This window comes from Bacillus proteolyticus (assembly GCF_001884065.1).
Classification (GTDB): Bacteria; Bacillota; Bacilli; order Bacillales; family Bacillaceae_G; genus Bacillus_A; species Bacillus_A proteolyticus.
In genome coordinates this window covers 115,343-173,013 of record NZ_MACH01000093.1, presented here as the reverse complement: position 1 = coordinate 173,013, position 57,671 = coordinate 115,343, and the positions used below count along the sequence as shown (strand labels likewise).

57 protein-coding genes and 1 pseudogene (2 of these 58 running past the window's edge) are annotated in these 57,671 nt (G+C 34.8%); 50 read left to right on the top strand and 8 right to left on the bottom strand.

Features of this window, described 5'->3' with window-relative positions; genetic code table 11:
- The 9 genes from BAQ49_RS17655 to BAQ49_RS17615 form a co-directional block, all read left to right on the top strand.
- On the top strand, positions 1-17 hold the 3' end of the coding sequence (locus tag BAQ49_RS17655) for an aminoglycoside phosphotransferase family protein (RefSeq protein WP_071746437.1). Its footprint begins 922 nt before the window's first position; the window shows 17 of its 939 coding nt (coding positions 923-939); its start codon lies beyond the left edge, outside the window; the stop codon is at positions 15-17.
- 13 nt (positions 18-30) lie between these two features.
- A complete protein-coding gene (locus BAQ49_RS17650; protein ID WP_071746436.1) occupies positions 31-774 on the top strand; it encodes a metallophosphoesterase family protein in 744 nt (247 codons plus the stop codon).
- Between the two features lie 150 nt (positions 775-924).
- Positions 925-1,593 carry a nucleoside/nucleotide kinase family protein gene (locus BAQ49_RS17645; RefSeq protein WP_071746435.1) on the top strand — a complete coding sequence of 223 codons (669 nt, stop codon included), beginning with the start codon at positions 925-927 and terminating at the stop codon, positions 1,591-1,593.
- 43 nt (positions 1,594-1,636) lie between these two features.
- Positions 1,637-2,179, top strand: coding sequence for a GrpB family protein (locus BAQ49_RS17640; protein ID WP_071746434.1), 543 nt, complete (start codon positions 1,637-1,639; stop codon positions 2,177-2,179).
- 277 nt (positions 2,180-2,456) lie between these two features.
- Entirely contained in the window at positions 2,457-3,281 is an 825-nt protein-coding gene (locus tag BAQ49_RS17635) for a DUF2785 domain-containing protein (protein WP_071746433.1), read from the top strand.
- A 132-nt stretch (positions 3,282-3,413) separates the two neighbouring features.
- Positions 3,414-4,400, top strand: coding sequence for an alpha/beta fold hydrolase (locus tag BAQ49_RS17630; protein ID WP_071746432.1), 987 nt, complete (start codon positions 3,414-3,416; stop codon positions 4,398-4,400).
- A 34-nt stretch (positions 4,401-4,434) separates the two neighbouring features.
- Positions 4,435-5,106: a response regulator transcription factor gene (locus tag BAQ49_RS17625; protein WP_071746431.1), complete on the top strand. Its 672-nt coding sequence runs from the start codon at positions 4,435-4,437 to the stop codon at positions 5,104-5,106.
- Entirely contained in the window at positions 5,103-6,098 is a 996-nt protein-coding gene (locus BAQ49_RS17620; protein ID WP_071746430.1) for a sensor histidine kinase, read from the top strand. The genes BAQ49_RS17625 and BAQ49_RS17620 overlap by 4 nt, the downstream gene beginning before the upstream one ends.
- A gap of 63 nt (positions 6,099-6,161) precedes the next feature.
- The gene (locus BAQ49_RS17615) at positions 6,162-6,476 is read left to right on the top strand and encodes a DUF3892 domain-containing protein (protein ID WP_071746429.1); all 315 of its coding nucleotides are present in this window, start codon (positions 6,162-6,164) and stop codon (positions 6,474-6,476) included.
- A gap of 86 nt (positions 6,477-6,562) precedes the next feature.
- On the opposite strand, the gene BAQ49_RS17610 is transcribed toward BAQ49_RS17615, so the two are convergent.
- Together BAQ49_RS17610 and pdxR are read right to left on the bottom strand one after the other, a co-directional pair.
- Entirely contained in the window at positions 6,563-7,003 is a 441-nt protein-coding gene (locus BAQ49_RS17610) for a YaiI/YqxD family protein (RefSeq protein ID WP_071746428.1), read from the bottom strand.
- Between the two features lie 81 nt (positions 7,004-7,084).
- The gene (gene pdxR / locus BAQ49_RS17605; RefSeq protein WP_071746427.1) at positions 7,085-8,527 is read right to left on the bottom strand and encodes a MocR-like pyridoxine biosynthesis transcription factor PdxR; all 1,443 of its coding nucleotides are present in this window, start codon (positions 8,525-8,527) and stop codon (positions 7,085-7,087) included.
- Positions 8,528-8,651: 124 nt separating this feature from the next.
- Here pdxR and BAQ49_RS17600 point away from each other — a divergent pair, with 124 nt between their 5' ends.
- Positions 8,652-9,563, top strand: a complete 912-nt coding sequence (locus tag BAQ49_RS17600) for a DMT family transporter (protein ID WP_071746426.1) — start codon at positions 8,652-8,654, stop codon at positions 9,561-9,563.
- 18 nt (positions 9,564-9,581) lie between these two features.
- Here BAQ49_RS17600 and BAQ49_RS17595 read toward each other — a convergent pair whose 3' ends face one another.
- On the bottom strand, positions 9,582-10,049 hold the full coding sequence (locus BAQ49_RS17595) for an NUDIX hydrolase (RefSeq protein ID WP_071746425.1): 468 nt from the start codon (positions 10,047-10,049) through the stop codon (positions 9,582-9,584).
- Positions 10,050-10,145: 96 nt separating this feature from the next.
- Here BAQ49_RS17595 and BAQ49_RS17590 point away from each other — a divergent pair, with 96 nt between their 5' ends.
- Genes BAQ49_RS17590 through BAQ49_RS17575 form a run of 4 tightly spaced genes read left to right on the top strand, consistent with a single transcriptional unit; the run spans position 10,146 to position 12,939 of the window.
- The gene (locus tag BAQ49_RS17590) at positions 10,146-10,547 is read left to right on the top strand and encodes a DUF3980 domain-containing protein (protein WP_016091674.1); all 402 of its coding nucleotides are present in this window, start codon (positions 10,146-10,148) and stop codon (positions 10,545-10,547) included.
- A 17-nt stretch (positions 10,548-10,564) separates the two neighbouring features.
- The gene (locus BAQ49_RS17585; RefSeq protein ID WP_071746424.1) at positions 10,565-11,035 is read left to right on the top strand and encodes a GNAT family N-acetyltransferase; all 471 of its coding nucleotides are present in this window, start codon (positions 10,565-10,567) and stop codon (positions 11,033-11,035) included.
- A 47-nt stretch (positions 11,036-11,082) separates the two neighbouring features.
- On the top strand, positions 11,083-11,973 hold the full coding sequence (locus tag BAQ49_RS17580; protein ID WP_071746423.1) for an AraC family transcriptional regulator: 891 nt from the start codon (positions 11,083-11,085) through the stop codon (positions 11,971-11,973).
- 24 nt (positions 11,974-11,997) lie between these two features.
- Positions 11,998-12,939, top strand: coding sequence for a serine hydrolase domain-containing protein (locus BAQ49_RS17575; protein ID WP_071746422.1), 942 nt, complete (start codon positions 11,998-12,000; stop codon positions 12,937-12,939).
- 218 nt (positions 12,940-13,157) lie between these two features.
- Here the strand turns inward: BAQ49_RS17575 and BAQ49_RS17570 are convergent, their stop codons facing one another.
- Both BAQ49_RS17570 and BAQ49_RS17565 read right to left on the bottom strand, forming a co-directional pair.
- Positions 13,158-13,925, bottom strand: a complete 768-nt coding sequence (locus BAQ49_RS17570; protein WP_071746421.1) for a CPBP family intramembrane glutamic endopeptidase — start codon at positions 13,923-13,925, stop codon at positions 13,158-13,160.
- Between the two features lie 105 nt (positions 13,926-14,030).
- Positions 14,031-14,598: pseudogene (locus BAQ49_RS17565) on the bottom strand (TetR/AcrR family transcriptional regulator).
- A 146-nt stretch (positions 14,599-14,744) separates the two neighbouring features.
- Between BAQ49_RS17565 and BAQ49_RS17560 the strand changes: the two are divergent.
- Both BAQ49_RS17560 and BAQ49_RS17555 read left to right on the top strand, forming a co-directional pair.
- Positions 14,745-15,503 carry an SDR family oxidoreductase gene (locus tag BAQ49_RS17560; RefSeq protein ID WP_071746420.1) on the top strand — a complete coding sequence of 253 codons (759 nt, stop codon included), beginning with the start codon at positions 14,745-14,747 and terminating at the stop codon, positions 15,501-15,503.
- 321 nt (positions 15,504-15,824) lie between these two features.
- Positions 15,825-16,856 carry an SDR family oxidoreductase gene (locus tag BAQ49_RS17555; protein WP_071746419.1) on the top strand — a complete coding sequence of 344 codons (1,032 nt, stop codon included), beginning with the start codon at positions 15,825-15,827 and terminating at the stop codon, positions 16,854-16,856.
- 156 nt (positions 16,857-17,012) lie between these two features.
- On the opposite strand, the gene BAQ49_RS17550 is transcribed toward BAQ49_RS17555, so the two are convergent.
- A complete protein-coding gene (locus BAQ49_RS17550; RefSeq protein WP_084667486.1) occupies positions 17,013-18,401 on the bottom strand; it encodes an erythromycin esterase family protein in 1,389 nt (462 codons plus the stop codon).
- A 385-nt stretch (positions 18,402-18,786) separates the two neighbouring features.
- On the opposite strand from BAQ49_RS17550, the gene BAQ49_RS17545 reads away from it, so the two are divergent.
- The 21 genes from BAQ49_RS17545 to BAQ49_RS17445 all read left to right on the top strand — a co-directional run bounded on the left by BAQ49_RS17545 (position 18,787) and on the right by BAQ49_RS17445 (position 40,682).
- Entirely contained in the window at positions 18,787-19,254 is a 468-nt protein-coding gene (locus BAQ49_RS17545) for an NUDIX hydrolase (RefSeq protein ID WP_071746418.1), read from the top strand.
- 22 nt (positions 19,255-19,276) lie between these two features.
- Positions 19,277-19,918: an alpha/beta hydrolase gene (locus tag BAQ49_RS17540; protein WP_071746417.1), complete on the top strand. Its 642-nt coding sequence runs from the start codon at positions 19,277-19,279 to the stop codon at positions 19,916-19,918.
- Between the two features lie 276 nt (positions 19,919-20,194).
- Positions 20,195-21,553 (top strand): MFS transporter, encoded by a 1,359-nt coding sequence (locus BAQ49_RS17535; RefSeq protein WP_071746416.1) that lies wholly within the window; start codon positions 20,195-20,197, stop codon positions 21,551-21,553.
- Between the two features lie 130 nt (positions 21,554-21,683).
- On the top strand, positions 21,684-23,888 hold the full coding sequence (locus BAQ49_RS17530; RefSeq protein WP_071746415.1) for a helix-turn-helix domain-containing protein: 2,205 nt from the start codon (positions 21,684-21,686) through the stop codon (positions 23,886-23,888).
- 149 nt (positions 23,889-24,037) lie between these two features.
- Positions 24,038-24,859, top strand: a complete 822-nt coding sequence (locus BAQ49_RS17525) for a MerR family transcriptional regulator (RefSeq protein WP_071746414.1) — start codon at positions 24,038-24,040, stop codon at positions 24,857-24,859.
- Positions 24,860-25,210: 351 nt separating this feature from the next.
- The gene (locus BAQ49_RS17520) at positions 25,211-25,513 is read left to right on the top strand and encodes a PTS sugar transporter subunit IIB (RefSeq protein WP_071746413.1); all 303 of its coding nucleotides are present in this window, start codon (positions 25,211-25,213) and stop codon (positions 25,511-25,513) included.
- Positions 25,514-25,629: 116 nt separating this feature from the next.
- Positions 25,630-26,847 carry a prolyl oligopeptidase family serine peptidase gene (locus BAQ49_RS17515; protein ID WP_071746412.1) on the top strand — a complete coding sequence of 406 codons (1,218 nt, stop codon included), beginning with the start codon at positions 25,630-25,632 and terminating at the stop codon, positions 26,845-26,847.
- An 83-nt stretch (positions 26,848-26,930) separates the two neighbouring features.
- Complete coding sequence (locus tag BAQ49_RS17510) at positions 26,931-27,713, top strand: histidine phosphatase family protein (RefSeq protein WP_071746411.1); 783 nt, start codon at positions 26,931-26,933, stop codon at positions 27,711-27,713.
- A gap of 33 nt (positions 27,714-27,746) precedes the next feature.
- Positions 27,747-29,045 carry a PTS sugar transporter subunit IIC gene (locus BAQ49_RS17505; RefSeq protein WP_071746410.1) on the top strand — a complete coding sequence of 433 codons (1,299 nt, stop codon included), beginning with the start codon at positions 27,747-27,749 and terminating at the stop codon, positions 29,043-29,045.
- Between the two features lie 117 nt (positions 29,046-29,162).
- The gene (locus BAQ49_RS17500) at positions 29,163-29,483 is read left to right on the top strand and encodes a PTS sugar transporter subunit IIA (protein WP_000437092.1); all 321 of its coding nucleotides are present in this window, start codon (positions 29,163-29,165) and stop codon (positions 29,481-29,483) included.
- Positions 29,484-29,529: 46 nt separating this feature from the next.
- Positions 29,530-30,915, top strand: coding sequence for a glycoside hydrolase family 1 protein (locus tag BAQ49_RS17495; protein WP_071746409.1), 1,386 nt, complete (start codon positions 29,530-29,532; stop codon positions 30,913-30,915).
- A 258-nt stretch (positions 30,916-31,173) separates the two neighbouring features.
- Positions 31,174-32,028 carry a 3-hydroxyacyl-CoA dehydrogenase family protein gene (locus tag BAQ49_RS17490; RefSeq protein WP_071746408.1) on the top strand — a complete coding sequence of 285 codons (855 nt, stop codon included), beginning with the start codon at positions 31,174-31,176 and terminating at the stop codon, positions 32,026-32,028.
- Between the two features lie 18 nt (positions 32,029-32,046).
- Positions 32,047-32,826 (top strand): enoyl-CoA hydratase/isomerase family protein, encoded by a 780-nt coding sequence (locus tag BAQ49_RS17485; protein WP_071746407.1) that lies wholly within the window; start codon positions 32,047-32,049, stop codon positions 32,824-32,826.
- 15 nt (positions 32,827-32,841) lie between these two features.
- Entirely contained in the window at positions 32,842-34,020 is a 1,179-nt protein-coding gene (locus BAQ49_RS17480; protein ID WP_071746406.1) for an acetyl-CoA C-acetyltransferase, read from the top strand.
- A gap of 108 nt (positions 34,021-34,128) precedes the next feature.
- Positions 34,129-35,685: a class I adenylate-forming enzyme family protein gene (locus BAQ49_RS17475; protein WP_071746405.1), complete on the top strand. Its 1,557-nt coding sequence runs from the start codon at positions 34,129-34,131 to the stop codon at positions 35,683-35,685.
- Between the two features lie 21 nt (positions 35,686-35,706).
- On the top strand, positions 35,707-36,123 hold the full coding sequence (locus BAQ49_RS17470; RefSeq protein ID WP_071746404.1) for an acyl-CoA thioesterase: 417 nt from the start codon (positions 35,707-35,709) through the stop codon (positions 36,121-36,123).
- Between the two features lie 55 nt (positions 36,124-36,178).
- Entirely contained in the window at positions 36,179-37,408 is a 1,230-nt protein-coding gene (locus BAQ49_RS17465) for an FAD-dependent oxidoreductase (RefSeq protein ID WP_071746403.1), read from the top strand.
- Positions 37,409-37,462: 54 nt separating this feature from the next.
- Positions 37,463-38,020 (top strand): hypothetical protein, encoded by a 558-nt coding sequence (locus BAQ49_RS17460; RefSeq protein WP_071746402.1) that lies wholly within the window; start codon positions 37,463-37,465, stop codon positions 38,018-38,020.
- 93 nt (positions 38,021-38,113) lie between these two features.
- Positions 38,114-39,058, top strand: a complete 945-nt coding sequence (locus BAQ49_RS17455) for a fumarylacetoacetate hydrolase family protein (protein ID WP_071746401.1) — start codon at positions 38,114-38,116, stop codon at positions 39,056-39,058.
- A complete protein-coding gene (locus tag BAQ49_RS17450) occupies positions 39,055-39,555 on the top strand; it encodes a DinB family protein (RefSeq protein WP_071746400.1) in 501 nt (166 codons plus the stop codon). The genes BAQ49_RS17455 and BAQ49_RS17450 overlap by 4 nt, the downstream gene beginning before the upstream one ends.
- 14 nt (positions 39,556-39,569) lie before the next feature.
- Positions 39,570-40,682: a cupin domain-containing protein gene (locus BAQ49_RS17445; RefSeq protein ID WP_071746399.1), complete on the top strand. Its 1,113-nt coding sequence runs from the start codon at positions 39,570-39,572 to the stop codon at positions 40,680-40,682.
- Between the two features lie 73 nt (positions 40,683-40,755).
- Here BAQ49_RS17445 and BAQ49_RS17440 read toward each other — a convergent pair whose 3' ends face one another.
- The gene (locus BAQ49_RS17440; protein WP_071746398.1) at positions 40,756-42,699 is read right to left on the bottom strand and encodes an elongation factor G; all 1,944 of its coding nucleotides are present in this window, start codon (positions 42,697-42,699) and stop codon (positions 40,756-40,758) included.
- A 264-nt stretch (positions 42,700-42,963) separates the two neighbouring features.
- Between BAQ49_RS17440 and BAQ49_RS17430 the strand changes: the two genes are divergently transcribed.
- The 7 genes from BAQ49_RS17430 to BAQ49_RS17400 all read left to right on the top strand — a co-directional run bounded on the left by BAQ49_RS17430 (position 42,964) and on the right by BAQ49_RS17400 (position 47,692).
- Positions 42,964-43,392 (top strand): MarR family winged helix-turn-helix transcriptional regulator, encoded by a 429-nt coding sequence (locus tag BAQ49_RS17430; RefSeq protein ID WP_000204172.1) that lies wholly within the window; start codon positions 42,964-42,966, stop codon positions 43,390-43,392.
- An 18-nt stretch (positions 43,393-43,410) separates the two neighbouring features.
- On the top strand, positions 43,411-44,049 hold the full coding sequence (locus BAQ49_RS17425; RefSeq protein ID WP_000185378.1) for a nitroreductase family protein: 639 nt from the start codon (positions 43,411-43,413) through the stop codon (positions 44,047-44,049).
- A 38-nt stretch (positions 44,050-44,087) separates the two neighbouring features.
- Positions 44,088-44,381 carry a putative quinol monooxygenase gene (locus BAQ49_RS17420; RefSeq protein ID WP_071746396.1) on the top strand — a complete coding sequence of 98 codons (294 nt, stop codon included), beginning with the start codon at positions 44,088-44,090 and terminating at the stop codon, positions 44,379-44,381.
- A gap of 144 nt (positions 44,382-44,525) precedes the next feature.
- On the top strand, positions 44,526-45,458 hold the full coding sequence (locus tag BAQ49_RS17415) for an AAA family ATPase (RefSeq protein ID WP_071746395.1): 933 nt from the start codon (positions 44,526-44,528) through the stop codon (positions 45,456-45,458).
- Positions 45,455-46,564 (top strand): DUF58 domain-containing protein, encoded by a 1,110-nt coding sequence (locus tag BAQ49_RS17410; RefSeq protein WP_071746394.1) that lies wholly within the window; start codon positions 45,455-45,457, stop codon positions 46,562-46,564. Before BAQ49_RS17415 ends, BAQ49_RS17410 begins: the two co-directional genes overlap by 4 nt.
- A gap of 15 nt (positions 46,565-46,579) precedes the next feature.
- Positions 46,580-47,314, top strand: a complete 735-nt coding sequence (locus BAQ49_RS17405; protein WP_071746393.1) for a hypothetical protein — start codon at positions 46,580-46,582, stop codon at positions 47,312-47,314.
- 132 nt (positions 47,315-47,446) lie between these two features.
- Positions 47,447-47,692, top strand: a complete 246-nt coding sequence (locus tag BAQ49_RS17400) for a DUF3947 family protein (RefSeq protein WP_071746392.1) — start codon at positions 47,447-47,449, stop codon at positions 47,690-47,692.
- Positions 47,693-48,090: 398 nt separating this feature from the next.
- On the opposite strand, the gene BAQ49_RS17395 is transcribed toward BAQ49_RS17400, so the two are convergent.
- The gene (locus BAQ49_RS17395; RefSeq protein WP_071746391.1) at positions 48,091-49,509 is read right to left on the bottom strand and encodes a sigma-54 interaction domain-containing protein; all 1,419 of its coding nucleotides are present in this window, start codon (positions 49,507-49,509) and stop codon (positions 48,091-48,093) included.
- 437 nt (positions 49,510-49,946) lie between these two features.
- Here BAQ49_RS17395 and BAQ49_RS17390 point away from each other — a divergent pair, with 437 nt between their 5' ends.
- The 6 genes from BAQ49_RS17390 to colA all read left to right on the top strand — a co-directional run.
- Positions 49,947-51,572: an amidohydrolase gene (locus tag BAQ49_RS17390; RefSeq protein ID WP_071746390.1), complete on the top strand. Its 1,626-nt coding sequence runs from the start codon at positions 49,947-49,949 to the stop codon at positions 51,570-51,572.
- Between the two features lie 217 nt (positions 51,573-51,789).
- Positions 51,790-51,990 (top strand): DUF3311 domain-containing protein, encoded by a 201-nt coding sequence (locus BAQ49_RS17385; protein WP_071746389.1) that lies wholly within the window; start codon positions 51,790-51,792, stop codon positions 51,988-51,990.
- A complete protein-coding gene (locus BAQ49_RS17380) occupies positions 51,987-53,465 on the top strand; it encodes a sodium:solute symporter family protein (RefSeq protein WP_071746388.1) in 1,479 nt (492 codons plus the stop codon). The genes BAQ49_RS17385 and BAQ49_RS17380 overlap by 4 nt, the downstream gene beginning before the upstream one ends.
- Positions 53,466-53,705: 240 nt before the next feature.
- A complete protein-coding gene (locus BAQ49_RS17375; protein ID WP_071746387.1) occupies positions 53,706-55,460 on the top strand; it encodes an adenine deaminase C-terminal domain-containing protein in 1,755 nt (584 codons plus the stop codon).
- Between the two features lie 111 nt (positions 55,461-55,571).
- The gene (locus BAQ49_RS17370; protein WP_071746386.1) at positions 55,572-56,099 is read left to right on the top strand and encodes a hypothetical protein; all 528 of its coding nucleotides are present in this window, start codon (positions 55,572-55,574) and stop codon (positions 56,097-56,099) included.
- 489 nt (positions 56,100-56,588) lie between these two features.
- Positions 56,589-57,671 carry the 5' end (the start) of a collagenase ColA gene (colA, locus tag BAQ49_RS17365; RefSeq protein WP_071746385.1) on the top strand. Its footprint extends 1,563 nt past the window's final position, so 1,083 of the gene's 2,646 nt are visible here — the first part of the coding sequence; the start codon lies at positions 56,589-56,591; its stop codon lies off the right edge, out of view.

Below are 57,671 nucleotides of genomic sequence, written 5' to 3'. Positions count from 1 at the left end.
TAATAAACAATAAATAATGGAGGGATTCCTTTGGATAAAATAGCGGTAATTTCAGATATTCATGGTAATATTCCGGCATTAGAATCTGTACTGAAAGATATTAAATTACGAGGTATTGAGCGTATTATTTGTCTTGGAGATTTAGTAGGAAAAGGCCCTCATTCTAGCGAAGTAATTGAAATCATTCGTAAAGAATGTGAAGGGGTTGTAATGGGAAACTGGGATGATTTTATTACAAAATCGACTGAATTTGAAGCGTTAAAATGGCATCAAAAACAATTGTCAGAAGAACAAAATGAGTATTTAAGAAGCTTACCATTTTCAATTGAATTTTTTATGAGTGGAAAACTCATTCGTATGTTCCACGCTTCACCGAGAAGTTTATATGAAAGAATACAACCACATGCCTCAAGAGAAGAGCGTATTAGTCTGTTCGAAAACAGTGAGCTCACGGAGAATATAGAAGGAGAAAGAAAACCAGATGTCGTTTGCTACGGTGATGTTCACCAAGCGTTCGTTCAAAATTTTAGAGGCAAAACGTTATGTAATGCCGGTAGTGTAGGAAATCCTCTTGAAATTACACAAGCGTCCTATTTAATTTTTGAAGGAACTTACAACGAAAAAGAAGCAGCGAGCTTTTCCATTCAACTTGTAAGAGTACCATATGATATTGAATTAGCCATCAGGCTAGCTGAAGAAGTCGATATGCCAGAGATTGAAGAATATAAACAAGAGTTACGGACTGCTATGTATCGAGGATTTAAGGGGAAGTAAGCTAATAATATATCAACGATTTTTCAAATATATCTATCATAACTTAAAATATATCAACGATTCGACAAAGGATATCGATTTACCGACAAATAGTGACATGAATTATCATCTATAATTATATTATGTAAACTAATTATAAAGGGAGATATCATGAACCGAAAACAACGAATCAAAGAAATTGCAGATCATATTTTAAAGCTAAACTTAACCTATCCAACAAGAGTTGGAGTAAGCGGTATTACAGCTTCAGGAAAAACAACATTTGCAAACGAACTAGCGGAAGAAATAAAAAAACGAGGATTACCAGTAACACGCGCCAGCATTGATGATTTTCATAATCCAAGAGTGATTCGCTATGCAAAAGGAAAAGAATCTGCAAGAGGGTATTATGAAGATGCACACGATTATACAGCTTTCAAAGAAAGATTATTAATGCCTTTAGGACCTAACGGGAATTTACAGTATGAAACGATTTCTCATAACTTAATAACGGATATGCCTGTACATAATAAGCCGCTATTGGCCACGCAAAATATGATATTAATAGTAGATGGAACGTTTCTATTGAAAAAAGACGTTGCGCATTTATTTGATTACAAAATCTTTGTAGATACAGATTTTGAGATTGCGAGAAAACGTGGTGCAAAGCGAGAGACTAAGGCTTTTGGAAGTTATAAAGAAGCAGAGAAAATGTTTATAAACAGATATCATGCGGCTTGTAAGATGTATATAGATGAGCATAATCCGAAAGAATGTGCGAATGTTATATTTCAGAATAGTAATTTTGATGATCCGGTAGTTGTATTTAAAGGAATTTAAAATCGTTTATATAGCAAAAAGTTGGTGAAAGGGGATGTGTTGGGTGGATAAAAAAGATAATCCGAACGATTGGCCTGTATGGGCGAATGAGTTAGTAGAGATAGTTAATGCAAATCCTGATTGGCAAGATAAAGGCCGATATGAGGAACAGCAACTTGATGAACTGCTTACTCCTCTCGGTATAAGCAAAGTAATACATATAGGCAGTACATCCATACCTGGTTTACCTGCAAAACCTATCATTGATCTAATGGCTGAAACAGAATCATTTGATAGAGTGCTCGATATTTCAGCAAAATTGGCTATATATGATTGGCATTATGTAGGCCCGGAATTAGATGGAAGACCTTGGAGAAGGTTCTTTGTGAAAGTTAAGAATAATAGGCGTGTAGCTCATCTGCATTTGATGATTAAAGGAACTGAACGATGGGAGCAACAACTTTCATTTCGTAACCGCTTACGAGAAAATCCACAATTAGTTTATGATTATTCGAATCTAAAGCAAGAGTTAGCTAAAAGGTTTAACCAAGATAGAGAAGCATACACAAAAGCTAAAACCGAATTTATTAAACAAGTTCTAAAATGATTCGAATTTTGATTGTAACTACGTTTGAATACAAATGAAAAAACATACTTTATTTTATAATCTAAACTTACATGAAATGCATGTAAACAAAGTGAGAAGCTTTGGTGTTCCAATGTATTTCCTTTTATTTCTCGGGAGAAATTTTATATAATTGAATCAAGTTCATAGAAAGATAGGGACTAAAACTATATTAAAAGTCAACTTGATTTTATGAGGAAAATTACAGGGGATAAGGCGAAAATAAGTTAAAAAACGTAAAAAGGGGACAGGGAATATAATGACAGAAGTACTAGAACTAAAAGAAGAATTACAACAAATTAAAAATAATAATTATGCTGTGCCAGAAGACGTAGACGCATATCCATATGCACAGTGGATGCTAGATTATATCGGATCACCTGATGCTGAATTACGTGATGATTTGATTTATAGTACGCTTCACAAATGGATTACAAATGATGTATTTAGACAAAAAGAATTACGAGGATTAATGCTGCAAGCAATTAGCCCTGATTATTTATTTTATAAAATTGGTGAAAAGGGTACAGATTCTGTTTTTAAACGTGCATTCTCTGTATTAATTCCACCACTTATTTTATCTGTTCATGAAAGAGAACCACTGTTATCTGAAGAACAACTGTACAGTGTGGCAGAACAAGTGCTGGAATATGTATATTTAGAAGAAGATGTAAGAGGCTACGTAGAAGGAAAAGGCTGGGCACACTCAACTGCACATGCGGCAGATGCACTAGATGCTTTAGCACGTACAATACAAAATCGTGAGTTTTCATATGCAATACTAGCTGCTGTTCGTCAAAAAGTTCGTATGAATGACTACGTATACGTACACTTTGAGGATGAGAGATTAGTAACACCAATTATGTCGTTACGTAATCAAAATCTTTTAACTGAAGAAGAGTGGAGCAACTGGTTACATAGTATAGCAATTGTTGAAGACATCCGACATCCTCAGCATGCTATTTTAGTACAAAATATTAGAGCTTTCTTAAGAAGTTTATATTTTACAGCTTTAGAGAATGAGGGTGCTACTGCCTTTACAGATGATATATTGGAGACTTTGAAGGATTTGCGTAGGTATTAAAAAGGCATTTGAATTGGAAATTTTAAAAGAAATCCATACTTAGAAACAAAGAGAAAATATTAATTTTAAAAAATTTATTAGAAATTTATTTTTACATTGTACCCTTTCAGTATAGGCTGAAAGGGGTGTCAAATGAAAAAATTATTGAAGATAGTAAAGATTATATTTTTTGTTTGTAGCAGCATTATTTTTCTTGGATTAGGCGCTGTATTTATATATCATAACTATCAATTAAGAATGGAATCGAAATTAATGAACAATGAAGGGGAACTTGTTAATTTCAATAATAAAAAAGTGAATGTTTATAACGAGGGGAGCGGGAAGGATACGTTTGTATTTATGGCCGGATCTGGAATTGCCGCTCCTGTTTATGAATTGAAAGGGTTATATAGTGAATTTTCGAAAGAAAACAAGATTTCTGTAATTGAGAGAGCTGGTTATGGATACAGTGATGTTTTTCATGATGATAGAGATATTGATACGATATTAGAACAAACGAGAGAAGCGCTTATTAGAAGTGGAAATAAACCACCCTATATTTTAGTGCCACACTCTCTATCCGGTATAGAGGCTATTTATTGGGCACAAAAATACCCAAGTGAAGTAAAAGGGATTATTGCGTTAGATATTGGTTTACCTAATCAGTACGTAACTCATAAAATAGACGAGCTTGATTCATTAAGAATAAAAGGAATGAATATTTTAACGAAAATTGGTTTTCAGCGATTAGTTCCTTCTATTACTTATAATCCCGAAGTAATTCAGCAATCCTTTTTAACTGAACAGGAAAAAAATATTTATAAAGCGCTCTCATATAAACAAGCTTTTAATGATGATATGAAGCAAGAACTTTTACAAAGTTACAATAACAGTAACAAATCTAATTCCTTATCATTCCCAAAAGAAACACCAATTTTATTTATAGATGCGATTGCTAGGGAAAATAAAAACTCGAAATATACAAAGCAAAAAAACAAAGATTATGAGGAGTTTGCTAGCAAGTTATTGATAGCTGATGTGAAAAAAATTGAAGGTACACATAGTATTTATTTACACGCTCCTGATGAAATATACAAACTTGCTACGGATTTTATTAATAATAAAGTAGTGAAGAACTAAGCTATTGTTATTTTAGTGATGGAAGGTCTACATAATGAAAGAATATAACATATTAATTGTTGAAGATGATTTGATGATAGGAGATTTATTACAAAAAATTTTGCAGCGTGAGAAGTATAAAGTGTATTGGGAGAAAGAAGGAAAGAATGTTCTTGATGTAATTCATGAAATAGATTTAGTCATAATGGATGTTATGTTACCAGGTGAAGATGGTTATCAAATTACAAAAAAAATAAAAAATCTAGGATTAAATATTCCAATCATATTTCTATCAGCTCGGAATGATATTGATAGTAAACTAAAAGGTCTTACCATTGGAGAAGAATACATGATAAAACCTTTTGATCCTCGAGAATTATTGTTAAGAATTCAGAAAATGTTAGATAATCAATATGGTACTTTCACGCAAATTAAACATTTATTTATAGATGCAGAATATAAAAGGGTTTTCATTAATGGTTTGCGTGATGAAGTTGTGTTTACAGCGATTGAGCGTAAAATATTTTTCTATTTTTATGAAAATAGGGATAGAATTTTAACAAAAGAACACTTCTTTGGTTACTTATGGCAACTCGAAGATAGAAATCAAAATATCATGAACGTACATATAAAAAAAATCAGGGCCAAAATCAATGATAAAACAGGTGATATTATTCAAAATATTTATGGAGAAGGGTATAGACTAAATACCTATATGAAAAAATGAACTTAAAGAAAAAATATCAGTTACTACTATTCTCCGCTATTATTAGCGTACCATTGTTATTGTTATCGATTAGTATCTTTGTATCAGTTATTTATAATGCTGCCTTTAAAATTAAAAATAAGAACATTCCTTTTCACGAATCCTTTGCATACCCTACTATGTTAATCATTTTTTTATTATCACTATTAGTATTAGCTTTTGTATTTTCAAAATCGATTAACACAGTATTAAATAAAATTAATGTATTAAATCAAACGATTCGAGATTTAGCTAGTGATAAAAAAATCCCTAATATAATAGATGTCAAAAGTGATGATGAGATGGGAGAATTGATTAAGTCAGTAAACTTGCTTATAGAAAGAACGACTTATCGAGAATTAGAATTACGACAACAAGAACAAATAAAAAAAGAGCTATTAAATAAATTACAGCATGATATTAATACACCCTTAACAGCGGTTAGATTACAATTATATTATTTAGAAAGCGAATACGAAGAACAAGCACCAGTACTTGAATCACTGTATGAGCAGATACAATATATAAGTGATTTAACTAACGAATTTAATATTCAATCTACAGAGACATTAGAGAATACTTATATTGTGAATGATGAAGTGAATATACATAATTTAATAGAAAACATGATTAAAAAATGGAGCTATTTGTATAGCATTCATAAAATTGAATTAGTATATAATCCACAAGATAAAGAGTTGATATGGGATAGTAATGAGTTATGGATTCAAAGGCTATTTGATAATATTTTTCAAAATGTTCTTAAACATTCACAAGCTAAAAAACTCAAAATCATTATAGATGAAGATGTTGTTTCCTTTAGAGATAACGGGATTGGGTTTGATATAAATAAAAAAGGAACGGGACTTGGTTTGAAAAATATTGAAGATATATCAAAGATGTTCGATATAAAATACACTTTACAATCCAATAGTGAGGGGACTATGTTTTCATTTGAAAATACTAAAGTTTAGAGAAAAATACATAAAACCAATACCTCCCAACCATACTAATAAAATGTGTTGGAGGTGAATTTTATGGACAAAAAAGACTTTGAAAAAGTTTATAATGATTACTTACATCAAGGAGAAGAGCAAGCTCAATTTGAAGTAGGCCATGAAGTCAATTCAGGAGCAGAACGAATTGTTGCCGTTCGTAAAAATGATGATGGTGATTTAATAGCGTTTAAAACAAGTAGCGGGAGAGAGTTAGATTATATTACTGCTATTAGTGAAGTGAAATCAGGGAAGTTAGCTCATATGGACGTATTTCATAAGTATGGTAGGGATATTATACGTAGTGAACCTGATGGAATAAAGGAAAATAACTTAGATAATTTACCTTCATTTTAAACGGGTAAACCTCAAGAAGAGAATGTTCATTTGGATATTCTCTTCTTTTCTTTGCAAAGTGTTCTCTACAAATAGAAGGTTCATCTCTAACGTGAAATTACACTTTTAAAGAGCTCTCTAAATTTCTCTTTATCTTCTGCTGTAAATGGTTTTGGACCTTTTGTACGCTTGCCGCTTTTTCGAACCATTGCACTTAAATAACGTGTTTGTAATAATTGGTCAATGTTTTCATTCGTATACTTATAGCCTTTATGGTGTAGAACGATACAGCCTTTTGCTAAAGCGAGCGAAGCAAGACCATAATCTTGTGTTACGATTAAATCTTCTTTTTTTGCTAACTGCATAATTCGGTAATCCGCAGCATCCGCTCCAGAATCAACATAAATTGTTTCCACACCTTTTGGCTGCTCTGCATTAGAGTAATGAGAAAAGCTAGTAACGAGGGTAACAGGAATTTCTGCATTCGTAGCTTCAAAAATAATCACATCTTTTACAGGACAGGCATCTGCATCAATGTAAATTTTCATTTTTATCACTCCTATAAATAGATTCGAGTTGATGATAATGGTAGAATTTTCTTTTGTCAAACGATACAGCTTTATTTAAAGTTATTTTTCACATACCAAAATAGCCTCACGCAAACGGGAAATACCTTCCTCAATTTGATCAATGTTCACTTTCCCATAAGATAAACGAATATAACCATCTTTCGCGCCGAAAATACTACCCGGCATAAAGGCAATTTCTTGTTTTAAGCTTTGCATAATGAGTTGTTTTTCATTTATCGGTTCGTTTAATTTTCCCCATATGTAAATACCACCAGTAGGGTTTGAAAAAGAGATTTTATCATGAAGTTGCTCGTTTAGGGCGCGCACGATAATGTCTCTTTTTTCTGCTAGTTGTTTTCGTAACGGTACGATATGCGACTGGAATGGGACAGTTTCGAAAAATTGTTGCATAAGCCATTGCGGGAATATACTCATTCCTAATTCCATTTGGTGCCGTGCGTCGGATAACCTCTCGACTACTGACTGCGGGGCGACAAGCCAGCCAACTCGTAAACCTGGCGCAATCATTTTTGATAAGGAATGTACATAAATGACTGTTCCATTTTCATCAATCGATTTCAAAGTAGGGCAAGGTTGTTTATTTTCTAGCGTAAGTAAACTGGACGGATCATCTTCAACAATCGCAATTCGTAAGTCTGCGCAAAGTGATAAAAGTTTTTTTCTTCGATTTGGATGAAGCATCGTTCCCGTAGGATTTTGGAAATTTGGATTTAAAAAGATCATTTTAATACGATGCTTTCTATACAACTCTTGCACATCATCTGGATTAATACCGTGTTCATCGACAGGTAATGGGAAAATACGAATACCTGCTGATTGGAATAACGGTAATGAATAACAGTGTGAAGGACTTTCAAAAGCGACTGCATCACCTGGATTTAATAAGCATTGTACGATTAGGTGGAGTGCTTGCTGGGCACCAGATGTAATCATAATGGATTGTTCAGTCGCTTCGATTTTTAAATAATCCTTCATATATTTTACTACCGCTTGCCTTAGCGGGAGATACCCTTGCGGATGATCGTAACTTAATGACTGTGTTAACGGTTGTTCTCGTAAAATCGTTTGTAGTTGATCGTGAGGATAGAGATTACAACCGAGCTCTCCGTTGGCAAAATCTATCATGTTTTCATTTTGTTGTACTTCTGCCCGAATATGGCGAAGTAGCGGTAAGTTTGGTAAAAAAGTACCACCTTCTACGAAACCTCTCCAGTTTGGCGTTAATGTTGGAGAAACGCCCCACATATGTGTACTTACACGTGTACCTTTACCAGTCGTACTTTCTACAATTCCCATAGCGCGAAGTTCATTATAAGCAGTCGTTACCGTACTTCGGTTTACATTTAACTGTGTAGCTAATTTCCGTTCTGAAGGGAGGAAGCTACCTGGGGGAAGCTCTCCGTATGTAATACGTTTTTCAATAAAGTCAACAACTTGCTGATAAATTGGGATTTTACTGTCGTTATCTAGCTTCCATTCCATACAAACGCCTCCGCAAATCTTATATACATCAAGTATAACAAATTGGCTGGGTAAAAAAACAGCCAATTGGACGGTGTTTTATCCAGCCAATTTTACTATGCTAAATAGGGAAGGGGAGATTAGGATGAAACGATGGCAAATGGAGTGGCTCCTAGTATCAGTTGCATTAGTATGGGGAGCAAATTATACAATTGGAAAGTATGGCGTGGCATTTATGTCATCCATTCAATTTAATAGTTTACGATTTTTAGTAGCATCACCGGTATTATTACTTATTACATTTATGATGGAACGCTCATTACGTATTGAAAGAAAAGATTGGTTACGATTATTAGCAGTCGGTATCGTTGGAACGACGATGTATCAAACGATGTTTATGCTATCTGTGAAATATACTTCAGCAACGAACGCCTCATTATTAATTGCGATGTCACCGATTTTTACAGGGATATTAGCAGTATTACACAAACAAGAACGCTTTTCGATGAAAGTACAAATTGGTTCAATAATAGCCTTTATTGGTGCAGCATTTGTATTATTAACAGGGCATACGGGAGGAGCTACTTACGAATATGCATGGCTCGGAAATGTAATTGGATTAGTCGCAGCAATCGCGTGGGGATGGTATCCAATTTTAGCGCAACCTCTCATTACAAAATACTCTGCAATGAGAGTTACATCATGGTCTACATTAATTGGAATTGTACCGCTAGTTATATACTGTTTATTCAATGTAAATACGTTAACGTGGCCAGTAGATATGCCAAGCTGGGGTTCTCTAGCATATTCAATCGTCTTTGCGACAATCTTCGGACTTGCCATGTGGTATGTCGGTATTAGTAAAATAGGTTCAACGAAAGTAATGGTTTATATGTATCTTGTACCATTATTCGCAGTTATCTTTGCAGCTGTAACAATCGGAGAGGAAATCAATATGATGCAATTAGTTGGCGGTCTTATTATCTTCATCGGTTTATATGTAGTCAAAAAAGGCGGAATTAAAAAGCCTGCTCTCAATTTGAAAAAAGTAAGCTAAAGGTAAAAAGGATCTCTTTCATATAGAAGGAGATCCTTTTTGTTTTTGTAATAAAAGCGCTTGTTCAACAGCCCATTTTTGATGATCATGAATTAAAAGCTCTATAGCATGTAATGGAGACATCCACCGTAAAACATGATCCTCCTCACAGTTTTCAGTTTGTTTTTGCACCATGTTCGCAATATAAAAGAACCCATCATTTAAATAATGTGTATCTTCCTTTTCTGCATAAAAATATCGTGCTGCATTACCGAAATATTGATCAATTTCAATTGCCCATCCTAATTCCTCGAGCAATTCACGATGTAAACATTCTTCTTTGGTTTCTTGACCTTCCATACCGCCACCAGGTAAAAAGTAACGATTTCTTTTTTTGATAACAGCCATTTTTGAGCAAGTATCGTTAAAAATAACCGCATAGCAACTAGGTCGTAATACATACTGTTCAGTGGGTTTTTTATAACCAAAAGTAAGTTTAGACATCATAAAACACCTCATTTCTCTATAAAATACATAAAAGGAATATTAAGGCAAATACAGAATTATATAAGTATAATCTTACGAGATTGGAGTGATAACAAAATGATAAATCGAAAGTGTTCACGATGTAAAGAAATAACAGGTACATTGCACGGTGGTAAAAAAATTAAGGAAGAATTTTTATGTGAGGACTGTTTGCAAAAAGGAATTGCGAGTGGAGAGATCGAATTATCACAAGTGGAAGAAGAACAAACTTCGTATCTTTCTATAAAAATATTAAAAATAATGAGTGTTATTTATTTAATAGTATCTATTATAACTGCTTTTTCTGCTGGAGCACTTATACAGGATCCAGGGCTTGGTGGAATATCATTTTCAATAACAGGTGCAGTTGGTGTTATGGTAATTGGATCGATATTCCAGTCTGTGCTTGTATTTTCAGGTATTTGGGTATTCATTCTGTTAGTCGAAACGGTTATTAAAATATATGAAAAAATGAAGTGAGTGAGAGGGAGAAATACATGCGAGTAAGAAACATTCAAGGGGAAGATTATGTAAAGATTCATTCTGTATTAAATGATTGGTGGGGCGGGAGAAACATGGCTAATATGTTGCCGAAGCTGTTTTTCGTTCACTTTCAAGAAACGAGTTTTATCATTGAAGAAGAGGGAGAAACGTTAGGTTTCTTATGCGGATTTTTTTCACAAACATATAAAGATGAAGCATATGTTCATTTTATCGGTGTAAATCCGAAGTTTAGAAGAAGAGGGATCGCGTCGACATTGTATTCTTATTTCTTTGATGCCGCTCGTGCAAACAATCGTAAAGTTGTAAAAGCAATCACATCACCAGTAAATAAAAAATCGATACAGTTTCATCAAGAAATAGGCTTTCGAATTGAGGCTGGGGATGATGAAATAGAAGGTGTATCCGTACATACAAATTATGATGGAAATGGCGGGAGTAGAGTTTTGTTTTTAAAAAATGTGTAAAGTAGGCTGACGTAAAGTTAGCCTTTTTGTTGTGAGGAGATAGGAGTATGGAGAGTAAACAAAGTAGAAATGAGTATTTAAGACGCATATATACAGTTCAAGATTATATAGAATCCAACATAGATAGTTCACTATCCATTGAAGAGTTAGCCGATGTAGCAGGATTTTCAAAGTTTCATTTTCATCGGATTTTTAAAGGAATAGTAGATGAGCCGTTATCACGATATGTAAATCGATTGAAACTAGAGAGAGCAACACATATACTTACATACCGGCCGGATATGACGATTACAGATATTGCTTATCACTTCGGATTCACTGATTCAGCAGTTTTCTCTCGGACATTTAAAAATTATTACGGTGTAAGTCCGTCCAACTATAGAAATCACAATAGCAAGAATTGCAAAGACGTAAGCGGAACTTCTCAATACAATGAATGTAAGAAGGTTCGAGGAGAGGTCGAAATTGTAACAGCGGACAATGTAAACGTCGCATACATAAGACATATCGGTACATATGGAGAGTTAACTATAGCGTTTCCGAAAATGATAGAAAAACTATTTCATTACGCAGTTGAGCAAAACTATCATGTATTTGAGGATACGAAAGTATTAACCATTTACCACGATCATCATGAATTTACTGAGGACTATCATTTAAGAACAAGTTTATGTATAACAATTCCAGATGAATCCGCAATAGAAACGAACGACATAGGAATAATGGTAATACCTTCAGGCAAGTATGCAGTAGGACATTTTGAAATATTCCAAGATGAATATAAAGGAGCATGGGATTTCTTATACGGTGAATGGTTGCCAAATAGCGGATATAAACCGAGAGACTCGTATCCATTTGAAGTGTATAGAAATGATCCAAAGCAGCATCCCGAACATAAACATATAGTTGATATATATGTACCTATCGAACCTTTTTAATTATAGGTTAAAGGGGAAGGAATAATGAAAACTGCTGAAAAGTTAGATCAGATTATAAAAGAAGAATATGAAAATGTTAATGGAATGTTAGTGGTGCAGAAAGGTAATGTTATTTTTGAGAGCTATTATAACGGCTACGGTATAGATGATGCATTTCATGTAGCGTCAGTTACAAAAACGATAATCTCTGCGCTAATTGGGATATGTATAGATAAAAGATATATAAAGAGCGTTGATCAAAAAGTAATAGAGTTTTTCCCTGAATATAAACTTAAGGCATCTGAAGTAACAGTACGCCATCTTCTAACAATGACAGCGCCATATCCTTTTGTAGACTGGCAGGAACCGTTAGAAGAATTATGTACACAACAGGATTGGGTGCGGTATACACTCAATAGGATCGGAAAAGGAGGAGAAATTGGACCTTTTAAATATTCGTCCGCAGGAGCGCATTTACTATCAGCAATCATTACGAGCATAACAGGTAAAAGTGCTCGTGAGTTTGCGAACGAACATCTATTTCAGCCTATCAGTATGAGAGAAATTCCAAACTACAATATGAAAGCATTTGGATTCGATGACTTATTCGGAAAAGATGTAAAAGGATGGGTTCACGATCCAAATGGTATTTCGACGGGCGGCTGGGGACTTACGCTAACAGCTAGAGATATGGCGAAGTTTGGCCAATTATATTTGAGTAATGGTACTTATAATGGAAAGCAAATTCTTTCGAAATCATGGGTACAAGAATCAATAGCGATGAATCCAAATCGTTATGGGTACTTATGGTGGTTACGAGAAGAAGATGGTATCTTTTCATATTGTGCAATGGGCGATGGTGGAAATGTGATTTGTTGTATACCGGAGAAGGAATTGGTGGTGGCGATTGCATCTGAAATTGTACCAGAAGCGGGGGATAGATGGAATTTAATTAAAGACTGTATCCTTCCTTATTTAAAAGATTAAGATGTGTATTTTTATGAAAATGAGAATAAAAGATTTAGTTATACTTGTTTTGTTCTCCATGATAGAAGTAAGTGTTGTGAGAAAGAAGTCGTTAAATTAAGATTAGAAAACTTCAACACCTATACGATTATTGAATAATTGCAAGGTGTTGAAGTACTTATGAGTTAATTAAGGTACATTCAACTGCAAGCTGAAACACCTTTTTCTGTTATTGTAAATTATTCTTTAACTTTTCGATGTATAAGATATATCATGCCAAACACAATTGCCAGCAAGATAAATTTAGTTAATTCCATTAGGCTAATATTGCACCTGGTTGCCACTCCATCTGTTAAATAAAATACATTAAACATACCATGTAAAATTGCAGGTGTTATTACAGAACGGCTATACTCTCTCGTATAGGTCAAAATTATAGATAATATAAATAATAACGAGAGATAGCTAAATATTCCTACAATCCATAACTCATAGTTCTTATAAAAGAGTGCTACTGGTAAATGCCATAAAGACCAAAGCGATGCAGTAATGATTGCTGTTTGCGTTAATGAATATTTTTTTCGTAAATGGTAATGAAAATTTCCACGCCATATGATTTCCTCTAATAATGCAGAAAAAGATCCAACTGTAAGACCAACAAGCAAGAGAAATCCTAATTCATTCCAATGATTATATAAGAACTTTATATCATAAATATAAAAATAAAAATAAAAATAAAAATGGAGACATTGTCCTAGAAGTAGTGGGAATAATATGGAGAAAAGGAGTGTTTTTATTTTGGGACGTGAAATTCCAAATGTATGAACTATTTTTTGCTTCTTATATAATTTCTGATATAAAATAACAGCTAAAAGCGGAACAACCATCGTAAATCCTAAATAGTTACGACCATTTTCTATGTTCAGTAAGATAATATATACAAGCGATGTGAGACAATAAATACATAATGTAGAATGATAAACTATGTTTCTATTAATATTTTTCACCTACCTAAGTATATATAAGTTGTTAATCGAATATCCGATATTTTAATTATATATGAAATGAAAATAGACGGAATGAAAAATTCCATAAAACAGCTTTGTTTTAAATTAACCGTCTACTCCTATATTTAAAAATTGAACAAGTTGATCATTTAAATAACTTGTATTATAAGAAAAATCATTTTGATACCACTCAATAATGATGCCAATAATTGCATTCGCTTGGTAGGAACAATAAAGTGAATGGTTCACTCCTTCTTTAAGCAAAGCCTCTTTATCGTGAAGTAACAAATGCTTTATTTCCTCAAAAAATAAATAATAGTACATTAAAGGAACCTTTTTGGAAAAAACAATTCTATAGAAAGTTTTATATTTTTCGATATGATGAAAAATCCGAATTGTAGAAGGATCTAATTTACTAGTTTTCAATACTGATACGTAGCGATAAGGTTCTTGATAAGAACGTGTCAAATCTGCTGTAATTTCTTTAAAATACTCCTCAAATAAATCTTCTACTTGTTTATAATGCAAGTAAAATGTACCACGATTTATTTTTGCTTTTCTGCAAACTTCCGAGATGGAGATGACTTCTAAAGTTTTTTCGTTTAATAATTCTAACAATGCGTTATGTAACGCCTCTTTTGTTTTTCACAATACGCATATCTGTACGCATCATTTTTTTCACCTCTTATTGAACACATTTCGTACGATGTGTTAATTATTGAACATTTATAGCTTTTTTGCTCATTGTAAGCGCTCTTTTATATTATTATAATTTTTATTGAACAACTGTGCAATAAAAGATAAAGGGGGCCGTTTCAGATGAGATTAAAAGGTAAAGTAGCAATTGTCACTGGTGCTGCGTCAGGCATGGGGAAAGCAATTGCAGAAGGTTATGCAAAAGAAGGAGCAAAAGTCGTTGTATCAGACTTAAACTTAGAAGGGGCTCAACATGTAGTACAAGGAATTAAAGCTACAGGTGCAGAGGCCATTGCTGTTCAAACAAACGTTACCTCTGATGAAGATATTCAGCGCCTTTTCGATGAAACAAAACAAGCTTACGGGAAATTAGATATTCTTGTTAATAATGCAGGTATCATGGATGGAATGGAGCCTGTTGGTGAAATTTCAGACGAACGCTGGGAGAAGGTTTTCTCTGTGAATACAGTATCTGTAATGAAAACAATGCGTATTGCAGTGAATCTATTCTTGGAACAAGGACATGGTACGATCGTCAATAATATTTCTGCAGGTGGATTATACGGTGCACGTGCTGGTGCTGCTTACACAGCATCTAAACATGCAGTCGTTGGCCTAACAAAAAACACGGCCTTTATGTATGCTAACAACAACATCCGTTGTAACGGTATCGCTCCTGGAGCAGTCATAACAAACATTGCTTCTACAATGACAAATATGAGCGAATTTGGTGCAAGCCGCCAGGCATTAGGTATGGCAATTAATCCACGTGCTGGACAACCAGAAGAAGTTGCACAACTGGCTATCTTCTTAGGCTCAGACGAAGCTAGTTTCGTAAACGGACAAGTGATTTCTGTAGACGGCGGCTGGACTTCATATTAATTTTAATTCAAACCTATTAGCTATCAAGCTTAAAAAAATAAGTTCGATGCCTTTGCATCGGACTTATTTTTCGTTGTTGATGGGGAAGTTGTGCGGAGTTAAAGAATTAATGAACAGAATGAGAGTTAGCAATTTAATTAAGATACATATAAAATATAATTACTTTTTAATTTAGAAACCATCTTGATTAATTTTTCAAAATGGTCTCTTTTTTGCTTATAGAATTAAAATTAAAGTAAAACAACAAATCCACCGTAACTTTTCACAACAAAAAATCGTTAAACATTAGAAAGGATTTTTAATCGCGAATGGGGGAGAACCATGAAAATTCTAATATTAGGTGGTACACGTTTTTTAGGAAGAGCATTTGTAGAAGAGGCTTTAAAGAGAGGGCATGAAGTTACATTATTCAACCGTGGAACAAATAAAGAAATTTTTCCTGAAGTGGAGCAGTTAATTGGTGACAGGAATGACGATGTATCAAGTTTAGAAAATCGAAAATGGGACGTTGTCATAGATACATGTGGATTTTCTCCGCATCACATTAGAATTGTAGGAGAAGTATTAAAAGATAATATAAAACACTATATATTCATCTCAAGCCTTTCCGTGTATAAAGACTGGATTCCCCACCACATAAAAGAAGACTATACATTACAACCTGAACCACCGGCTGATCAAATCAAGGCTGTAGAGAATGGTGAAATATCTCCTTATGAGCATTATGGTGCGCTTAAAGTGTTATGTGAAAAAGAAGCAGAGAAGTATTGGCCAGGGCGTGTTTTACATGTAAGAGCAGGAGTTCTTTCGGGAATGTTTGATTATACAGATCGGCTTCCATACTGGATTCAGCGCGTAGCAAAGGGTGGAAAAGTGTTAGTTCCAGGAAGGAAAGACCGTCCAGTGCAGTTCGTTGATATAAGGGATGTTGCGAGTTTTGGACTAAACATGGCAGAACATAATAAAGTAGGTACATTCAATGTAACAGGACCGAATGATACATTGGCGATGGAAGAACTATTAAATACGTGTAAAGAAGTTACGAATAGTGATGCTGAATTCGTTTGGGTTGATGAATCATTTATGCATGAGAATAAAGTACAGCCATGGACGGAGATGCCATTATGGCTTCCTGAAACTTTTTCATTAGAAGGTGAAACGAAGCCATGGAAAGGTGGATTTTCTATTAGTGTCGAGAATGCTGTTAAAGTAGGGCTTACTTTTAGAAGATTAGAAGATACTGTTACAGATGTGTATGAGTGGATGAAAGAAATGGAAGAAAGGGGATTAAAAGCAGGTATTTCAGGTGAGAGGGAGAGAGTATTATTAGAGAAGTGGTGTAACGAAGGGTAAATAAGGGGTGTTTTCAGAATGATTTGATTTTAAGGGGTGGTATAATTTATTGTATATAGCTTTATTCTAGGAGATATTCTATTAATTTCTAAACTATAGTAATTATTATGAATAGAAAAGAGCACACTTATTCATAGCGAAAGTGTGCTCTTTTCCTTACTTATATTGTGATGGCGAAATACGTTCTAGCCATAGTATGCCATCGTATTGTTCAATTGGCTTCAAAATTTCTTCAAAGTCTTTATCACCCCAGTGTCTTGCGGTAGTAGGAGTAAACATCCAAGATGTTTCTGGACGATTGCGTTCTCCTTTCAAATTGACAAATACATTAGAGTTTTGAGATGTTCGTAATATATTCTCGATACTTTGTTCAGCATGGTCTGTATCTATAGGGACTATTTTATCAAGTTCAGTACTATCCCAACTATTTCCGCTATATGCATATACGCCAATTGTGTACATTTGATCTTTTATCCGTTGAGGTAAATAATCAATCATATTGGGCGCTTTAAAATTGTATTGTTGGTATTTGGTCCAATCGAGTATCATTTTTGAATTTTGTTTTCGGATATGATAGTTATGTCCCCATACAATGATTTTTTTATTTTTGTATTGAATATCACTTAACCAAGCTAAAGATTGTCCCATCTTTTGATCTCGAATATAAAGTGATAGATCTGTAAGTTTAAAGTTTGTTGGGTAAATAAAGTTTTTTTCTTTTACAGTAGCATCTTGGAGTGTTTTAATTGTATCAATGCGTATACTGATAGTCTTTTCTAATAGATTTACATCGTATGTATTTGATGGAGCTATCTTATTTAATTCGGTTTTATGTTGTTGAACAAACGTTTTAATTTTTTCATATTTCGCTATTACTTGCTGAACGTCCGCTTTATATTGTTCGTAGGAGTACTTATTATCTACTGGTGCAATTTTCTCCTCTATATTGAGTAATTCTTTATGAGCTATTTCTATATCATTAGCAATTTCAGGATTAATTTTTTCTAACCATTCTTTTGCAAACTCAGGGAAATAGGAATACCATCTGAATTGAGCATCAAACCCTGTTAGTATAAGAGGTGTTCCTTTTTCTTTTTGATCTTTTATATATTGAAATAGCTCCAATATTTCTTCAGTATGCCAAACACCGTATAAAGATTTTTTCATGGCCTGCAAAGCAGTCAGTTGGTCGAGGTTTTGATTTACAGCATTTGCCTCCGCAAATCCTGTTTCAAATGCAATTACATCATATCCCATTTCTTCATGTAAATACTTAATCATACGTACTTTTGATTGGTTTATTTCCTTAGCACCATGTGTACTTTCACCAAGTAGAACAATTCGTTTATCCTTTATTTTTTCTTTTAAAAAGGATAAATCTTCATTTGTTTGTGCATTTGGTTCGTTTAACTTTTGTGCATTTTCTTTTATCCATTCTTCCCATTTTGGTTGATCTTTCGGTTTCTCTTCAGCAGAAATCACAGATGTAAATGTTGTAAAAGCAAGAAGAGAAGTAATCATTCCTATTTTCCATTTAGTAAACACATATTTCCCCCCATGAAACAATTTTGTTATTTAATACGGTAGATATATCCAAATATCTACTTTTATTCCACATATTTATATTAATTGATAAAAACAAAAGAAACAATATAAAAATTAAGAATATTCAACCTGTTATTATGGGATGAAGATTATTATTTTTATTCATTACAAAGAGTTAGTTAGCAAAAACTAATGGGTAAATAGTTAGAATAGTATTTTTTATCTAAAAATATTGAAAGACATGAGTGGATTTAGTAATCTTAATTTATAAATACTAGTGTGTAATTAGATAAAATGCTTGTGAGAATAGTTTTTTATTGTACATACTTGCAATTACAATTGTTTTATCTTTTAATCCAAAACTATATAAAGGTGGTAAAAAATAGTGGATCTTACGTTTAAAGTAGAGAAAACATGTTTTAATTACCGTGTCGGAGCAATTTGTAAACAAGGTAATAAAATCCTTATTTTGCAAGGTGACGGTGAAGATTTTTGGTACGTACCGGGCGGTCGCGTGAAAATGCTAGAAAATAGTGAAGATGCGTTAAAACGAGAGCTTGCAGAAGAACTAGGTGTTCCTATTAAAGGGAAGAGATTAATATGGTCAGTAGAAAATTTCTTTACACTTTCTGAGCGAAAGTTTCATGAGATTAGTTTTTATTATGAAGTAGATCTGCATGAATTGCCTGCAAATGGAGCGGATCAATATATTTTGGAAGAAGAGGGTAGAACGTATTTGTTTAAGTGGGTGCCAGTAGAAGAATTACATGCATATAACTTACAGCCAGCATTTATAAAAGAGAAAGTAAAGGAAATAGCAGTTCATACAGAACATATCGTTTTACAAAAGTAAAGGTATTCGGAGGGAGAAAAGGGTGAAGGGGACTAAAAAAGAGGTACATATAAATGACAAAGTAATTCGTTACACACATATCAAAAAAGGTTTTAATACGGTTTGCTTTATGTTCTCAGGTTCAGGTTACAATTATGATAAACCGTTATTCTATTATGCAACGATGTTAATGCTTGAACATAAAATAGATGTTGTACATATTCATTATTCTTATGATGGACAATTAATGAATAAGCCAATGGAAGAAGTAACCAAAATAATGATGGATGATATTAATCCTATAATGAGTGAAGTATTGAAAAACGGACAATATAGTAATTCAATGTTTTTAGGGAAATCACTCGGAACAATTCCAATTGCAAATGATGTAATGAAGAGAGAAGAGTTTTTACAGTCAAAAATGATATTACTCACACCTTTACTAACGTTTGATATGATTTTTGATTCTATCTTGCATAGTAATCATGAAGGGCTTTTAGTTATTGGGGATAAAGATCACCAATATAATGCAGATCAAATTGATCAGTTACATAAAACGAATTTAAGAATTGATGTTGTTAAGAACGCTAACCATTCTTTAAATGTTGGGGAATTTGAAACAGAGAATTCAATTATAGTTATAGCAAAAATGATAGGGAAACTTGAAGAAATAATAAAAGATTGAATAATAATTATTAATTTACATGAAAAAGAGGTGCTTATTGCGTCTCTTTTTTTATGTTCAAGCTTTAATTCCTATGAAGCAAAGCCCGCATTAAAGAGGAATATTACTTTTCTATTTCCTATAAAAAACGGATAACAATTTTTAATAGTAGTTATTACAATTTAAATACAGAAAATTCAGAAGATTTTTTTAGAAACTTGAGAGGGGGTCATTGAAAGCGTTTACTGTTATTGGGGTACGAGAAAAGGAAAATTCCAATATAAGGAGGTTATTAAGATGAAATCGATTAACCCGATGAATGTGATAGACGAGAGTCGTATTCATTCCATGCATATTTGGTTAATATTTTGGTTATTTATCGTAATTGCATTTGATGGATATGATGCTGTTATTTATGGGGCAACAGTACCTTCGCTCATTAAAGAGTGGGGAATATCAGATGTTACAGCAGGGGCAATTGGTAGTTATACAGCTATAGGAACGGCAATTGGAGCTGCTTTTTTTGGTTTGTTAGCTGATAAAATAGGTCGTAAAAATATCATAATAGTAACTACAATCTTATTTAGTCTATTTACATGTTTATCTGGTTTTGCAAACGGTCCTGTAATGTTTGCGATTTTCCGTGTTGTCGCAGGTATAGGGCTTGGTGGAGTTATGCCGAATGTAATTGCTATAGCAACAGAATTCTCGCCAAAACGAGTTCGAACAGCCATCGTATCTTTTGTTTTTTGTGGATATTCAATTGGAGCAATGGCAGCGGCACTTACAAGTCGTTCCCTTCTTACGACAGCAGGATGGGAGCCTGTTTTTTGGTTAGCAGGAGTTCCATTATTGTTTATCCCGTTTTTAATGAAAAGTATTCCTGAGTCTGTTGGTTTCCTATTAATGAAAGGAAAAATAGAAGAAGCTAAAAAAGTAATTGCTAAGGTAAATCCACAATTAAGTAAAGATGTGACAATTGAATTTACAAAACCACCATCTAAAGAAGCCGGTTCTCCTGTTGTTAAGTTATTTGAGGAAAAGCGCGCCGTAAGTACAATTATGTTTTGGATTTCATGTTTTAGTGCTTTCGTACTCATTTACTCTATGAGTACATGGTTACCAAGGCTTATGATGCAGTCAGGATACGATCTCAAATCAAGCCTCACATTTACAGCTGTCATGCAAATCGGAGCTATTATTGGAACACTCATATTCGGCCCAATAGTAGATAAAATTGGATTTAAAAAAGTACTTGTCCCATTATTTTTCTGTGGAGCAATTGCGTTATCGCTCATTGGATTTGTAAATAATATGTTTATTGGATTTTTGTTAATTTCAGTCATTGGTGCTTCTTCTGTCGGACTACAAAATATGTCAAATGCATTTGTTTCTCAATATTATCCTAGTAATATGCGCTCAACAGCGGTAGGAAGTACAATGGCATTTGGGCGTCTTGGAGGTGTGGTAGCTCCAACTTTGGTAGGTATTCTTCTTTCCATGCATTTATTGCCTCAATATAATTTTGCAGCAATTGCAACTGCTGCTGTAATTGGTGGCATAGCATTGTTATTTGTTAAAGAAGAACATGGAATTTATTATAAAGAGAAAAAAGAAATCGCTAGTGGAAATAACAATGTAACGACAGCCAAATAGTGAATAATCAATCCCGGTGATATATTTCTTCGGGATTCGTATTTGTTTAGTGAATAGTTAGAATATTTGCTTTTATTTTTTGTAACGTTTCTTATACAATAGAGAGAAAAGGTGAAATGGGGGATGGGGAGTGTCTAGTAATAAGAGAGAGAGATTAATGAAAAGAATAGAATATCATTTGCGAAATACATCACGCCAGCTTATTAAAATCGATACGGAAGAAGAGGCGCTTCAGTATTTAACTCATTCCTTTTGTGCAGAATTACATTGTGATTTCGTCGCTGTAATTTTTAATGAAGGTGGACAGTTTTTGCCAAAAGCTTGGAGTGGTAATTTAACTTCTTTAGCTTCAGCGTTCCCACTTCATTCTGATGAATGTTCCTCCAAACTACAATATCAAAGCATGACAGATCAAACGGCAGATTTACCAGAAGTGTGTCTTCTATCTGAAACATTGAAAATTGCTGGGGTGGAGACTTGGTTCACTGTCCCATTAAAAGATGATATCCAGCATTTTGGTTTTTGTGTTGTTGCATTTTCAAGTTACGTTCCACTTTTAGATATGGAAATATCATTTGAAGAGTTTGGAAGAGATATAGCAGTGGCGATAGCTGTGGCTAGACAAAAAGAATCGCAGTTGAAAAAGATTGAAGGTTTTGGATGGATTAGTAAAAACCTGTCGTTAGATGTTCCGTTAGAAAAACATGTTTATGAGGTAACTTCTAAAGCCGGAAATGAAACAAATTCGAATTTTGTATGTGTTTATTTATATAACGAGACTGAAAACTGTTTTGTTTTTCAAGCACCTTCATATGGAGAAATGAGAAAGCCATACAAAATTATGGTTGAGGATAAATATGTATTAAAAGAACACTTTCCATTTTTTGAAACGATTGGTGGTGAACAGTATACTGCCCCAATCATTATTGATATGAAACCAATTGGAGTATTACATATTGAAAAGGAATGCGAAGGGGTTTTTACGGAGGCAGATTCAAAATCACTTGAAATGATTGCAAATCATTTAGCAACCATACTAGATAATGCAAGGTTATATAATGGTGAGAAAGAACATAAGCAACGTCTTCATTCTCTATTAGATTATCAGCAAGCTTTATTAAAAGAAACGGTCGATGATAATAATTTTGAAGGTATTACAACAATGCTTGGTAGTTTGTTTCAAGATATAGTATTTATTTTTGATAGATTTATGCAACCAATAGCATTTCATGATGAAAAGGATAGTCGCTTAGCGGAACAATTAGCTGAATTAACAAGAGAAGAACGTAAAAAGAAAAGATTTACTGATACTTTCCAAATTCATGATCCGAATAATAGTGATTATTGTTTTTCGTTTTGGATTATTAATGGGGGCGGTAATTTTTTAGGATATTTAGCAGTACGAAGATCGAATGGGGGGATGGATGAATTTGATCAATTAACGGTTGATTTAGCCCGAAATATATGCTCCATCCAGTTTATTAAACAAAAGCTCGTTCTAGATACGAAAGAACAGATGAAAGACAGCTTTATTAGTAAATTATTAACTGAAAAAATTGAGGACCGAGATAATATTTTGCAATATGCTAACTTATATCAATGGAATCTTTTTAAAAAACATCGAGTCGCGGTATTATCAATTTCACTCGATGAGAAAGAATTAAAGAAAGGAAACCTACTCGAACAACAAGCGAAAAAGTCACTTATATGGGACTTGATTAAGACGCGTCTTCCAGAACTAGGAACAGGCATTTTAGTAGTATCCCATAATGATGAACAACTGTTAATTGTTCCAATTGAAAATCAGAAAAAGGGCGCGGATACATTTTGGGAATCGATGTTTTATAGCATAAAGAAATGGATTGGCTCATCACCTATAGGTTGTCGTGTTTTATTAGGGATTGGCGGTGTTACAAAACAGTTGGAAGATTATTATACTAGTTATCAGCAAGCTATACAGACTTTAAATATTTTAGATAGTCGCTTTCGTAAACAAGGATTTGCATTATTTGAAGGGCTTGGATCGTATGCTATTTTACATCATTTAAACCATTCAACCGCTGTAGATCTTTTTGTAAAGAAACAAATTGGACCACTAATTGAATATTCAGAAGGTAAGAATATTGATTTATATAACACATTGCATGTATTCTTACAAAACAATGGAAATGTAAAAAGTGCTGCAGCAGAACTTTTTATTCATAGAAGTTCTCTTTTGTACAGGTTAGAAAAAATTGAATCGCTCATTTCAGTCGATTTAAATCATGCAGAAGTGAGATTTAATTTAATGATGGCGTTGAAGCTCTATGATATGCATCGAGAAGTAGTAGGGTAATAGAAGTTTATATTTTCAGTGATGTTCTATTTGGTAAAAGGAGAGTTCGCTTTTGTACGAAATCTCTTTTTATTTTTATATAATTGTTTTTCAAAACTTGTTAAAATATATAAGTATGTAAAGGAATTATAGAGTTGAAGGTGATATGCATGAAGAAATATAAGATAGGAGAAGTAGGAAAGGAATTTGGAGTTTCAATAGATGCTTTACGGTTTTATGAAAAGAAAGGATTCCTAAAACCACAAAAAGACAAAGATAACGGTTTTAGATTTTATACATATGAGGATTTTGGAGTATTTTTAGCAATTAGAAGCTTTAGACAAATGGGATTTCATGTTAAGGAAATTGGATCGGTTTTTAACGGTTTAGAATATAATGACATAATGAAAAAATGTAATGATAAAATAGCTGAAAAAAATGAAGCGATAAAACAGTTAGAGTTAGAAACAAAGCAAATAAATGAATTTATGAACTTATTACAAGAATATAAACAAGAAGATAGGCGATGGGTTATAAAACATGCTGAGACTTATTATTTTCTCAAACATGTTCATTTAAATGAAGGAACGTTATGTGTAAATCCTCTATTAAAGAAATGGTTAAATTTCTTGCCAACAGTTTCCACAGCATTATGTATTCCACTTGAAGAATATAAAATGAAAAATATAGATAATAGTTACTGGGTAATGGCTATCTCTGAATCGAAGATGAAAGAATGCCAATTACCTACGGATGATTCAGTTATTCAAATACCTATGGGAGAGTGCTTGAATTACTTATATGAAAAAGACGTGGATGAACCGTTATCATCGTTGATATTAGATGAACCATTCCATATTATGCAAGAACAGGGATACGCTCTTAACGGAGATGTTTTATGTCGATACGTTTGTGAAACAAAGAGTCAAGACAAAACAGTTGAACATTATATTATTATGATTCCTATTATTAAATTAAACGGTACAAAGTGACTTGAAGTAGAGAAGGAAATGAAAAAATGCATGTAATTGTTAGACACAGTCTACAGTTACATGCATTTTTTTTGAAACAAAAGAGTTTTTACACGGTGTTTAGCTAGGTTTATCCAGCTATTTGTAGGCAGTAAACGCCCGATTGGTACGGGCTGATAATCAGTGGGGAATGAACAAAATCCCGTTGATTGAAGTTGCACTTTATACAAATTATACATAGTAAATGGATTAATTAAATTAAGCTATTGACCCTAGTCTTAGACCATAGTTTATATTGAACCTATGAAGAAAGCGCTTGCAGAAATAGAGAGTATGCAAAGTGCTTAAAACAAATATTGGAGGTTGTAAATTATGAGAAATATCGTACTTTTATGTAATGCAGGTATGTCTACAAGTATGTTAATGAACAAAATGAAAGGATATGCAGAATCAGCAGGTTATAACTGTGAAATTAATGCTTATGCATTAACCGAAGCACAAAATGTTGGTCCAGCAGCTGATGTGATTTTATTAGGACCACAAGTTAGATATGCATTAAATAATGTGAAAAAACAATTACCAGAAAAGCATATTGAAGTAATTGATATGGCAGCTTACGGCATGCTAGATGGGAAAAAGGTAATTGAGCGAGTGAAAACCATTTTAGGTGATTAAAAGTTTATACACTGGGAACGATTAACGAGCTTTATACGACTTATGTCAGTTTTGAAAAGTACATATCTTGAGGGGGTCATCGTCTGAAAAAGATAAAGAAATTTCCAATTTTATGTATGGTAGTAGGGAGCCTGGCAGGTGGTTTAGTACTTTCAGGATGCTCATCAGAAAGCAAGGATAAGGCTTTAAAAGACTCAGATATAACACTTATAACGAATGTTCATCCGTATGGAGAAGTAGGGGCTACCGTCGTTTGTGATTTTGGAGATACAATAGATAGCTCAAAATTAAAAAAAGATAGTTTTGAAGTTGAGGTGGAAGTGAATGGGAAACCTCAAAATAGAAAAATAACTAAAGTGTATACAAATAATAAGGCTGAGGTATCAGAGACTTCAAAAGACGGACAATACGTCGTGATCGAATTAGATGAAAACGATAAATATGCATCTACCTCAACATTTAATGAAGAGAAATTTTTAAGTACAAGAGATAATTTAAATTATAAGCTATCTCTTACGCAAGAAATTAAAACAAAAGAAGGTACAACTTTTAAAGCATCTGAACAGAAAAATAAAATTTCAAATGTAGTTACTCCTGTTGTGGATGATTTTAAAAAAGGGGTATATCAAGATGCTTCTGGAAGCAAAATGCAATATAGACTTTTTGAGCCTAAAAAAGAGTCTAACAAAAAGTATCCGCTAGTCTTATTTTTACATGGATCAGGTGAACGAGGAAATGACAACTATATGCAAGTCGTAGGAAATGAGGGTGCTGTAGCATGGGCGAATCCAGAGCAGCAAAAGATAAACCCTGCATATGTGTTAGCTCCTCAGGTTGAAGCGACTGAAACCCTTACAGCATATTGGACCGAGGAACCTAACTATACTACTATGTTTAATTTACTAAAAGAAACAATCGATAAATATGATATTGATAAAAATCGCATATATGTTGTCGGTATGTCCAATGGTGGAATTGGGACTTGGAATGTTATTAAGAAGAACCCGAATCTTTTCGCAGCTGCTGTTCCGATTTGTGGAATAGGAGATTTGCCAGAAAATACGCTTGTGGGTAAATATGAACCGATGCAAGATACTTCAGTATTCAAGGATATTAAAGATATGCCAATTTGGGTCTTCCACGCAGAAGATGATCCGCTAGTTGATGTGAGATATAGCAGAGATGCTGTACAAGCTATTAAAGAACTAGGTGGTTCTTTGGTCAAATATACAGAATATCCAACTGGAATCGTTAAACCAATGGGGCACTTTTCTTGGGTACCAGCTTTGCAGGATAAAGAGATGATAAATTGGTTGTTTAATCAGTCAAAATAATTTTTAAATATCTTTATTATAAAAATATCATTCTACTCATGTGGTGCATGCATATTTTTATAAGCCCATAAGGAGAGTTCATAATGAATAAAAAAATGTTATCGTTCTGCCTAATAGCTTCTTTGACCGTTTCTCTATTTGGATGTTCACCTAATAAAACAGAACAAGTTAAAGAGAAAAAAGGAGAAAAACCAGTTGAATTTTATTTAGTAAGACACGGAAAAACGATGTTAAATACGACTGATAGAGTACAAGGATGGGCGGATGCACCACTTACGAAAGATGGTGTTGCAGTAGCAGAGAATCTTGGGAAAGGGTTGAAAGAAGTTAAGTTTGAAAAGGCATATAGTAGCGATAGTGGACGTGCAATTGAAACAGCGAGAATTGTACTAGATCAAAGTGGAAATAAAGATATGAATATCAATCAAAGTAAAAATTTGCGTGAAGCATGTTTCGGTGAGTTTGAAGGGGAGTTAAATCATACTTTCCGGGAAAAACTTGCACAAGCAAATAATATGACCTATGAAGAATTTATGAATAATTTCGACATCGATATTATGCAAAAAACTGCAGCGAAGATTGATAACAGTAAACAGGCTGAAGATACTGAAACAGTCACAAAGAGAATGAAAAAAGAAGTTGATCAAATTGCAGAAGAAGTAGCAGAAGATGGCGGCGGTAAAGTTCTTGTTGTATCACATGGTATATCTTTAATGGATCTATTATATTCAATATCTCCTGAATCCTTAAATGAGGTTGAAGAAGGGTTAGGAAATGCAAGTGTTTCAAAAGTTGTATATAAAGATGGGAAATATAAAGTTCAATCTGTAAATGATATGAGCTATGTAGAAAAAGGTAAAAAATAGACTCAACAAAATCTATAAATGTTGGAGGTAATTATGAACCTGTTAGAAGGGACTAAAAACGGACTAGAACGAATCATCACACCACTAACAAATTATCTCGGAAATAGTAAAGTAGTAAATGCTATCACATCAGGGATGATGATGACAATTCCTGTTACGATCGGTGTTACATTATTTGCTATTTTAGGTAATCTACCATTTGAAGGGTGGAAAGAATTTTTAATTCAAATTGGTTTATATACGCATATGCAAGACATGATTAGTGCGACATTAAGCTTGTTAGCAGTGTATATGGTTGTCATTATCGCTTATTCCTATGCAAAAGAGGAAGGCATGAATGGAATGACAGCTGCTGTTATAGCGCTAGGCAGTTTCTTATGTTTAATGCCAATGTCTATTAAGGTAGGAGAAGAACAAATTCCTGCTATATTAAATCAGTACTTAGGTAGTGATGGCATATTCGTTGCCATGTTTGTCGGAGTTTTCACAAGTAAACTGTATTGTTCATTAAAAAGGAAAAATATTGGAGTGAAATTGCCAGAATCAGTACCTCCGATGGTAGCTGATGCGATTAATCCTGTGTTTATTTCAATCATCATCTTCACGCTTATCTTCTTTATTAGAGTAATATTTGGCTATACGCCATATGAAAATATTTTTAACTTTGTAAGTCAAGTTATAGCGTTACCTGTAAAATTCATTGGATCGTCTGTATGGTCGGTAATCGCTATATTTACATTCATGAATATATGTTGGTTCTTCGGTTTACACCCAGCACCGATCATAAATGTATGGTATAGTGCGACAGCTCCATTATTTACAGCAGCTATTACAGCTTTTGCTTCAGGCACACCTTTTTCAGAAATTCCTTACTTAGCATTTACTTTAATGCATTTTGCAGTTGCCATTGGTGGAACAGGAAATACGTTAGGTTTAGCTATAAATCTACTATTTGCGAAATCAGAGCAATATAAATCACTTGGGAAAATCGGTATCGTCCCAAATATCTTTAATATTAATGAGCCGATTGTATTTGGATTACCGCTTGTTCTGAATCCAATCTACTTTATCCCATTAGTAGCATCTTCAATAGTAGGCGGATTAATTGGTATCGTATTCCTTAAAATTACAGGGATTTTATCTAACTTTAATCCACTTATTGAATTACCATGGGTAACACCAGCACCATTTGCAGCTTATATTTCTGGTGGTTGGTTACTATTCATCATGACAGTATTAATTATTATCTCTCAAATTCTATTATATTATCCGTTCTTTAAAATGGGAGATAAGAAAGCTTATGAGGCAGAACAACAAGCGGCAACACAGTAATAATCATGTATCCCGCAAAAGCCCAATTAGTGTGGGCTAGTAATTAGTGGGGATGAACAAAACCCCACTGATTGTTTTTTCGAATAATAAAAATAAAAAAATGTTAGGAGAATCGTTATGGAACAAAATGAATTAGTAGTATTTCAAATTATATCAGCAGTAGGTAGTGCACGATCTTCGTATATTGAAGCAATTCAAGAAGCAAAAATGGGTAACTTTGAACAAGCAAGACAATTGATGAATGAAGGCAGTGAAACATTTATTGAAGGCCATAGAGCACATGCTGGATTGATTAGTAAAGAAGCAGCTGGTGAAAAAGTAGAAGTAAGTTTATTGTTGGCGCATGCAGAAGATCAATTAATGAGTGCAGAAGGATTTAAAATCATTGCAGAAGAGTTGATAAGTGTTTATGAAACATTTTTAGTGAAACAAAACTAATAGAAATAAACGATAACAATACTATTTTTGAAAGGGAAAGGTAAATATGCTCAATACTACATTTAAAAAAGACTTTTTATGGGGCGCTTCGACAAGCGCCTATCAAGTAGAAGGTGCCTATAATGAAGATGGAAAGGGCCTTTCTGTTCAAGATGTGAAAGTTATTCCTGAAGGTACATCAGATTTTAAAGTTTGTAGTGATCATTATCATCATTTTAAAGAAGATGTAAAGCTTTTTGCAGAATTAGGATTAAACGTTTATCGTTTTTCTATAGCCTGGACTCGTATTCTTCCAAATGGTACTGGAGAAGTGAATGAAAAGGGTATTACATTCTATAGCAATCTTATTGATGAATTGCTGAAGCATGATATCGTACCGTTAGTAACGATGTATCATTTTGATTTACCGTATGAATTAGAGAAAAAGGGTGGCTGGAGTAATCGTGATACCATCGATGCTTTTGTTAAGTATTGTGAAATCCTTTTTGAACGTTTTGGAGATCGAGTAAAGAATTGGTTAACGATTAATGAACAGAACATGATGATCCTACATGGACAGGCGATTGGGACATCAGTATTATCTCAAAAAGAGCTATATCAGCAAAATCATCACATGCTTTTAGCAGAGGCTAAGGTTACGAACTTATGTCACAAAATGATACAAGACGCTAAAATTGGTCCAGCACCAAATATTAGTTATGTGTATCCGAAAACATGTAAGCCGAATGATATAATTGCAGCGCAAAATTGTAACGCAATTCGTAATTGGCTATATCTAGATATGGCTGTATATGGACGATATAACAATATAGCGTGGAATTTTATGAAAAGCAAAAATATCGAACCAGTCATTCTAGAGGGAGATATGGAGATTCTAGCTAGTTCAAAACCAGATTATATCGCTTTTAACTATTATTCTTCTATTACTGTTAGTGAGTATGATGAAAACTTTGTAATCAATGATGCTGGTGATCAACAAATTGAAGTAGGTGAAGAAGGATTCTTTATGGGTGACGATAATGAATTTCTAGAATTAACCGATTTCGGTTGGGAGATTGATCCAATCGGCTTCCGAGTTACATTAAGAGAAGTGAATGATCGTTATCACTTACCAATTATCATTACAGAGAATGGAATAGGTGCTTACGACAAAGTAGATGAAGATGGGTCTGTGCAAGATCATTACCGGATTGATTACTTGAAAAAACATATTGAACAGATGGAATTGGCAATTGCAGATGGAGTGGATGTAATGGGTTACTGCCCTTGGGCCGCAATCGATTTAATTTCTACGCATCAAGGTTTCAGAAAAAGATATGGTTTTATTTATATAAATCGTGATGAAGACGATTTAAAAGATTTAAAAAGAATAAAGAAACAGAGCTTCTATTGGTATAAAGAAGTTATTTCATCAAATGGAAAAGAACGATAACATATAGTTTTGAATTTTACATCATAGAGTGCGTACTTCTAGAAAACATTATTTCTTTTGAAGTGCGCACTTTTTGTATGAAAAATAACTGTACTTCTCACTAAATGGAAAATGAAGCGGTTTGAACCGAAATGAATACCATTAAAATGTATGAAAGAAATATATGTATTTCCTACACTGTGTATATATAAAAACTTTTTGGATATAGATATAATTTATTTACAGAACATTCAAAAAGTTATTCAAGGAGGTAGCAAAATGGCAATTCAAACAATTGGCATTGTCGGTGCAGGATCTATGGGTTCTGGCATTGCAAATTTAGCTGCATTAAATGGATTTACGGTTATTTTACATGATATTGAAGAGCATTATTTAGATAATGCAATACAACGTATGAATGGTTTTATGACTAAGAGTGTTACAAGAGGAAAAATGACGGAAGAAGATAAAGAAAAGGCGCTTGGCCGAATTCGACTCACTACAACTTTAGAAGATATGAAAGATGCGGATGTAGCTATTGAGGCCGTGTTAGAGAAGTTAGATTTGAAGAGGGAAGTGTTTGCAGCTCTTGATCAAATCGTTCCTGAAGGGGTTATACTTGCAACAAATACTTCATCTATGTCGATAACAGAGATTGCTTCAGCAACGAATCGTCCAGAACGTGTGGCAGGTATGCATTTCTTTAACCCTGCACAACTTATGAAACTTGTAGAAGTTGTTCGCGGCTATAAAACGAGTGATGAAACAGTCGAAGAATTGAAAGCGTTATCTAAAAAGCTTTCGAAAGAACCAGTTGAAGTAAAGAAAGATTCACCTGGATTTATTGTAAATCGAATTATGATTCCGCAATTTATTGAAGCAATTAAATTGCTTGAAGATGGGGTTGCATCTGCAGAAGATATTGATAAGGCTGTTACACTTGGCCTCAATTATCCGATGGGGCCGTTTACACTACAAGATTTTGCAGGTGTAGATATTGGGTATCACGTGATGGAGTACTTCAAAGAAGAACTAAATAATGATCAATACGCGCCGCCACTTCTTTTAAAACAGCTAGTTAGAGCAGGTAGACATGGCAAGAAAACAGGTGCAGGTTTTTATGATTATGAATAAAGAATGGGGGATTAAGTTATGAATTATGAGTTTTTAATTTGTGATATTGAAAATAAAGTTGCGATCGTTACAATTAATCGACCACCTGTAAATCCGTTGAATACACAAGTGTTTCATGAACTTTCCAGTCTATTTGGCGAACTAGAGGCGAATGAAGAAGTACGAGTTATCGTTCTTACAGGAAGCGGAAGGAAGGCATTTGTTGCAGGCGCTGATATTAATGAAATGGCAGCACTTGATCTTGTCGGTGTAACCAAAATGAATAAAACTTCACGAACGGTATTTAGCAAAATTGAAAATTTGTCAAAACCAGTTATTGCTGCGATAAATGGATTAGCTCTTGGTGGTGGCTTTGAACTTGCACTTGCATGTGACTTACGTATTTGTTCGGATCAAGCAAAATTCGCTTTTCCAGAAGTAGGACTCGGAATTATTCCTGGAGGCGGAGGAACACAGCGTCTTCAAAAGATTGTAGGCCAAGGCATAGCGAAAGAATTACTGTATTTCGGAGATATGTTTGATGCAGAGCGTGCTTTCGATTTACATATTGTCAACAAAGTAGTACCTGCGGAAGAGTTGTTTGAATTTGCAAAGGAATGGGCATATAAATTGGCAAAAAAACCACCAGTAGCACTTCAAATGTTAAAAACGGCAGTAAATGTAGGAAGTAATGCTGATCTTGAAACAGGCTTAATCATTGAAAGTACCTGTTTTGGAAATGCTTTCGCAACAGAGGATCGAAAAGAAGGATTACAAGCATTCGTTGAAAAAAGAAAACCAGTTTATTTAGGGAAATAATGAGGTGAAAAGGATATGAAAGAAATTGTTTTATTAGAGGGAGCCAGGACTCCGTTCACTGAAATTTCGGGATCATTCCGGGGGATGAATGCAACAGAATTAGGGGCAATTGCCGCTAAGGAAGCCATAAGAAAAGCTTCAATATCTGCTGAAGATATTGATCAAGTTGTATTTGGTAACGTTCAGCAATCTAGTAAAGATGCACATTTATTGGCAAGGCATGTTGGTTTAAAAGCTGGAGCACCTATTCATGTCCCCGCTTTGACAATTAATCGTCTTTGCGGAACGGGCGTTGAATCTATTTTAACGGCTGCTCGTTATATTCTATGCGGAGAAGCAGAAGTTGCACTTGCCGGAGGAACGGAGAACATGAGCCAAGTGCCACATGTAATCCCTGGGATGAGATGGGGAAGTCCGCTCGGCGGTCCAGCCTTAGAAGATTGGCTATGGGATGGACTTTATGATACGTACGGCGAATGTACGATGGGAGAAACAGCTGAGAATTTAGCTGCAAAATATAACTTAACGAGAGAAGAAGTAGATCAGCATGCTCTTTCTAGTCATGAGCGAGCTCTTTTAGCAAGGGAAAAAGGTTATTTAAAAGAAGAGATTGTTCCAGTAACAGTGAAAGGAAGAAAAGGAGAGCAGGTCATTGAAGAAGATGAGCATATCCGTCACACGAGTTTAGAAAAATTAGCAAAGTTAAAGCCACGCTTTGTGGAGCATGGTGTAGTGACTCCCGGAAGTGCAAGTGGGATGGTGGACGGTGCAGCGGCAGTTGTTTTAGCATCAAGCGATTATGCAAATGAAAGAGGATTAAAACCGATTGCTAAGCTCGTTTCTTGGGCTGTTGTTGGAGTGGAACCGAAGTATATGGGAATCGGACCGGTTCCAGCTATTCAAAGTGCATTAGAAAAAGCGAATTTAACTTTAGCAGACTTAGACTTAATTGAAATTAATGAAGCATTCTCTGCGCAGTACTTAGCTTGTCAAAAAGAATTAGGATTTGATCTTAATAAAGCGAATGTAAATGGCGGGGCAATTGCGATAGGTCATCCACTTGCTGCGAGTGGAACGAGAATTTCTCTATCTTTAATTTATGAGTTAAGAAGAAGAAATAAGAAGTACGGGATATCCGCAGTTTGTATTGGTGGAGGTCAAGGAATTGCAGCAATTTGGGAAGCTTTGTATTAGAAAAGCCAGGAGGAGTCCTTCCTGGTTTTCCTACATCGTTTATCCGGCTATAAGTATGGGATAAAAAACTCAGGCTAGTTGGTAATACGATAGAAAGTGAGTGAGACAATGAAAAAGGATAAAAACTTAGTATCGGTGCATGGGCTGTTAGAAACGGTTACTTCAACTTACGGTGAAAAAGAAGCGATATACGATTTAACGAGGCGAATTACATACAAACAATTGAAACAGGAAGTGGATTGTTTAGCTACGGCATTTAAGAGACTAGGAGTAGGTAAAGCAGACCGTATCGCCGTATCTCTACCAAACTGGTCCGAAACAGTAGTTATCTATTTTGCAGCTGCGAAACTAGGAGCGATAATCGTTCCTTTTAACCCCAAATATAAATCATATGAAATTGAATATATATTGGAAAGTTCAGCTCCAAAGCTATTAATAGCTTCAGGGGAATTTGAAAAGAATTTTGGATTTGAAAAAGTTGTTAATAAGGTACGAAAGGTTATTACAGTACGATTTTCGCAAGAGAATTACTGTTCATATGAGGAGTTAATTCGTACAAAAAAAATGGATGTTGAACCAGTAAGTATAAATGTGAATGAAGATTTGTTTTGTATATTATATACGTCAGGGACGACGGGAACTCCAAAAGGTGTAATGGTTACACACCGTGCTGTTGTACAATCTGCGCAAACGATAGGAATAGAGCTGCATTGTACACAAGAGGATGTATTTATTATTTCGGCACCACTGTTTCATATTTTCGGTATGGCGATTAATATGCTTTGTGCAGTAGCGATGGGAGGACGAATAGTATTACAAGAAAAATTCCGTCCGCGAGAGACTTTACAATTAATTGCACAAGAAAAGGTAACGATCCAAAAAGGCGTACCAACCATGTTTATAAAAGAACTAGAATTAGAGGATTTTAATAAATATGATTTATCTTCCTTGCGTGCCGGATTAGTTGGCGCCGCACCTATTCCGGCAAAAACAGTGACGGATATACGTGAACGGATGGGAATTAATCTTTGTCAGTCATTCGGGATAACTGAGACGGTCTCTATTACGATGACCTCTTATGATGATACAAAGCAGAATATAACAGAAACGCTTGGAAAGGCAATTCCAGGAGTAACATTGAAAATTGTAGATGAGAATAGAGTGGATCTTCCTTCTGGAGAAGTGGGAGAGATCGCAGTTAAAGGATTCGGTGTAATGAAAGGGTACTACAATATGCCCGAACAAACAAAACAAGTTTTAGATAATGAAGGTTGGTACTATTCAGGAGATTTAGGTACCCTCGATCCTCAAGGGTATTTAAGATTCGTAGGACGAAAGAAAGAGATGATTATAAGAGGCGGGCTAAACGTTTATCCTCAAGAAATTGAAGCAGTCATTATGAAACATCCAAAAGTAATAGAAGCAGCAGTTGTAGGTCTTCCAGATAAAGTACTTGGAGAAGTTGCATGTGCGGTCATACGGTTAAAGAATGGGGAAGTAAGTACAGAAGAAGAAATAAAATTCTATCTTAAAGAGAGAATCGCAATTTATAAACTGCCAGAGAAAGTGATCTTTACTGATGAATTTCCTGTAACAGCAAGTGGGAAAATTCAAAAGTTGAAATTGAGAGAACAAGTATCTTCAAATAGTAGTCCAACAGTTTAATAGATAGGAGGCGAAGGCATAATGGAAGAGTATGCTTTTCAAGTAAGGTGGGGAGATACTGATGCTGCGGGCATTGTGTATTATCCTAATTTTTATAAATGGATGGATGAAGCAACTCATGAATATTTTAAAAAAATTGGTTTTCCTTCAGTCGAGCTTTACGAAGAACAACAAATTGGATTGCCTTTACTAGAAGCAAAATGCCAATTTAAGTCACCTCTTCGTTTTGAAGACCAAGTAGTTGTGAAAAGTACTGTGAACGAATTGCGTAATAAAGTTTTTACAATACAGCATGTTTTTGTAAAAGGGGAACAGATTGTGGCAGAAGGTTATGAAACTCGTGCATGGACTTCTTTCAAAGAAAAAGCAAAAGCGTATCCAATACCTGAGGATATTCGGAAGAAGATGATGCCAGAGATAAAAACTGTAGGAAGTTAAAGAAGAACAAGTAAAGATATCATAATGGGAAATTGTTAGTGAAGGGGAGATAGTGATGGGAAAAGAAAAAAATTATGATGCCATTGTTGTTGGTGCGGGCCCAGTAGGACTTGTAGCAGGACTTTCATTACAAAAGAAGGGCATTTCAACATTAGTAATAGAGGGAGATTCATTCGGAAGACCACGTCCGGGAAGTAGAGCAATTTATTTGCATAGTGCTTCGTTAAAACTACTGGAGGAGACTGCAGAAGGTCTTGGTTTTACACTTGCTCATAACGGAATTATTTGGCCAGTAAAACGAACGTTTTATAAAGGGAAAGAAGTATATGTACGAGATTATGGTAAGGATGAAAACCTTAAGTCAAACCGCTTGCCTCATTTCACAGCCCTTCATAAAGATGAGATCGAAAAGCATATGTATGAGGCTTGTATAAATGCGGGCGTTGAATTCCTTTGGGATGCCCCAGTTAAAAAGTTACACTTTACAGACTCTGGAGTAGAAGTAACAATCACAAATGACGAAATCTTAAAGTCGCAGTATGTAATTGGATGTGATGGAGCACGTTCAATCGTAAGAGAGCAAGCGGGATTAACGTTTGAAGGACCGCGCACAGCAGATACTTTTATCGTCGTAGATGCGAAAGAAGATGAAACAGATCCATTTCCTTTAGAAAGAATATTCCATTATCAACATCCAGCTATGGAGGGAAGAAATGTTATGTTTGTTCCGTTTAAAGGTGGATGGCGTATCGATTTACAACTCCTTGAGTCAGATAACCCAGATGATTATACAAATATTGAAAGTGTTAAGAAATGGTTGCCGAAAGTCATGGATGCTAAGTACGCTGATAGGATTACGTGGGTGTCTTCCTATCGCTTCCATCAAATTGTGGCAAATTCATTTACTGACGAAAAACGTCGTGTTCTTCTAGCTGGAGAAGCAGCACACTTATTCGCCCCATTCGGAGCACGTGGATTAAACTCTGGAATTCCAGATGCTGTTCTCGCTGCGAGAGGTATTGAGAAGGCGCTTCAATCTAACGCTGAAGAAGAGCGGATAAACGCAATTGAAGCAGCTGCAAACGAACGCCGAATTGCAGCTAAATGGAACCGAGACGCTTCAACTACTGCGCTTCACCACCTTCAGGGGAACTCTCCTGAAATGAACATGAAACGCGACATTGCTGCTTCAATGGTATCTATCGTTCCTAGGCTTGGAAGATGGCTTGATGAGGGGCCATATGGACCGAAATTTGGACCTCCTGAACTGACAACGAAATATTAAAAGTATAAAAAACTTAGATCGGTAACATGAACGATATGAAAGGAGCGATAAGAAATGGCTTTGTCTCAATTCATGAATGAAGAAAAATATGGTTCTCATGCACGTTCTACAAATGGAATGATTGAACGGTTAATGACGATGAACTGGTATTACAACATTGGACAGCAAAATGTAGAGGCTGAGAAGAAAATTGATCAATTTATGAGTTCTCTAAACATTAGTGAATATGAAATCAAATGGATTTCAAGAAAACAATTAAATGAAACAATTGAGCGGATTTCATTTGAAGATAACAATTTATGGGGGGCACTAGCAGCAGTGCCTGATCAATTGAAAGAAAAAATTGTACGTGTTGGTAACGAAAAACTTCTAGTAGATGTAGTAGATAAAGTACCAGAAGCAATCTTTCATGGTGTTTATAAAGAGGCGTTCGAAATTTTTGGAGAGGAAAAAACAGTGAAATTTCTCGTCGGGCATGCGATGTACGTAAGTGTTCTGGCATGTGCTGCTGAATTAGCTGAAGAAAAGAATGTGTGTCTCCCAATTATAGAGTTAATGGAAATGGGACATGTGCCACTTGGACCAGAAGGAAATACTTTTTATCTTTTATAACAAAGAGTAGGGCTGGAAAGTCATATATTATTATCGTTTTCGATTATTTGAGAAGGTAGAATTTCACTTATTTTAAAGGAAAGGGTGAGTATTATGAAACTTGTTACTTTTACACATAACGGAGAAACGCGAATCGCTGCTCTAGAGAACGGAAAATTGATCGATTTACATGCTGCTTTTAAAGCGAAATTGACAAGCGAGGGAAATCTTCGTACCACTCAAATTGCAGAGGCGTATATACCAAAGGATATGAATGGATTTTTACAAGGTGGAAAAGAAAGTATGAATCTTGCAAAAGATGCGATTGCTTATGCGCTTATGAAAAAACATGAAGATAAGTTGGTATTTGAAGAAGGTGAAGTGAAAATAGAAGCTCCAGTACCTGCGCCAGGAAAAATTATATGTGTAGGTCACAATTATCGTGAACATATTTTGGAAATGAAACGAGAATTACCTGCATTTCCGGTCATCTTTGCGAAGTTTGCGAATACAGTAGTCGGTCCACAAGATGATATTCCGTTTTACCCAATTTCGGAACAACTAGATTACGAAGCTGAATTTGCTTTTGTAATCGGAAAGCGTGTCCGAAATGTTTCAGAAGACGATGCTCTTCATTATGTAGCAGGTTACACAATTGTGAATGATATTACTTATCGTGATATTCAGCGCCGTACGATTCAATGGCTTCAAGGTAAGACAGTTGAAGGAAGTGCCCCAATGGGACCGTGGTTAATTACATCAGATGAATTAACGAACCCATCTGGCTTGGAAATCGTATTAACAGTTAATGGAGAGAAACGTCAACAGTCTAATACTGCTAATTTAGTATTCTCGGTACAATATCTCGTTTCGTTCCTATCAGGTTTAATGACACTAGAGCCAGGGGATGTCATTTTAACAGGTACGCCAGGTGGTGTAGGTGTTGCACGTAATCCGCAAGTATTTCTTAAAGATGGAGACATCGTTCGAATTGAAGTTGATCGAGTAGGTGTACTTGAAAATAGAGTAAGACAAACAGTAGAGGTGCCAGTACTATGACGAAAAACGTGCAAATCCATGCGGTCGAATCTATTTATGACTCAATCGATAAGATAAAAACGATTGTTAAGTCTTTGCCTGAAGAAAAAATCCGTTGGAAACCTTCAGAAGATGAATGGTCAGTTATGCAAATTATTACACATGTAGCAGAAGCTATTCCGTATTGGGCAAAGGAAATAAACAATATTCAATTAAACAATGAAAACTTATGGGGCCGCGGCTTAACAGATGGAGTACGCCTACAAACAGTTTCAGAAGAGAATATTAATGAAAAATCTGTAGAAGAAGTCATTCAGCAGCTTTCTACTATACCAACCATCATAGAAAATGTACTGAGCACATTAACAGACGAAGAGTTAAATATTCAGGCTCCAAGTCGCAATCCTCGTTTCAACAATAAGCCGATTGACTTTATCGTTAATCACCTCATCGTAGAACATACAGAAAAGCATTATAAACAAATCGAACGGAATTTATGTAAATTTAATGAGCAATAAAGGAGGCAAATAAAATGGCGGAAAAAAATGCTTTTTTTGAAAGTACACTCGTACAAGATTTCAATCGTGATATAGAACAATATCATCTGGGACCACTTTGGAACGCAATCCCGGATTTAATGAAACACACACCTGAGCCTCATGCACAAGCGTACCTTTGGAAAGCGGAATTACTTCAAAAAAAGTTGATGGAAGCGACGCAAATCTTTACACCAGATCGTGGTGGCGAACGAAGAGCCATTTACTTACAAAATCCAGGACTTAATTATAGAAAACCTTGGGGGTGGGCATCGACTACCCAGACGTTATATGCTGCGGTTCAATTGATACAACCTGGAGAAATCGCTCCGTCACATCGGCATGTTCAAAATGCATTACGTTTCGTTATGGAAGGAGAAGGGGCGTACTCAATTGTGCAAGGAGAGCGTATTTTCATGGAACGGGGAGACTTCTTAACAACTCCAAATGGACTGTGGCATGGACATGGTCACACTGGTGATAAGCCGATGATTTGGATGGACTGCCTTGATATTCCGACCATTTATTATCTCGGTGGTACGTTCTTTGAGCCGTATCCAGAAAAAATTGAACAGCCAAATGTTCAGGACAATTATACTGCTCAGCGTTATGAAGGTGGAATGGTTCGACCGGTTTCGGATAGATATGCGAAGAAAGCTCCACTTAGTTCCTACAAATGGGCAGGGACGGAAGCTGCACTTAACGGATTAAGTCGTTTTGAGCCAGATGCTTACGATGGTTATGCCGTTGAATATATAAATCCATCGAACGGTGAAACAGCATGCCCAACGATTGCAGCTTGGATGCAAAAGCTGCCGAAGGGATTCAGAGGAAAAGCACATCGTCATACACATGCATCAATCTATCATGTGCATGAAGGGGCAGGGTATACGATTATTAATGGTGTTCGCTTCGACTGGTCTAAAGGAGACTTCTTTGTTGTACCAAACTGGGCATGGCACGAACACGTCGCGCTAGAAAATAGTTATGTATTTTCAACAAATGACCTTCCTATTTTAGAAAAATTCGGGTTAGAGCGAAAGCAAGAGTATGAGAGCAATAATGGATATCAAACAATCGCTGGAGAATTTGAACCAGCTCTACCTTAATATTATTTACAAAAAAACACCCTCTAGTAAGGAACATATCATACTAGAGGGCGTTTTTTACTATTTGTTTGATTTAATAAGCCTTCAACACATAAAGCAAATAATCCTTGCGATTCAGTGGATTAAAATCGACACGTTTTCGAGTAGGAAAGGGAGCCGTAAGTTTAGTGAAACCATTCGGATTTGTTGTAAAAATACCTTCTCCTTCAGTAAATGAATGGAGCATTCGTTTAAAATTCTCTGTTTTCGCAACAGGTAATGATCCTGTTAATTGGTAAGAGTCATTATATAATTTAGGCTCCGCGAAAGTTGCTGGAATGGCAGCTAGTTTATACATTGCAGTACTAATTGTGTGCTCTGGGACAGTTAATTCAAATTCGTTTAATGGTTCAAACACATATGTTTCAGCTTGCTTTAAAGCCTCCATTAAAACGAGCGGTGTTAAGTTTCTAAAGTCACTCGCTGTTGTAACAGGACTAGCATAACCTGTATGTGTTAACGTGACAGAAATGTCCGTAACTTCCCATCCATATAAACCTTGTTTTAACGTTTGAAATACAGTATCTTCAATCGCTTTATGAAATGCTAAAGGTAATGATCCAAGTTCAACACCTAACTTATATGTCATGCCAGAATTAAGCTCACCACGTTCAACTTTGAAGCCGATTGTTGCGTAGAACGGGTTCGTTTTTTCTCCCATTACTTCAACGGAATCTCCTGCGCCAATTGGTTTCTCAATACATACAACTCGTGTATTTGAGAAGGTAACCTGCAAATTATATTTCTCAAAAAGAGTCGTTTCAATTACTTCTTTTTGTACTTCACCGAAAAGGCGAATGTATAGTTCATTATGAACATCATCTTTCCACACTTTAATGAGTGGATCTTCTTCACATAGTTCCATAAGTGCAGCGTATAAATCATGAATTCGATCCGTAGGCACCGCATCAATAGCAGCTTCCATTTGTGGTTCGGCAAAGTGAATGTCTTTTATATAATCCGTCCGTTCACCGATAATATCACCAATTTTTATATCACTCAGTCCCCACACTTTGCAAAATTCTCCACTAGGAACGGTAGAAGTTTGAACGGCATCTCCATTATGAAATATGCACATTTTTTTAATCTTTTCCTTATGTGGTAGAGACTCATTTCGCTGTATATCAACATATTTTCTAACGTGTAAACTGCCTGAAAAAACTCTTACGTAAGCAATCTTTTCGCCAGAAGGTTCACGTTCAATTTTAAAAACAACACCGGATAATGTTTTATCTTGCGCCGGTTTATTAACTGGAATTAGGGCCGGAAGTTTTTCAAGTAGTTCAGTTACGCCCATACCTGTCTTTGCTGAACCGAAAAAGATTGGATAAACATTTGCTTGTTGTATTTGTTTTTCTAGTTCTTTTCTTAATAGTGCGTCCGGGATGATTTCGTTATTTACATATGATGCAAGCAAGGATTCGTTATATGGTGCTAACAGTTCCATACAATCGTCATATGATTTATATTCCATAATACGAGCTTCCTTTGTTCCTTCGTTCTCTACAGAGTAGAAGGGGCATGCATCATTTGAAAGGATTACTTTTATTTGTTTCACAACTTTTTCAGTATTTGCGCCACTACGATCAATTTTATTAACAAATAAAACAGTCGGTATGTTTAGTTTCTGTAGTGTTCGCATTAAAATCTTCGTTTGTGCTTGCACGCCTTCAACGGCAGAAATAACTAAAATCGCACTGTCTAAAACGCGGAATGATCGCTCCACTTCAGCGATAAAATCAGCGTGTCCAGGTGTATCAATGACATTTACTTTTACATCATCAATAAAGAAAGAAACGACAGATGCTTTAATCGTAATTCCGCGCTGTCTTTCTAATTCCATTGAGTCAGTTTGCGTACTTCCGTTATCAACTCGGCCAATTTCTTTAATCACATTCGTTTCAAAAAGAATACGCTCAGTCAAACTCGTCTTGCCAGCGTCTACGTGCGCGACAATCCCTATATTTATTGTTGTCATATATAAATATCCTCATTCCATTTTCCATTTTCATTTCCTCATTTCTATTTGTGTATTGCCGCATAACAATCACTCTCCAGTCATTTAAATTATTACTATTATAATGTAATTCCCATTTTTTGTAACGCGACAAAGCGCCTTAATTTGGAAAAATATAAATGAAAACAAAATGCTTGCATTCTAAATCGATATAGATTATATTAATTGACATATCAACTATTGATACATCAAACGTTTTTATATTGGATGTAAAGGAGGGGTAATTTGACAAGTTCATGCTCAAAAGAAGCGATTATTTTATATAAATTACACTTTCTAAATAAAGAAGTAAGTTCGAAGTTTGAAGGGTGTACGGGTATGAGTCAATCTCGATTAGAGCTTATACTTCAGTTATATGAAGTAGGTGAAATTAGTCAAAAAGCACTTCAGCAAGAAGTGAATATTGATAATGCTGCGATTACTAGGCATTTAAAGCAGCTTGAGGCAAATGAAATGATTGTAAGACGTAAAAATCCAGATGATAACAGAATTACGTTAGTTTCTCTTACAGAAGAGGGACGAAATAAAATTCAGGCGTTTCAAGAGGAAAAAGAACGTTTTGCAGCATCAGCATTTAAAGGATTAAGTGAAGAAGAGCGCGATAATCTTTTAAATATGTTAAATCACATTCAAGAAAATATAAAAGAATTATAAAAAAGGGAGAATACAACTATGACTAACTCAGTAAAAACAAATGATTTTAACGAAATTTTAACAGGACGCCGTTCAATTCGTAAATATGATCCTTCAGTAAAAATTAGTAAAGAAGAAATGACGGAAATTCTTACAGAAGCAACACTTGCACCATCTTCAGTAAACATGCAACCATGGAGATTTTTAGTAATTGAAAGTGACGAAGCGAAAGCAACACTTGCGCCACTTGCGAAATTCAATCAATCTCAAGTAGAAACATCTTCAGCAATGATCGCTGTATTTGGTGACTTAAACAACTTTGATAACGCAGAAGAAATTTACGGTACAGCAGTAGAGCGTGGTTTAATGCCAGCTGAAGTAAAAGAAGATCAAATGAAAAAACTTTCAGGTTACTTCTCTATGGTTACACCAGAAGTAATGAAAGATACGGTATTAATTGACGGTGGTCTTGTAGCAATGCAATTTATGCTAGCAGCTCGTGCTCACGGCTATGATACTTGCCCAATTGGTGGATTTGAAAAAGACCAAATCGCAGAAGCATTCGGATTAGATAAAGAGCGTCACGTACCAGTAATGTTAATTTCAATCGGAAAAGCTGCTGACAGTGGTTATCAATCAGTACGTCTTCCAGTTGAAAAAGTTGCTGAGTGGAAGTAATTTTAAAGAAATAAGTGGAATATGAGAGGGGAAACACCATGATTATTATTCACGCAATATTTCAAGTAGATCCAGCAAAACAACAATCATTTTTAGAAGAAATTCAGCCACTTCTTCATGGTTCAAGAGAAGAAAGTGGAAATATATCTTATAATCTTAATAAAGATACAGAAAAAGAAAGTGTTTATACGATGGTAGAAGTATGGAAAGATGAAGCAGCAGTTGCGAGTCATAATACGAGTGAACACTTCACATCTTTCGTTAGCAAAGCACCACAATTTTTAACTGCTCCGCTTGATGTAAAAGTTTATAGTGGAGAGTTAGTAAAATAATAAGGTAGAAAAAGATGACTTTAGCGTGTTGCTGGAGTCATCTTTTTTATTTTGATAGGAATATATTTACTTCTAACGCGATGTGTTATAATTTGGAAAATAAATATTCTCAATTTTAAAAATATTTGAAGGTGGTAGTGAAAAATGAACATATTAAAGAAAATCACTAACAATATTTCGAAGGTTATTATAGGGAAAGATGAATCAATTGAGCTGGCTGCAATAGCTCTTATAGCAAGAGGACATATTTTATTAGAAGATGTACCTGGTACGGGAAAAACAACATTAGCAAAAAGTTTGGCAAAAAGTGTGGACGCCAAATTTCAAAGAATACAATTCACAGCGGATACTTTGCCTGGAGATGTTATTGGTCTTGAATATTTTGATGTGAAGGAATCGGATTTTAAAACGAGGTTAGGACCAATTTTTGCAAATATAGTATTAGTGGATGAAATTAATCGGGCTGTACCGAGAACGCAATCTTCGTTACTCGAAGTTATGGAAGAACGTACTGTTACGATTGCGAAACAAACGCATTCATTACCAGAACCTTTTTTAGTAATTGCAACGCAAAATCCTCTTGAATCTGCTGGTACATTTCCTTTACCTGATGCTCAATTAGACCGATTTTTACTTACGATTCGCCAAGGTTATCCTACGAGAGAAGCTGAAAAGGAAATGATGAATCGGTTTCAAATGAATGATCCATTAGAAACATTACACTCTATTATTTCAAGTGAAGAAATTATTATGATGCAAAAGCGTGCAAGAGAAGTGTTAGTAGGGGATGATGTGCAAGATTATCTCCTTGAAATAGTTGAAGCAACTCGTAAACATGAGTTAATTGAAATCGGTGTAAGCCCGAGAGGCACACTGGCATTTATGAGAGCAATTCAAGCACGAGCAATATTAAATGAAAGAGATTATTGTACACCAGATGATATAAAGCTACTAGCAACATCCGTTTGTGCTCATCGTTTAACACTGACGATTGAAGGGGAAATGAAAACGACGAAAGAACAAATTATTAAAGAAATTCTTCATACGATCGATGTGCCAGTGGAGAATGTACGATGAAGCAACAACTTGTGTATACACCTTTAGCGGAGCCTTTCATAATAGGAGTTATGTCAGTTGTAGCCGTTATTTTATGTATATTTTCAAGTAATCTACTGTTTTTATCTCTCGTATTTTTGTCTTTAATTTTAATAGGTGCTGCGCATGTATACATACGGAAAGTATCTCGTATTTACTGGGAATACGATCAAGGGAATTCGAATGTTTTTATTGGTGAAACGAACACTTGCAAAATAAAAATTTCAAACAAATCGATTTCCCCTATTTTTAATGTTGTATTTCGATTTAAATGTGAAAATAAGCTAACTTGGGATCATGAAGAACTAAACAAAAATCATAGTACAGGTTCAAATTATTATATGAATTTCAATATAAAAGGAGGAGAATCAGTTTCATTTGATTTGCATGCTGTAGTTTTAAAAAGAGGAATCGCGAAATGGGAAGAAGTTGAAATTGTTATTACTGATCCCTTTGGATTCATAACGAACCATATAACATATAAACAAGTTGATACGCCGTCCTATTTAGTTTTACCAGCCGTTCCGAAAATGCAAGTTCCTGAATTACAAGAATGGTCACGGGGATTTCGAAAAGCGATGTCTTCACCGCTATATGATGAAACGAAAGTAATGGGAGTGAAGTCTTATGAAAATGAAGATTTTCGTTCCATCCACTGGAGTGCAACAGCGAAAACAGGGACAATAACAGCAAAAAAATACGAGCGAACACAATCAGATAAATATGCGATTTATCTCAATTTGCAAAATAAAAGTGGCGTTTCTTTGCGAAAGGATACAGAAGAACTAATTGAATTAACAGCAGGCATATGCAAGCAACTGCTTTTGCAAGATTGTTCATTTGAATTATGGATTAATAGTGTGAAAGATAACAGTTTGCTACATATAAAAAACGGGGATAATCGCAAACATTTGCAAAATGTATTAAAAGTACTTGCCTCAATATCGGACCAAGATACGCCTGTATCATCTTCTTATTTTTACACAGCTGGCTTTCGTCGTAAGGAATTGGATGCAGTTCCTTTAATTTTGGGTACTTCTCCAAAGAAATATAGTAGAACGAATAAATGGATTGTAATTAAAGAATAAGAAGGGATTTATGTCATGTGGAATAAAAAACGGCATATGAAAGTGAAGTTTTGGATTGTAAGAGCTTTAATCATACTTTTCTTTGCGATTAGTGCAATATCGTTATCACAAGGTGTGGTGCATGTACAAGACATAGTAAAAGAGCGTTTTTTTAGTGAGAAGAAATCTGAAAAAATTTATAAGGAAACAATAAACAATGAAAATAATGAAGATTATGGCACTGGCAGACCTTTGGAAAATACAAAAGTAGGAGAAAATAGGGATAGGACGCCAACGGGTAAAAAATTTAAAGGTTTTAAAAAGGAAAATTCATGGGGAGACGTATTTTCTTTTCTTTCAAATTCATGGATTACTGTAGTTTTTTATGTAGTTATTGCAGCGGTAATTAAATATTTTCTTTATAAATCAGTTAGGAAAAAGTTAATGAAATCAGAAATAGAACAGGAGAAACAATCGGTAACGAAAGAATATACGGTTAGAACCGAAAAAAACGAGAAAGTGATGCATCAGTTAAAGCAGACGCTACCTACAGATACGATAAGGAAAGCGTTAGTTGAATGGGAAAGGACTTTACCATTTCATGAACAGAGAAGGTCCTATGAAACGATGCAACAATGGTTAAAACGAATATGTAGAACGAGAGACATTATTTCGTTGTATGAATCAGTTCGCTATGGCGAAAAGACTTATACGGAATTAGATGTAGAAAAAACAATGAAGTGGATAGAGGGGGATGGGAAATTGGATTAAGTTAAAATAATTGAACGAAAGAGAATTAGGAATTACAAGGTGTAATGTTTCATGTATTATCCACCTTAATTCAATATTCATAGTATGAAAGGTGGAAAACAAAAATATCTGCAGGGGTGAGGTGAATAAAGAATGTTTCGTAATTGTTTTTACAATGAGAAGCAAATTCGTCCTTTAGGGGGGCAGGGGCCTGCACAAAGTACTATTCAAGCTGTTCATCATGCTATACAAGCGCAGCAACAAGCATTTCAAGCACAGCAAATGCAGGAAATCCATAATCCTTCACAATCGTATTTTTCATTACAGCCTTATTACCCATTACAATCGTATTATCAATCACAGTCCTATTATCCATTACAGTCTTATTATCCAATGTAGGTTAAAAAGGATGGTACAACTTTTTAATCGATTTCGTATGAAACTGTATATGATTGATAGCGAATGCAAGTAAAACGGAAATATTCTTTTTGTTGGAATTCATTCAAAAATAATTTGAAGAAAGTATTTTTTATTAAGTTTCAGGTTAACAAAAGAGGATTTGCTACGAATAGCAGGTCCTCTTTTTAAATGACAAAGAGTAACTGTGAATATGTTAGGTGAATATTTAGAAGTAATCTATCATATCGGACCAATTAAACTTTAACAAAATAGTTATTTGAATAGGAAAAGGGAAGATGAAATTTTGGACGGACTTCAAAATCTTAATTTGGCGGGCATGGGGTACAGCCTTATAGCCATCAAATTAAGAAAAAATTAATCCCCCTACAACAAAAAAGCTATTCTTTTTCATTACGGATATTGTATTTCTTTAACCGACGGATCAGTGAAGTTTGAGTAATTCCAAGAATTTTTGCAGTTTTACGTGTAGTCTTATTTTCCTTAATTGCCTGTTCAATAATTGTTTTTTCCATACTTTCGATAATCTCGCTTAAGTTGTTGCCTTTTTTCAGAGATTGTAAAGCTTCTTTTTCCATACTTACTGAGTGAAAGCGATCTGGTAAATCATGAATCGTGATTTCTTCTTTTTTAGCCATAATAACGAGTTGCTCAACAGTGTTTTCCAACTCGCGTATATTTCCTGGCCACTGGTAACGTTGAAAAACATCTATCGTTTGCTGCGAGAAGGTACGTGTCTGGTTGAATATTTGGTTATACTTTTGCAAATAGAAATGGAGTAGTGGAAAAATATCTTCATGCCGCTCGCGTAGCGGTGGAATATTTACTGGTAAAACATGAAGGCGATAATATAGGTCGGCCCGGAATTTTCCCTCTTTTACCATTTCCTCGATTTTGCGGTTTGTTGCTGCAATAATGCGAATATCAGCCTTTACTAACTGTGAACCGCCAATAGGCATATAGGTCTTGTCCTGCAGTAATTGAAGGAGCTTGGGCTGCAAATGTAACGGAAGTTCACTAATTTCATCCAAAAAAAGCGTTCCTTTTTCGGCTGTTTTGACGAGCCCTGTTTTCCCTTTTGAATTCGCACCTGTAAAGGCTCCCTTATGGTAGCCGAACAATTCAGATTCGAGAAGTGTATCGGGAATTGCTGCACAATTTAAGTGGACAAAGGGTTGGCTGTTCCGTTCGCTCAATTCATGAATACGTTTCGCAACTACGTTTTTTCCAACGCCTGTTTCTCCGTTAATAAGCACAGTTGAATCCACACTTGCAACTCTTTCCAGGATTTCAGCAAGCAAATTATGTATTTTACTATGTCCAATAAAGGACTGTTCCTCTTGCATTAGAATATACCGGGTATTCATTTTTTTTATTTCTAGCAAATACCGCTGCAATACGGGGGCTAATTCTTCCCATTCTAGCTTAGAAACATTATCCATCCAATTGTTTATATCATGACCATGTGCTACAAAATAAAGGGGGTTTTCCTGCTCATCCAAAATAATGTCCCCTGTTACTGTCATCTTATTACCACCGGTGATTTCTTGCACAGTGGTTACAGAACTTCCATTTTGTAAAGCCATTTCGATTACGGATGGAGTGAATGCACCTTCTTTTTTCAGAACGAAAATATTCCTGCCAATTAAATCTTCCTTGCTTTTGTTAAAAAGCTTACAACCTGCTTGATTTATCCACATAATCGTTCCATTTTTGTCAACAATATTCATCCCACTTTCAAGACTATCGAGAATTTTTAAAAGATATTTGTTTTCAATTTGGACAGGAATGTCGGACATGACGTGAATCCCCCTATTCATGCATCAATTTCGAACCAAAAGTGGTTCAAAATTGATAGAGATTAGTGAAAAGAACGAACCATTTATGAATCAGTTGAAACGAATTTAATTCATTATATCTCACAATAGCTAGATTTAATTGAAATTTTTATAATTTTCCATCTATTTTTCGTGTTTTCATTCCAAATTAATGGCATGATTTTTGCAATATAAAAGTGTACAGTATGGAATGATTAAAGTTTCACTTTATAAAGGGAGGTATGCAATGGGTTTTTTCTTTTATTGGAATATTAGGGGCACCACTTTTACTAACAAAGAAAAACGCCTTATCCTAGGGATGTCGTTTAATGAAAGTGTTTTAATTGCGCTTGTGATAATGAATAGGATGATAGATAACAATTACTAAATTGTACTTATATAAAAAGGATGGTGTATGTATGAATGCAAATCTAGTATTTATCAATGGTGAGGTTATTACATCAGACAGACAAAACTCAATAGTGGAATCTGTAGCAATAAAGGATAATCGAATAATTGGGGTCGGGTCAAATTTAGAAATGAATAAATTCATTGGGGAGAAGACTGAAGTCATTGACTTAGCAGGTAAATCTCTTCTTCCTGGATTTATTGATGCACACACACACTTGGTTTTATATGGGGTTTTTCAGTTGAATATCAGTTGTAAAGAAAGTCACATCGACTCTGTTGCAGATGTGCTGAATGAGCTTAAGAAAAAAGCGTTGGAAACTCCAGAAGATGAGTGGATAAGAGCTTGGGGATTTAATGAAACTACCATAAAGGAGAAAAGGTATCCAACGATTGCAGAGTTAGATGCCATTTCAACGAAGCATCCAATCATCATTTCTCGTACGTGCGGACACATCTGTATCGTAAACACAGCAGCACTAAAGAAGGCTGGAATTGACGAAAATACACCGAATCCTCAAGGTGGAGTAATTGAAAAGAATGAGAAGGGAGAAATTACAGGGAAATTATTTGAGGCTGCAAATATGAAGATGAATGATGTAGCAAGCTATACAGATGATGAACTTATGAAAGCTGTTAAAATTGCGTCGGATCATTTCATTTCAGGGGGCATTACGAGTATTCATGAAGCGGCTACTTTTGATTCGAATTGCTATCGTTTGTTACAAACAGCTATAAAAACGAAAGACATCGGTGTTCGCGTATACGCAATAATTGGTACCATAAATGAATCTGATAAATTTGTAAATAAAATGATGAATGCAGGGATAGTAACCGGTACAGGGGATGAGAAATTTAGGGTTGGTCCGGCTAAAATATTTTTAGATGGAAGTAGCTCTGGTCCAACAATTGCAACTCGAGAACCATACTCCAGCGATGCTAACAATTTCGGGATTCTTTATTATAGTGAAGAAGAAATATATAAAGTTCTAGGTGAAGCACATAAAAAAGGCTATCAAATTACAGTACATGCTCAAGGTGATAAAGCTATTGAAATGTATTTAAATTGCGTAGAAAGAGCGTTAAAAGAAGCACCAAGGAAAAATCATCGTCATCGAATCGAGCATGCAGGAGTTTCAACACCAGATTTACAAGAAAGAATGAAACAACTGGAAGTCATCCCTATTCCAAATCCACCATTTCCATATGAATATGGCGAGATATATGCTCACAATTATGGTGAACGTGTGAATTATATGTACGCTGCTCGTGACTATATAGATAAAGGTATTATTGCAGCAGGTAGTTCAGATGCACCGGTTACGGATTATAATCCTTTATTAGGAATTCATACTGCAGTTAATAGAAAAAGTCAATTTGGAGCCGAAATTGGTACGAATCAATCTGTTAGTGTACTAGAAGCGATTAAACTTTACACATGGAATGGCGCTTATGCAAGTTTTGAAGAGGATATAAAAGGCAGCCTAGAGGTAGGAAAATTAGCCGATTTAGTTATTTTAAGTGAAAGTATTTTAAAAGCTGAACCAGACCGTATTAAGGATTTGAAAGTGGAAACAACGATTATTGATGGAGAAATTGTCTATCAAAAAGAGAATGATTTAATGATGAAAAATTAGATTTAGGCAAAAAAGGGGGGCAATTATATTACTTGAAAAAATGAAATCCCCCCTCTTATTAGATTGGAGAGAGTATCGGGCTATGAATAAAAGTAGCCAGATCCTTTTTTTGGAATGTCAGAAAATTAGAAAATATTTACGTGTTAACAAATCCTTTTATGATAGCGGTCCTTAATCCATAAAAATTCAAACGATGAAATGGGAGGTTGAGCATATTTTGAAATATATTAAACTCTTACTCTTAATTCCTTTTATAGGGTGTGTTGGATTTTTACCATTTGCAAATAGAATTGAGCCTTACGTATTAGGAATGCCTTTTCTTTTATTTTGGATTGTATTTTGGATGATACTTTCCTCAATTATTTTAACCATTATTTATAAGCTTGACCCTGATAATAAAGGGAGTGAGACAGAATGAATATATCATTATTTATTATTTTTATTTTCTTAATCCTATCTCTTTATTTAGGGATAGCAGCAAGAAGAGGAAAAAAGATGAACTTGCAGCAATTTTCAGTTGGTGGCAGAGGTTTTGGAACCTTGTTCATATTCCTATTAATAGCTGGAGAGGTTTATACGACTTTTACTTTTCTAGGTGGAAGTGGTTGGGCGTATTCCAAAGGTGCTGCTGCATATTATGTGCCCACGTACATATTTCTAGCATATGTAATATCTTATTGGATTGCACCTAAAATTTGGAGATACGGTAAAGAACATGGTATTATTTCACAACCTGACTACTTTGCATCTAAATACGATAGTCGTGCAATGGGGGTTATAGTAGCTATTGTGGGAGGTTTAGCCCTTATACCATATATTTGTATACAAATGAAAGGGTTAGGAATCATTGTTTCAGAGGCTTCTTTTGGAGCTATTTCACCAATAGTTGCAAGTATTATAGGCGCAATAGTTATTACAACCTATGTAATAATTTCTGGTATTCATGGCTCAGCTTGGACAGCTGTGATTAAAGATATTATGATTTTGGGAGTAGTTGTTTTTTTAGGCCTATACATCCCTATCCACTATTTTGGTGGAATTGAGCAAATGTTTAAGTCTGTTGAGGCTGTTAAACCTGAAGTGTTAACGTTAGCTGATCAGGGACTAAGTGTACCATGGTTTATCTCTACTATCCTTTTAAATGCAATATCTTTTTATTTATTACCGACTTCTTTCACTGTGGTTTTCTCAGCAAATGGTGAAAAAGCACTTCGTAAAAATGCGATCACCCTACCTTTATACACTATATTATTATTGTTTGTTTTCTTTATTGGTTTTTCAGCTATTGTAAAAATTCCTGGTTTACAAGGAGCTGATGGAGACCTTTCTCTTTTAAGGTTATCTATTCAAACATTTGATCCTTGGGTCATTGGAATAGTTGGAGCAGCTGGTTTACTAACGGCGTTAGTACCAGCATCCGTTATGTTAATGTCTGCATCTGTTGGTTTAACAAAAGGAATTTACAATGTGATTTTTCCAAAAGCTACCGAAAAACAACAATTAGTAGCCTCAAAACTGTTCATCATTATCCTTTCTTTGACTGCTTTACTCTTCACAGTATTTGGCGGGACAGCACTGGCGCTGTTAAATATCATGTCATACAGTCTTATCGCACAATTAGCACCTGCATTATTCCTTAGTTTTTCCAAAAAAAATTACATTAATAAATACGGTGCAATGACTGGAATTATTACAGGAGTGCTCATTGAATTGTATGCTACGATTTTCAATATAAAAATCGCTACCTTTTTCCCAACAGTCCCACATACTATTAACGACATTAGTACAGGAGCGATAGCATTATTAATAAATATCGTAATAACTTTTATTGTAAGCTTAGCTTCAAAAAACTTACCGATTCAAAAGGGGGCTACCACATCAACACCAAGCTAAAATAATCGTATATCTATTAGCTTAGTAAAAAACAAAAAGGATGTCGTTACATGACATCCTTTTTGTATTGGAGCAAAGAGGTATGTTCTTAGTTCTGAAAATTGTTATTTTTACAACTGTTACATATAATAAAGGTTATAGGGATGTATACAGGGGAGTTATGGATGGAAAATACTTTAGTTGATTAACTATTTCTTGTTTTAACCAATATAAAAGTTAATAGATTTGGAGTTGAGTACATTGGGACAAAATCATTTTAATTGGAGTAATAAACAATTACGAGAACATGTTGAAGTATTAGATGGCAAGAGAAGTCCGCACATTATATTAAAGAACGCAACGTATTTAAATTCATATTTGCGTGATTGGACAGTGGCAAATATTTGGGTATATGATGACCGCATTGTATATGTAGGAGAAAAACTGCCAGAGCAATTTACTCATTGTGAAGTTATTGATTGTGATGGAAAGTATGTAGTTCCTAGTTACATAGAACCGCATGCACATCCATATCAATTATACAATCCAGAGACGTTAGCGAATCATGCGATGCAATTTGGGACAACAACTTTTATTAATGATAATTTAACTCTATTTTTCACATTACAGCGTGAAGAATCATTCCGTTTATTAGATGAATTTAAAAAGATTCCAGCAAGTATGTATTGGTGGTGCCGTTTTGATGGACAGACTGAATTGCAAAACGGGGAATCTTTATTTAATAGTGAAGAAATAATAGAGTGGCTACAGCAGGAAGCAGTTCTTCAAGGCGGTGAGTTAACAGCATGGCCAAAACTATTACATGGCGATGAGGAAATGTTAAATTGGGTACAGGAAACAAAACGATTACGGAAGAAAGTAGAAGGTCATTTTCCAGGAGCGTCTGAAACGACTTTAGCAAAGTTAAAGTTATTAGGTACGGATTGCGATCATGAAGCGATGACAGGGCAAGAGGCGTTAACTCGGCTCATGCAAGGTTATACTGTTTCTCTAAGAAACTCTTCTATTCGGCCGGATTTAGAAGTTTTACTGAAAGAACTATTAGAATTAGGTGTGAAACAATTTGATAGATTCATTTTCACAACAGACGGTTCACATCCGTCATTTTATGAAAATGGAATGACGAATAGACTGATAGAAATAGCGATTGAGCAAGGGATTCCGGTAATAGATTCTTACCACATGGCAAGCTATAACATTGCTCGTTATTATAATATGGAGCATTTACATGGTTCCATTGCGACAGGGAGAATCGCCAATATTAATATTTTGGAAAGTAAAGAAAATCCGGCACCAATTAGTGTAATGGCAAAGGGAAAATGGGTGAAGCGTGACGGAGTAAAAAAAAATAATTCATTACATATAGACTGGAGTGAATTTAAAGTAACTCCATTATCATTAGACTGGTCTATAGAAAAAGAGGATATGATTTTTTCTACTAAAACGGGTATACGCTTATTGAATAACGTAATAACAAAACCATACAATAGCGAAATAAATTTAGATTGTGATGAACTTTCTATTGATCATGATGAATGTTTCCTTATGATGATTGCTCGTGACGGTACTTGGCGAGTAAATACAGTTGTGAAAGGTTTTGTAAATGAATTAGGAGGTCTTGCTAGTTCTTATTCTGGTACAGGTGACATCATTCTCATTGGAAAGAGAAAAGAAGATATGCTTACAGCTTTTCATAGAGTAAAAGAGCTAGGCGGGGGGATCGTAATAGCTGAAAAGAATGAAGTGTTACACGAAATTGTTTTACCGTTGCTAGGGATTATGTCTAATGTAAATATGAGTGATTTAATAAAGGAAGAGAAAAAGATGGTGAAATTACTGCAAGAGCGAGGCTATGCTTATAACGATCCGGCATTTACTATTTTATTCTTTTCTGCGACGCACTTGCCTTTTATACGAATAACCCCTATAGGGTTATATGATGTGAAAAGTAGTAAAGTACTTGCTACGCCAGTGAATTTGATCAAGCAATATTAAAAGGAAAGATCCTATAAAAAATTTTTTATAGGATCTTTCTCATTCCTAGCATAAGAATATTCTAAGCCTCAAATAATATAGTATCTAAATGATTTGAGGTGATAGTTAAATATGAAAAAACTATTGTATGTATTAAGTGTATTTATTTTATGTGTATCTATCCAGCATGTGGTACATTCTCAAACAGATGCGCCAAGGTTATCTTCGGATTGTATGGAAGAAAGTAAATTGCGTGATGAAAAGTATGCGAAAAATATAATACAGGACATTAAATCCACATTTAATTTAAATATTGATGAAAACAGTTTTTGGGAAGTTAGTAAAAGAGACCTAGAGGCTGCGCATTTGATATATGGCGGAAAGGAAATTGATTCATATTATAATTCACTAACTAAAATTTATGATAGTGGTGGATTTAGAGGGCAGCCTAGCTTATTTGTGAGGGCGCAAGAAGCATTTTTACTTTATAAAGAAATAGACGATACTAATGTAATGAAACGCCTAAATCTAAACCTTGAAAAAGGGGAATGGATTGTTACCGAAACAAAAAAGAAGCAAGGCAAAATAGTGGAATACAAACCGTTACAATGTGAAAAGGATTATCTGAAAAAGAGAAATGAGTATCATAATATGAAATGAAATACTAATTAATGTTGTTTTTATCAGCTGAAAGGTTGCTATAGAAGAAGGTAAGTATACATATTAACCTTATGTATACTTACCTTCTTTTTTATTGAGGTTATTAACATTTTGGAGGGTGTATATTGCAAATTACTTGCTAGTAAATGTGCTTATAATTTTCAAAGGATCTTTTTATCGTAAAAAGAGAGAGGAGTATGTGTCAAAAGATTTATACATTGCTGAACCACTTATGTATATTTTATTCTACAGTACTATAAAGAAATGTTTACTATTCACAAAAAACATCATTGGCACAGTTTTTGCTTGTATTAAATTTAAGGAAGGGGAATTGTATGTAAGGAATCTGTATTCGTAATAGTATAAAATAAGCTACTATTGCATCATTGATCATACTTGTATTTATAGCGGAACTGTAAATACATACAAATAAGTATGTTCTAATATAAAAATTCAGAATTTTCTTTAAAATCATTAGGGGGCAATGGCATGGTTAAATATTCGAAAATTTCTAAGTTGATTCTTGGTGTTGGACTAGTGACAATATCATGTAATGGTTTGCAAATTCAAGCAGAGACAAAAGAGAAAAATGTGAAGAACGTGAAGAGCGTATTACAAATGGAGCCGGTAGGAATACAGAAATCCGTTGATGAGTTGGCGCACTCTTCAGCAGTACAAGAAAATGCATCTTTTACAAAACGGTTAAAGTTAGCGGATTTATCGCAGCGTCCACTAGCACCAACCGATAATGTTAAAACGTTGGCTGAAGAAAAAAAGTATTCGATGGCCGAACTAAATCAATTAAGTAACAAACAATTAACTGATCTTCTAGTGACGATTAAATGGTATCAAATCCCAGAATTATTCCAGTTTAATAGTGATAGTCTCAAATTCTATCAAGATGATAGCCGAATGCAAGCGATTATTAATAAACTAGCAGAACAAGGACAAGCTTATACGAAAGATGATTCAAAAGGGATTGAAACATTAGTAGAAGCTCTACGTGCAGCATTTTATTTAGGTTTTTACCATGATGAATTAAGCAAACTAAATGAGCGTAGCTACCATGATAAATGCTTACCGGCTTTAAAAACAATTGCAAAAAATCCGAGTTTCAAACTTGGTACATCAGAACAAAATAAAGTTATTTCATCATATGGAAAATTAATTGGAAATGCATCGGCTGATGTTGAAACGGTTTTATATGCAGGTGAAATTTTCAAACAATATAACGATAATCTTGCAACTTTCATTGAAGACCGAACGAAAGGAGACGCTATTTATGAGTTGATGAAGGGAATTGACTTTGATATTCAGACGGATATGTACACGACTGAAAAAGAGCCAAAAGATACGATGTGGTATCGAAATATTGATAACTTTATTAATGAAGTAAATCGTTTTGCACTAATTGGTACTGTAACAAATAAAAACGGATGGTTAATTAATAATGGAATTTACTATGCTGGTCGATTAGGCAAGCTTTATAGTACACCAACAAAAGGCCAGCAAGTTGTTACAGAAGCGATGAGGATTTATCCACATTTAGGGGAGCAATATTTTGTTGCAGCA

Coding starts and splice junctions, on each gene's coding strand:
- BAQ49_RS17420 (WP_071746396.1), top strand. CDS start 44,088: ATGATTATTATTCACGCAATATTTCAAGTAGATCCAGCAAAACAACAA.
- BAQ49_RS17510 (WP_071746411.1), top strand. CDS start 26,931: ATGAATAAAAAAATGTTATCGTTCTGCCTAATAGCTTCTTTGACCGTT.
- BAQ49_RS17575 (WP_071746422.1), top strand. CDS start 11,998: ATGAAAACTGCTGAAAAGTTAGATCAGATTATAAAAGAAGAATATGAA.
- BAQ49_RS17500 (WP_000437092.1), top strand. CDS start 29,163: ATGGAACAAAATGAATTAGTAGTATTTCAAATTATATCAGCAGTAGGT.
- BAQ49_RS17645 (WP_071746435.1), top strand. CDS start 925: ATGAACCGAAAACAACGAATCAAAGAAATTGCAGATCATATTTTAAAG.
- BAQ49_RS17635 (WP_071746433.1), top strand. CDS start 2,457: ATGACAGAAGTACTAGAACTAAAAGAAGAATTACAACAAATTAAAAAT.
- BAQ49_RS17490 (WP_071746408.1), top strand. CDS start 31,174: ATGGCAATTCAAACAATTGGCATTGTCGGTGCAGGATCTATGGGTTCT.
- BAQ49_RS17625 (WP_071746431.1), top strand. CDS start 4,435: ATGAAAGAATATAACATATTAATTGTTGAAGATGATTTGATGATAGGA.
- BAQ49_RS17580 (WP_071746423.1), top strand. CDS start 11,083: ATGGAGAGTAAACAAAGTAGAAATGAGTATTTAAGACGCATATATACA.
- BAQ49_RS17515 (WP_071746412.1), top strand. CDS start 25,630: ATGGTAGTAGGGAGCCTGGCAGGTGGTTTAGTACTTTCAGGATGCTCA.
- BAQ49_RS17585 (WP_071746424.1), top strand. CDS start 10,565: ATGCGAGTAAGAAACATTCAAGGGGAAGATTATGTAAAGATTCATTCT.
- BAQ49_RS17475 (WP_071746405.1), top strand. CDS start 34,129: ATGAAAAAGGATAAAAACTTAGTATCGGTGCATGGGCTGTTAGAAACG.
- BAQ49_RS17495 (WP_071746409.1), top strand. CDS start 29,530: ATGCTCAATACTACATTTAAAAAAGACTTTTTATGGGGCGCTTCGACA.
- BAQ49_RS17520 (WP_071746413.1), top strand. CDS start 25,211: ATGAGAAATATCGTACTTTTATGTAATGCAGGTATGTCTACAAGTATG.
- BAQ49_RS17535 (WP_071746416.1), top strand. CDS start 20,195: ATGAAATCGATTAACCCGATGAATGTGATAGACGAGAGTCGTATTCAT.
- BAQ49_RS17395 (WP_071746391.1), bottom strand. CDS start 49,509: ATGTCCGACATTCCTGTCCAAATTGAAAACAAATATCTTTTAAAAATT.
- BAQ49_RS17415 (WP_071746395.1), top strand. CDS start 44,526: ATGAACATATTAAAGAAAATCACTAACAATATTTCGAAGGTTATTATA.
- BAQ49_RS17445 (WP_071746399.1), top strand. CDS start 39,570: ATGGCGGAAAAAAATGCTTTTTTTGAAAGTACACTCGTACAAGATTTC.
- BAQ49_RS17610 (WP_071746428.1), bottom strand. CDS start 7,003: ATGAAAATTTACATTGATGCAGATGCCTGTCCTGTAAAAGATGTGATT.
- BAQ49_RS17465 (WP_071746403.1), top strand. CDS start 36,179: ATGGGAAAAGAAAAAAATTATGATGCCATTGTTGTTGGTGCGGGCCCA.
- pdxR (WP_071746427.1), bottom strand. CDS start 8,527: ATGGAATGGAAGCTAGATAACGACAGTAAAATCCCAATTTATCAGCAA.
- BAQ49_RS17615 (WP_071746429.1), top strand. CDS start 6,162: ATGGACAAAAAAGACTTTGAAAAAGTTTATAATGATTACTTACATCAA.
- BAQ49_RS17460 (WP_071746402.1), top strand. CDS start 37,463: ATGGCTTTGTCTCAATTCATGAATGAAGAAAAATATGGTTCTCATGCA.
- BAQ49_RS17505 (WP_071746410.1), top strand. CDS start 27,747: ATGAACCTGTTAGAAGGGACTAAAAACGGACTAGAACGAATCATCACA.
- BAQ49_RS17600 (WP_071746426.1), top strand. CDS start 8,652: ATGAAACGATGGCAAATGGAGTGGCTCCTAGTATCAGTTGCATTAGTA.
- BAQ49_RS17450 (WP_071746400.1), top strand. CDS start 39,055: ATGACGAAAAACGTGCAAATCCATGCGGTCGAATCTATTTATGACTCA.
- BAQ49_RS17555 (WP_071746419.1), top strand. CDS start 15,825: ATGAAAATTCTAATATTAGGTGGTACACGTTTTTTAGGAAGAGCATTT.
- BAQ49_RS17380 (WP_071746388.1), top strand. CDS start 51,987: ATGAATATATCATTATTTATTATTTTTATTTTCTTAATCCTATCTCTT.
- BAQ49_RS17590 (WP_016091674.1), top strand. CDS start 10,146: ATGATAAATCGAAAGTGTTCACGATGTAAAGAAATAACAGGTACATTG.
- BAQ49_RS17440 (WP_071746398.1), bottom strand. CDS start 42,699: ATGACAACAATAAATATAGGGATTGTCGCGCACGTAGACGCTGGCAAG.
- BAQ49_RS17410 (WP_071746394.1), top strand. CDS start 45,455: ATGAAGCAACAACTTGTGTATACACCTTTAGCGGAGCCTTTCATAATA.
- BAQ49_RS17595 (WP_071746425.1), bottom strand. CDS start 10,049: ATGATGTCTAAACTTACTTTTGGTTATAAAAAACCCACTGAACAGTAT.
- BAQ49_RS17455 (WP_071746401.1), top strand. CDS start 38,114: ATGAAACTTGTTACTTTTACACATAACGGAGAAACGCGAATCGCTGCT.
- BAQ49_RS17370 (WP_071746386.1), top strand. CDS start 55,572: ATGAAAAAACTATTGTATGTATTAAGTGTATTTATTTTATGTGTATCT.
- BAQ49_RS17405 (WP_071746393.1), top strand. CDS start 46,580: ATGTGGAATAAAAAACGGCATATGAAAGTGAAGTTTTGGATTGTAAGA.
- BAQ49_RS17400 (WP_071746392.1), top strand. CDS start 47,447: ATGTTTCGTAATTGTTTTTACAATGAGAAGCAAATTCGTCCTTTAGGG.
- BAQ49_RS17525 (WP_071746414.1), top strand. CDS start 24,038: ATGAAGAAATATAAGATAGGAGAAGTAGGAAAGGAATTTGGAGTTTCA.
- BAQ49_RS17485 (WP_071746407.1), top strand. CDS start 32,047: ATGAATTATGAGTTTTTAATTTGTGATATTGAAAATAAAGTTGCGATC.
- BAQ49_RS17560 (WP_071746420.1), top strand. CDS start 14,745: ATGAGATTAAAAGGTAAAGTAGCAATTGTCACTGGTGCTGCGTCAGGC.
- BAQ49_RS17620 (WP_071746430.1), top strand. CDS start 5,103: ATGAACTTAAAGAAAAAATATCAGTTACTACTATTCTCCGCTATTATT.
- BAQ49_RS17630 (WP_071746432.1), top strand. CDS start 3,414: ATGAAAAAATTATTGAAGATAGTAAAGATTATATTTTTTGTTTGTAGC.
- BAQ49_RS17390 (WP_071746390.1), top strand. CDS start 49,947: ATGAATGCAAATCTAGTATTTATCAATGGTGAGGTTATTACATCAGAC.
- BAQ49_RS17470 (WP_071746404.1), top strand. CDS start 35,707: ATGGAAGAGTATGCTTTTCAAGTAAGGTGGGGAGATACTGATGCTGCG.
- BAQ49_RS17480 (WP_071746406.1), top strand. CDS start 32,842: ATGAAAGAAATTGTTTTATTAGAGGGAGCCAGGACTCCGTTCACTGAA.
- BAQ49_RS17425 (WP_000185378.1), top strand. CDS start 43,411: ATGACTAACTCAGTAAAAACAAATGATTTTAACGAAATTTTAACAGGA.